Origin of the sequence: Arthrobacter sp. P2b, assembly GCF_900168295.1 — a bacterium.
In the GTDB taxonomy this organism is placed as follows: domain Bacteria; phylum Actinomycetota; class Actinomycetes; order Actinomycetales; family Micrococcaceae; genus Arthrobacter.
This window is the reverse complement of record NZ_FVZL01000001.1, coordinates 577102-633999: the sequence shown is the minus strand read 5'-3', so window position 1 is coordinate 633999 and position 56898 is coordinate 577102. Positions and strand designations below refer to the sequence as shown.

Here is a 56898-nt window from a genome sequence, read left to right as displayed (position 1 = left end):
GATGATCGACGGGCCCATCCTGAAGCACGCCGAGGCCATCATCCGCCGGGCGGGGGAGCACGCCTAAAAGCCTTGCAGGAACCAAGCTGCCCTGGAGTCCGGCGCCGGTTTCCGCGTTGGCCGGCCGCTCACCTTCGCCGGCCTTGCGACCGCCGGAGGGAGATCGGCGGGATGGCCTCGTAGAGCCGGGTGCGCACCCACCGGTTCCCCGTCTCCCGGAACTCCTTGCGGGTGGCGAAACGGTAGTGGTAGCTAAGGACCCGCACCCAGCGGGGCGCCCCGCCGTCGAACGGGTCATGGCGCAGGAGCCGCAGGGTCTTCCGGTCCGCCTCCAGCAGCTTGCCGAGGAAGGCGTAAAACCACTCTTCGTGCACCGTCCGCAGCGGCAGGAACCACATGAGCCAGTCCAGCCGCAGGTGATAGGGGGCATACTGGCGGGGAATCCTGCGCACGTCCCCGGGCTTTCCCTTGAAGCCGTACTCACGCCAGTCGGAGGACTCATCGGGGTCGTCGTCCAGGGTGCCCTCCACCACAATCTCGATGCGCTGCTTGGTGACACTTCCGAACGCCCCGTAGGTGTTCACCAGCTGCCAGCGGTTGAAGCTCGCATTCATCAGCTGCCGGCGGGAGAACAGGTTCCGGAGCGGCCAGTAACTGAGCACCACCAGCAACAGGGTGGCAGCGAGCGTGATGACCAGCCACCAGAGCGGAGTCTCCCGCTCCACGCCCGCACCGTGCCAGTCCAGGGGGATGGCCGGCAGGACGGCGTGGGCCGCCGAATCGCTGACGGCGGCGAACGCGAGCACGATGGCGATCCAGTTCAGCCACGCGAAGTTGCCGGTGGCCACCAGCCACAGCTGTGTGACGATGACGATCGCCGCTGCGACGCTGGCCACCGGCTGGGGAGCGAACAGCAGGAAGGGGACCACCAGCTGGGCGAAATGGTTGCCCAGCACTTCCACCTTGTGGAGGGGCTTGGGCAGCAGATGCGCCTGCCGGCTGAGCGGACCGGGCATTGGCTGCGTCTCATGGTGGTAGTACAGCGCGGTCAGGTCGCGCCACTCCCGGCCGCCGCGGATCTTGATCATCCCGGCGCCGAATTCCAGCCGGAACACCAGCCACACGATCAGGATCAGGATGGTCCGGGGCGGATCCGTCTGGTCAGACCCGAGGAACGCCACGGTGAAGCCCGCTTCAAGGAGGAGCATCTCCCAGCCGAACCCGTAGAACGTCTGGCCCACGTTCACGATGGACATGTACAGCAGCCAGAGGGACAGGAACGCAATCAGCGGCACCCAGGGAGGTCCCATCTGCGGGAGTCCGGCCACCAGCAGCGCCGATATCACAAGCCCCGCCGCGCAGACGGCCCGCAGCAGGCCGTCGGAGTAGCGCCAGCGGAAGAGGGTGGGCCGGCGCAGCCTGCTGAAGCCGCCCAGGTATTCGGGTGCCGGGAGAAGTCCGCGCTCACCCAGCAGCGCGGGGAACTGATTCAGCGAGGACAGGAACGCGACGAAGTAGAGCGCGGCGATGCCCCGCTGCAGCACTTGCCGGGCGAACTCGTATTCCGGCGCATCGAACCAAGACAGCCAGTCCACGGCATCCACGTTACGCCGGGCCGTGCCGAGGTCAAGGCGCAGCCGGTCAAGGAGGTGCGGGATACTTAACCAATGCAGCCACGCAGAGTCGTCCTCCTCGGATCCACCGGTTCCATCGGCACCCAGGCGATTGACGTCGTCGACGGCGCCCCGCACCTTTTCGAGGTCGTGGCACTCAGCGCAGGCGGCGGCAACCTGGAACTCCTCGCCCGGCAGGCGGTGCATACGGGAGCTGCAGCCGTGGGAATCGCCGGCGGTGATCCGGCCCGCCTGGCCACCCTGATCGACCAGGCAGCCGCCGCTGCGGGAAAGTCCGGCTACCGGCCCCGGATCGTGTCCGGCCCCGACGCCTCCACCCGCATTGCGGAAATCGAGGCGGACGTGGTGCTCAACGGCATCACCGGTTCAATAGGCCTTGCCCCCACCCTGGCGGCGCTCAAGTCCGGCGCCACACTGGCCCTGGCCAACAAGGAATCCCTCATTGTGGGCGGGGAGCTGGTCAAGGCAGCGGCCCGGGACGGCCAGATTGTCCCCGTGGACTCAGAGCACTCCGCGATAGCCCAATGCCTGCGGTCCGGAACGGCCGGCGAAGTGGAAAAACTCATCCTCACAGCGTCCGGAGGCCCGTTCCGGGGCAGGAGCCGCGAGGAACTGCACGGTGTCACCCCGGAGGAAGCGCTGGCCCATCCCACCTGGGACATGGGCGTTATGGTCACCACCAACTCAGCCACGCTCGTCAACAAAGGACTCGAAGTGATCGAGGCGCACCTGCTCTTCGATGTTCCGCTGGACCGGATAGACGTTGTGGTCCACCCCCAGTCCGTGGTGCACTCCATGGTCCAGTTCATCGACGGCTCCGTCATCGCCCAGGCCTCGCCCCCGGACATGCGCCTGCCCATTGCGCTGGGGCTGGGCTGGCCGGACAGGGTGCCCAAGGCCGCGGCAGCCTGCGACTGGACCAAGGCGGCCACCTGGACCTTCGAGCCGCTGGACGTGACCGCTTTCCCCGCCGTGGATCTCGCGAAGGATGCCGCAAGGCAGGGCAGCACCTTCCCGGCAGTCTTCAACGCAGCCAACGAGGAAGCCGTGACGGCCTTCCATGCCGGCCGCATCCGGTTCACCGACATCGTGGACACGGTGGACGCCGTGCTCAGCGAACATTCAGGTTCTTCCCGGCTCACGGTGGAATCCGTGCTTGATGCTGAGAGCTGGGCACGCGCCCGCGCCCACGAACGTTTAGCAGTCAGCAGTCTCTAGGAAGCAGCAAGCACCTCCATGACCCCCGTTCTCCTTTTTATCCTCGGCGTCGTCTTTGTGGCCATCGGCATCGCCGCCTCCATCGCGCTCCACGAAGTGGGCCACCTGGTGCCCGCCAAGCTCTTCAAGGTGCGCGTGACCAAGTACATGATCGGTTTCGGCCCCACCCTGTGGTCGAAACGGAGGGGCGAAACCGAGTACGGCGTGAAGGCCATTCCGCTGGGCGGCTATGTGTCCATGATCGGCATGTACCCGCCCAACAAGGACGACGGATCGGTCCGCCCTTCCAGCACGGGGATGTTCCAGACCCTGGCCACCGAAGCCCGGTCCATGGCGCATGAGGAAGTTGGCCCGGGCGACGAAAACCGCGTCTTCTACCGGCTTCCGGTCTGGAAAAAGATTATCGTGATGCTCGGCGGACCGGCCATGAACATGGTCCTCGGCCTCATCCTGACGGCCGTCCTGCTGATGGGCTTCGGAATGGCAACAGCCACCACCACCATTTCCGACGTTTCCAAGTGCCAGGTGGCGGCGGGCGAAACGGTGGACCCCGACTCTGCGGACTGCCGGCTGACGCCTGCCGCCGCCGCGGGACTGCAGCCCAATGACACCGTGACGTCCTTCGACGGCAAGGACGTCACCAGCTGGGACCAGCTGACCGAGTGGATCCGCGCCTCCGCCGGCCGCGAGGTAGCCATCACCGTGGAGCGCGACGGCGCCCCCCTCTCCACAACGGTGACCCCCGTTTTGTCCGCCCGGCCCATCATCGGCGTGGACGGCCGGCAGGAGACGGACGACGCCGGCAACCTCCGGTACCAGGACGTCGGCTTCCTGGGAATCGGCGCGCACACTGAACTGGTGCCGCAGCCGGCGTCGACCGTCCTGCCCATGGCGGGGGAAAACATCCGCCAGGTTGCCGGCGTCATCTTCAACCTGCCCGCACGCGTGGTGGGCGTGGCGAAGGCCGCCTTCAGTGAAGAGCCCCGCGATCCCAGCGGTCCCATCAGCGTGGTGGGCGTCGGCCGGGTGGCCGGCGAAGTCGCCGCCATGGAGGAAATCCCGGTCCAGTCCCGGGTGGCCACCCTGATCGGGCTGCTGGCAGGGCTGAACTTCGCCCTGGCCGTCTTCAACCTGATCCCGCTTTTGCCGCTGGACGGCGGCCACGTTGCCGGTGCGCTGTACGAAGGCGCCCGGCGAAGGGTGGCAAAGCTGTTCGGCAAACCGGACCCAGGCGCCTTTGACATCGCCAAACTGCTCCCCGTGACATATGTGGTGGCGGCCTTGCTGATGGGCATGAGCGCCCTGCTGATCTACGCGGACATCGTCAAGCCGGTGAATCTCTTCGGCTGACTCCTAATACAGCTCCGGTTGATTCCCAGAAATCAGTCAATTTTGATTGAGATCGGATAGTCAGCCGCATATGGTTGATCAATGTTCGTTATGACGATTGACCAGCGGGGCAGCACAGGAGATACGGACCGGGTTCCGGACCTGATCTCCCAGCTTGCCGAATTGACACCTGATGCCTTTGAGCGCTCGGTGGGCGATGAGCTCCAGGGCGTGGTGGCTGACCCCGCCGATGTTGTGGACATTGCCCTGCATGCGCTGCGGGCCGGCCGCTGGTATGTGGGAATCGGCATCGGAGCGGTATCGCTCCCTGGCGGTGCCAGCCCCCGTGAGGGGACAGGGGCAGCGTTCGTTGCCGCACGCCACGCCGTGGACCGGGCCAAGGCAGCAGGCTCGCAGGTTCCGTTGTCGGTGGTGCCGGGCACTATGGGCAAAGACGCGGAAGGCCGCGCCGTGGACGCTGAGGGGGTGCGGGCCTGTGCCAACGCTGAAGCGGTGCTGCGCCTGCTGGGCCGCGTTGTGCAGGAGCGCACAGATGCCCAGTGGCGGGTGGTGGACGCCCTCCGCCGCCAGGAAGCCGCCAGGCACGGGCGCCAAAAGCAGGTGGCTCTGGAGCTTGGAATCAGCGAACAATCGGTGAGCCGTACCGTACTCCGGTCCGGCTGGCAGGAAGAATGGGCAGCCAGGCCGGCGGCAGCAATGCTTCTGGACCATGCTCATTCAACGATTGCCCATTCAACGACTGCCCGGCCCCATGGTGAAGGAGCTCAATGAACGCACTGTGGATCACGGTTGCACTGCTTATGGCTGGTTTTGCGGGCTGGCCTGTGACGGCGCTCGTTTTCAAACTCGCCAGAACCATTGACGACAGGGCGGACGCCGCCAAGGCGGCAGAGCAGGCCCGGCGGGCTGCGGAGGACCCGTCCGCGGACGTCACTGTTGACCCTGTGCGCGGAAGCCACCCGGACGAAGCCGGCCAAAAGGTGGACGGCGAGCTGACGGCTGAACCGGAGCACCCGGCGTCGGGCGCTGCGCCTGCGGAGCCGGCCGCATCGGCACAGCGGATCCTGCGCGGCGGAGCCATCATCGGCATCCTGGAGCGGCTGGGAGTGTGCCTGGCCATTCTGACCGGCCAGCCGGTGGCCATCGCGTACATCGTGGCCATCAAAGGCCTGGGCCGGTTCGCGGAGCTGAAGGAGACGCCGGTGGCGGCTGAGCGTTTCATCATCGGAACGTTGACGTCCATGCTCTGGGCCGCCGGTACCGCAGCCGCCGTCAAGGTCCTCTTCCTCAGCTGAAACCGGTCTTCTGCCCGGCCGGAGATAGTACCCGGATGGGTGGCAGGGCGGGCATGGCGATAGGGTAGCGGTATGACAGTTTTTGCCGTTGAGTACGTTTATGCCGCCGATTCCACCGAAGCCCGCGACGAGGCCCGGCCAGCGCACCGCGAATGGCTTGCGGGCCTTGCGCAGGACGGCGTCCTCCTCGCCAGCGGTCCGTACGGTGACGGCGCCGGAGCGCTCCTGATCTTCAAGACAGCAGACGAGGCCGCCCTCAACTCGATCCTCAAGCAGGATCCCTTCGCCGCCGCCGGAGTCATCGCCGGGACCCGCATCACGGAATGGTCACCCATCATCGGCGTCCTCGCCGGACTCACGGCGTAGCCGCTTCTTCTTTACCCTTTCAACTCTAGGAGTCCACGTGACCTCGGTCAGCCTGGGAATGCCGTCAGCACCGCCACCCGTCCTTGCCCCGCGCCGCAAGACCCGCCAGATCAAAGTCGGTTCCGTTGGGGTGGGCTCGGACTTCCCCATCAGCGTGCAGTCGATGACCACCACGCCCACAACTGACATCAACGCCACGCTGCAGCAGATCGCGGAGCTGACGGCATCCGGCTGCGACATCGTGCGTGTTGCCTGCCCCTCCGCGGACGACGCCGAGGCGCTGCCCATCATTGCCCGGAAGTCCCAGATCCCGGTCATCGCGGACATCCACTTCCAGCCCAAGTACGTCTTCGCCGCCATCGAGGCCGGATGCGCCGCCGTGCGCGTCAACCCTGGAAACATCCGCAAGTTCGACGACCAGGTCAAGGAAATCGCCGCTGCCGCGCGGGACCACGGCACCTCCATCCGCATCGGCGTCAACGCCGGATCGCTGGAGCCCGGCATCCTCAAGAAGTACGGCAAGGCAACCCCTGAGGCGCTCGTGGAGTCTGCAGTGTGGGAAGCCTCGCTCTTCGAAGAGCACGGATTCCACGACTTCAAGATCTCGGTCAAGCACAACGATCCCGTCATCATGGTGGCGGCCTACGAAATGCTGGCCGAAAAGGGTGACTGGCCCCTCCACCTCGGCGTGACCGAAGCCGGCCCCGCGTTCCAGGGCACCATCAAGTCCGCCACTGCCTTCGGCGCCCTCCTGTCCAGGGGTATCGGCGACACCATCCGCGTTTCCCTCTCGGCCCCGCCGGTGGAGGAGATCAAGGTGGGAAACCAGATCCTGCAGTCCCTCAACCTGCGTCCCCGCAAGCTGGAAATTGTCTCCTGCCCGTCCTGTGGCCGCGCCCAGGTGGACGTTTACACGCTGGCGGAGCAGGTGACCGCCGGGCTGGAGGGAATGGAGATTCCCCTGCGCGTGGCCGTCATGGGCTGCGTGGTGAACGGACCGGGTGAGGCACGTGAAGCCGACCTCGGCGTTGCTTCCGGTAACGGCAAGGGCCAGATTTTTGTGAAGGGCGAAGTCATCAAGACTGTTCCCGAAAGCGAAATTGTTGAGACACTGATCGAAGAGGCCATGCGTATCGCGGAAGAGATGGGGGAGGCCGATGGCGAAGATGCTGTCAAGGGTAGCCCCGTGGTTAGCGTCTCGTAAGGACGTTACCGATCTGGCGGGGATTTCGGTCCGCACGCTGGACGGCCAGGACACCGAGGCGCTGAGGCTCCTTGCCCGGCAGGATCCGGTCACCAATGTGTTCATTCTCGCCCACCTGCGCGCTGCCGGCACCGCCGCGCCTACCAGCGGCGGCGCCGGCATTATCGGAGTGTTCGACGACGGCATCCTGGTGGGTGCCTGCTGGGCAGGCGCGAACCTGGTTCCGGTCCAGTTGGATCCCGCCCTTGCCGGAGTGGTGGCCGAGGCCGCCAACAGGTCAGGCCGGCGTTACGCCTCGGCCTTTGGGCCCGCGCAGGCTGTGCTGGCCCTTCATGCTGAACTCGTGGAGCTGGGCCACCGTGCGCATGAAGTGCGCGCCGAACAGCCCCTGATGATTATCGACGGGCCGTCCTGCGTCGAGCCCAACCCCGGCCTCGAACTGGGAAACCTGGCGGATTTTGATCGCATCCTCCCTGCCTGCGCCGCGATGTTCGAGGAGGAAGTCGGATACTCGCCGTTCTCGGGCGGGCGGGAGTTCTACAGCCGCCGGGTGGAAGGCCTCATCCGGCAGGGGCACTCCCTCGTCCACCTCAACGATGCCCGGGAAGTGGTGTTCAAAGCGGAGCTGGGCGCTGTCACCTCCGAGGTCACCCAGATCCAGGGCGTATGGATGAACCCGCTCTTCCGCGGCCAGGGGTTGAGCCCCGGGTACATGTCCGCCGTCGTGGAGCAGGCGCAGAAGGTCGCGCCGGTCACCAGCCTTTACGTCAACGGCTTCAACGTGAGGGCGCGTTCCACGTACGAACGCGTCGGTTTCCGGCAGGTGGGAACGTTCGCTACAGTTCTGTTCTAGCCGGCGGCTGCCTGCGAAAATCTTAAATATTGGGGGAAAATTGAAGACGTCTGTGCTTGGATACTTCGCGGCCACGACCATGCTTGCCCTGTCCGCGACGGCCTGCGGCGGCCCGGCCAACACTCCGGCGGTCAACTCCCCGGCACCGGAGAGCTCCGTAGCGGCAAGTACGGTTCCGGCCGCAACCCCCACACCCACCGCCACGCCCAAGGCGTACACGAGCGAGGAGCTGGCCGTCATCGTACGCCAGCTGCGTGATTCGGCTGATCGGCGGCTGACGGCCGTGCCGGGCGCCGAACTGGAGGCCAGCCTCGAGCAAGCCAAAGCGATGATGAATTCCGTCCAGGTTGAGCCGGCGGAGTGCAAGGAGCTGGCTGCCTCAAGCACCCTGCCCACCGTGGACGGGGCGGCCATGGCCACGGGGCTCAGCACCGACGCCGGCACCGGGTCGGTCACCGCCGTTTCCCTGCTGGCGGGACTGGACAAGGCGGCCCTGGAAAAGGTTGCAGATCCGTCCGCCCAGCTGGAGAAGTGCTCACAGATGACCATGACGGCTGAGGGGGTGGTCGTAGTGGTCACGCTCACCCCTCTGGACGGCGCGGCAGGAACCACCGCCTACCGCACGGACAGCCAACTGCCCGACGGCCAGGTACGATCCATCGTCACTGCACAGGCTGTTCACCACGGCGTGGTCATCACCGCCGTCACCTCCGGCGAAGACGCCGAGGCCGGCGCTTCCCGCGCAGCTGCGCTCCTGGAATCAGCCGGCGCCCTCATCAAGTAGGTTCCCGGTCAGGTACCGCTGCACGTTGGGGGAGATGAGCCGGACAATATCCTCCGGTTCTGCCGATGCCAGCGGGTCCAGGCGGACCACGTAGCGGACCATCATCAGGCCCACCATCTGCGTTGCCACGAGGTCGCCGCGCAGGGCCACCTCATCCGGTGTCCCCGGAACGCCTGCCATGATGCGGCTGATAATGGTCCGGTTCACCATTTCCCGGAGCAGGGCAGTTTTCGCCTTTGACCCCAGTGTTCCCCGGAGGAACGCCACCAGGCTTGGCTGCGCGGGGCTTTCCCACAGGCGCAGCACGGCGCGGACAACCAGCTCCGCACGCTGGCCGGGGTCGGAGCCGGCTACCCCGGAAAGCACCTGCTCGGGGTCCGCCGGAAGCTCCACGCTGAGGGCGAAGAGCTCGTCCTTGCCCTTGAAAAAGTGGTGGATCATGGCCGGGTCAACGCCCGCCACCCGGGCCACCTGACGCAGGCTCGTACCCTCAAAGCCATGTTCGGCAAACTGCCGCCTCGCGGTCTCAAGGATATGGTCCCGGGACGCGGCACTGCCGCCCCGGCGTCCCCGCCTGACACCTGCAGCGCCGTGCCCGCCTGAGGTCATGCGCTGCGCCTGCGGAGGGTGAGCGATGCCAGCACCAGCACGCCCAGGACGATGGCTGCCATGATGCCTGCGTCCTGCCAGAGCTGTTCGGTGGCCTCGGAGTTGGCCGCGATTTCCTGCAGCGCATCCACGGAAAACGTCAGCGGAAGGACGTTGGACACGGATTCCAGGACATCGTTCATCCGGTCGCGTGCCACGAACAGGCCGCACAACAGAATCTGCGGAACCACCACCACGGGCATGAACTGGACTGCCTGGAACTCCGTCCTGGCAAAGGCCGAACACAGCAGGCCCAACGCCACACCCAGGACGGCGTTGATGACCGCAATCATCACCACAAGGCCCGGGGAACCTTCAATATCAAGGCCAAAAACCCAGTAGGCCACCGCCGTTGCCACCAGCGACTGGAGTGCGGCCATGATGGAAAAGGCCAGGCCGTAGCCAAAGAGCAGGTCCGCCTTATGCACAGGGGTGGTGAGCAGCCGTTCCAGTGTTCCGGACGTACGTTCGCGGAGCATGGTGATGGAAGTGACCAGGAACATGACCACGAACGGGAAGATGGCCAGCATCATCAGCCCCACCCGGTCGAAGGTACGTGGAGCTCCCGGCGGAAGAACCTCATTTTCGTACAGGAAATACACCGCGGTGAGGAGGAGCGCCGGAACCACCAGGATCAGGGCGATGCTGCGGTGGTCATGGCGAAGCTGGTCAAGGACCCGGTGCGTGGTGGCAAGAAGCATCCTGATGTCCATTACCGTCCGCTCCTGTCCGTGGCGGCACCGGCGGCCGCGTCGCGGCCTCCCGGGCTCACGCCGTCGTTGTTTTCCGACTCCCGGATGATGGTGAGGAAAGCTTTCTCGAGGTCGTTGCTGTGCCCCCGCCTGCTGAGCTCTTCAGGGGTCAGCTGGGCCAGCAGCCTGCCTTCCCTCAGGAGCAGCAGCGATTGGCAGTGGCTGGCTTCCTCCATCACGTGGCTCGATATGAGCAGGGTTATGCCGTCCTCGGCCATGGACCGGAAACGGCTCCAAAGGTCCGCCCGCAGCACCGGATCCAGGCCAACGGTGGGCTCGTCCAGCACCAGCAGCCTGGGGCGGGCCACCAGGGCGCAGGCCAGCGAAACCCGGCTGAGCTGGCCGCCGGACAGGTCCGCGGTTTTCCGGCGTGCCTGCTGTTGAAGCCCGACGGCGGCAATCGCCTCATCCACATCCGTTTTCCTTTTGCGGTGCATGGCGCCGAAGTACCGTACGTTCGCCTCCACCGTCAGGTCCGGGTAGACGCTGGGCGACTGGGTCACGTAACCCACCTGGTGGCGCAGCGCCGGGCTCCCCGCGGCTAGGCTCAGGACATCCACCGTTCCGGACGACACGAGCTGGACCCCGACGATGGCCCGCATGAGGGTGGTTTTACCGCTTCCGGACGGCCCAAGGAGGCCGGTGATTTGGCCGGCCGGGATGGCGAAGTCCAGGCTGCTCAGGACGGGAACCTTCCCGCGCACCACATTCAGGCCGCGCGCCACCACCGCGCCGCCGGTCCCGGTGGCCTGGATTCCTGCTGTTGCCGAATGGGACATGGCCGCCTCCGCCCTGGACAGGAGGGTTTCCGGCACGTGGTGCGCCGATAATTCATCACCTGATGAATTAAAGGTAGGCCGCGCACAGCGGGGGGGTCAACGGTCCAAAAACGAAGGCTACTTGCCAAACGTGTGCGCGATCACATAGGTTCGGTCTAGCTGCGCTGGAGTGGCGTGGGCGGTCTCACCAGTCCTCACCAGTACTTGGGCGATAACGGCGTCGAGCCACGCCCGGATGCGATGACCAGCCTCACTGGGGGGCCAGGGGCTTTGTAATTCCGGGCGTGGCTCTACTGTGTCCGGCACTTTTGGCCAGGGACCAGTCCAGCCTGCAGTCCAAGCCTGGCGCCGGGTGCCGGTAGATTAGTACCCAGACGAATTTGTCCGGCCCTGCTGATCCAGCACTTCCCCAGAAACGGATACCACCCGTGGTTCTAAGACTGTCCCAGCTTTTCCTGCGCACCCTGCGCGAAGATCCCGTCGACGCCGAGGTCGCCAGCCACAAGCTCCTGGTCCGCGCCGGATACATCCGCCGCGCAGCCCCCGGCATCTACACGTGGCTTCCGCTGGGGCTGAGCGTGCTCCGCAAAGTCGAGGAGGTCATCCGCGAGGAAATGGCCGCCATCGGCGCCCAGGAAGTACACTTCCCGGCACTGCTGCCGCGCGAACCGTACGAGGCCACAAACCGCTGGACCGAGTACGGTGAGGGCCTGTTCCGGCTCCAGGACCGCAAGGGCGCGGATTACCTCCTGGCCCCGACGCACGAGGAAATGTTCACGCTGCTGGTGAAGGACCTGTACTCGTCGTACAAGGACCTGCCCCTGAGCCTCTACCAGATCCAGAACAAGTACCGCGATGAAGCCCGTCCCCGGGCAGGCCTGCTCCGCGGCCGCGAATTCATCATGAAGGACTCCTACTCCTTCGACGTGGACGACGCCGGCCTGGACGCCAGCTACGCAGCGCACCGTTCCGCCTACCTCAAGATCTTTGCCCGGCTGGGCCTGGAGGTCGTCCCGGTTGCCGCCACCGCCGGCGCCATGGGCGGGTCCAAGAGCGAGGAATTCCTGTTCCCCACGGAGATCGGCGAGGACACCTTTGTCCGGTCGGCCGCAGGCTATGCCGCCAACGTGGAAGCCGTCACCACCGTGGTCCCCGCGGAGATCGACTTCAGCAACGCGCCTGCCGCCCAGGTACTGGACACCCCGAACACCCCCACCATCGAAACGCTGGTGGCGGCATCCAACGAACTGGCCCCCCGCAGCGAGGCCGACGGCGGCGCCTGGACTGCCGCGGACACCCTCAAGAACGTTGTCCTCGCCGTCACCCTGCCCACCGGTGAACGCCAGCTTGTGGTCATCGGCCTGCCGGGCGACCGCGGCGTTGACCTCAAGCGCGTGGAAGCCAACATCGGTTCCTTCCTGCCCATTGCAGGGGAAATCGGACTGGAAGCAGCCAACGACGACGACCTCAAGAAGCAGCCCCTCATCGTTAAGGGCTACCTCGGCCCCGGCCTGACCCTGGACGAACCCCTGCTGGGCAGCGAAAGCTCCACCAAGCTCCTCTACCTCGTGGATCCCCGCGTGGTCCGCGGCACCGCCTGGATCACCGGCGCCAACGAGGCCGGCAAGCACGTCTATGGCCTGGTGGCCGGACGCGACTTCACCTGGGACGGCGTCATCGAGTGCACCGACGTCCGCGAAGGCGACCCGTCCCCGGACGGCTCCGGTCCGTTGGAAATTGCCCGCGGCATCGAGATGGGCCACATCTTCCAGCTCGGCAGGAAGTACGCCGAAGCCCTGGACCTGAAGGTGCTGGACCAGAACGGCAAGCAGGTAGTGGTCACCATGGGCTCCTACGGTGTGGGCGTCACCCGCGCCGTCGCTGCCCTTGCCGAGGCCAACCACGATGACCGCGGCCTCGTCTGGCCACGCGCCGTGGCGCCGGCTGACGTCCACGTGGTTGCCGTGGGCAAGGGCGAGGACATTTTCGCCGCCGCGGAGCAGTTGTCCCTGGACCTGGAGGCAGCCGGCCTGCAGGTCATCTACGACGACCGCCCCAAGGTGTCGCCCGGCGTGAAGTTCGGCGACGCAGAACTGGTGGGCGTCCCCACCATCCTGGCCGTCGGACGCGGCCTGGTGGACGGCGTCGTGGAAATCAAGGACCGCCGCACGGGGGAAGCTGAGAACGTAGCGGTTGATAAGGCGGTTGACTACGTGGTCAACGCCGTCCGCAACAGCTGACCCCCAGCGGTGGATTTAGGACTTGAGTCCCTCCAGCTGACAACAATCCTCCTGCTGGTGCTGGCAGGCTTCGCTGCCGGCTGGGTGGACGCGGTGGTGGGCGGGGGCGGGCTGATCCAGCTCCCCGCCCTGCTGCTGGTCCCCGGCATCACTCCGGTGCAGGCCCTGGCCACCAACAAGCTGGGCTCCATCTTCGGAACTGCCACCAGCGCCACCACCTATTACCGGCGCGTGGGACCGGACCTGAAAACGGCGCTGCCCATGGCCGTGATCGCGTTGGCGGGCAGTTTTGGCGGTGCCGTGCTGGCGGCCACCCTGCCGGCCAACGTCTTCAAACCCATCATCGTCGCGGCGCTGGTCGCCGTCGCGCTTTTCACGGCGCTCAAGCCCGACGTCGGGGACATCACGGCGCTGCGGCACGACGGCCACAAGCACTACGTGGTGGCGTGCCTCATTGGCGCCGTTATCGGTTTCTACGACGGGCTGATCGGCCCGGGCACGGGCTCGTTCCTGGTCATTGCCCTGGTCTCGGCCATGGGGTACGCCTTCCTGGAGGCCAGCGCCAAGGCAAAGATCGTGAACATGGCCACCAACGCGGGCGCACTGATGTTCTTCCTGCCGCACGGCTCCATTCTGTGGGGACTGGGCCTGCTGCTGGGCGCCGCCAACATGGCCGGCGGCTACCTCGGAGCAAGGACGGCAGTGAATCAGGGAAGCAGCTTCGTCCGCGTGGTATTCCTGGTGGTGGTCGCGGCCCTCATCATCAAACTCGGCTATGACATCTGGCAGGAAAACTTCGCCTGACGCCGGAACCATCGCGGCCTCGTGGCCGTCCATGGCGAGGCGTAGCATGCAGGTATGTCACAGGGCGATGATGACTATTCCCCGGCTCTGTCAGCTGCACTGCGCCATGCGACGGACTGGCTGCACAGCCTTCCTGACAGGCCAGTGGGGCCCAGGCTCGCTGCCCATGACCTGACTGATGCCTTCGGCGGACCACTTCCTGCGCAGGGCATCCCGGCCGAGGACGTGGTCGATTTCCTCGCCCGGACCGCTGATCCCGGTCTGATGGCGATGCCCTCCGGCCGTTTTTTCGGCTGGGTCATCGGCGGAACCCTTCCGGCAGCACTTGCCTCCGACTGGCTGGTGAGCGCCTGGGACCAGAATGCCGGTCTGCGCTATGCCACCCCCGCAATGGCAGCCATCGAGGAAGCTGCCGGAACCTGGCTCCTGGAACTGCTCGCGCTTCCGGCCGGTTCCGACGTGGGATTCGTCACCGGAGCCACCATGGCCAATTTCACCGGGATGGCCGCCGGGCGGTGGCGGCTCCTCACGGACGCAGGGTGGGACCTGGACCGCGACGGGCTGTCCGGTGCACCGCGGATCCAGTGTTTTGTCGGCCGGGAGCGGCACGACACCATCGATCTCGGCCTGCGGTATCTCGGGCTCGGAAGGCCCCGGGTGGTGGAAGCGGATGGCCAGGGCCGCTTGATTCCGGCGGCACTGGATGCCGCGCTGCAGGAAGGTTCTGGGCCGGCCCTGGTGTGCCTGCAGGCCGGCAACCTGCACTCCGGCGCCTTCGATCCGTTCTCCGAAGCCATTGCCGTCGCCAGGAACCATGGTGCGTGGGTCCACATCGACGGCGCCTTCGGCCTGTGGGCCGCCGCGGCGCCGGAGCTGCGCCACCTGACAAGGGGCTGCGGGGACGCGGACTCATGGGCCACCGACGCCCACAAAACGTTGAACGTGCCCTACGACTGCGGCATCGCCATTGTCCGTGACGCCTCCGCGCTCCGCTCGGCGATGGGCTTGCACACGAGCTATTTGGTGCATGATGCGGAAGGGCCGGGGGACCCGTTCGAAAAAGTACCGGAACTGTCACGGCGCGCACGCGGCGTGCCGGCGTGGGCCGCGCTCAAGAACCTTGGCCGTGATGGGGTGGCAGCGCAAGTCAGGGGACTCGCCGCGGCTGCCTCGGACATCGCCGCGGGACTCGCCGGGCTGGACGGCGTGGAGGTGCTGAACGACGTCGACTACACCCAGGTGTGCGTGGCTTTCGGTGACGATGCCACCACCCGTGCTGTAACAGCCCGCATCATCGAGGACGGCAGGGTCTGGATGTCCGGATCGCGCTGGCGGGACCGGGACATCCTGCGCGTGTCGGTGAGCAACTGGCATACGGCCGAAAAGGATGTGGGCACGGCCGTGGACGCCGTCCGGTCCGCCCTGGCTGCCGTGCGCGGCAGCTGAACTTAACCGTTGCCGGTGCCGGTGCCGGTACGCTAGCCGGGCGCCTGGCCCGGCTCGGGCAGGGCGTGAGCCGGCGGCAGCCCTTCAAGCGTCCGTCCGGCCAAGGTGCTGGCCACCCAGAGTGAGCGTGCCATATCGCCCTGGTGGTCCGGCTTTCCGGCGTACCACAGCGCATTGGCAACTTCCCGGGCGACACCCCACTGCCGGGCGGCTTCAGGATCAAGGCCGGCCGCTGCACTGAACTCGGCGCACCGCTCCCGCAGGCCTTCCCCAGGCTGGTTGGCCGGCAGGTCCCGGATCCGGTTCCACAGCAGCGGCGCCACCGCGAACTCCGGTTCGCCGATCATCGGCTGGGGGTCGATCGCGGCGTATCCTGCCGCCGTCGGCCGTCCATCCGGCACGGCCGCGCCGGGCCGGGCCAGGACATTGAGGAAATGCAGGTCTGTGTGGACCAGCACATCGCGGCCGGAGCGCCGGCCCACCGCCCCGCGGGTTTGGCAAACCTCGAGTGCCGCTTCGAGCAACCAGCGGGGGAAGGGCCGCCCCAGCTGTTCCCAATCGGCGGGAAGGTCATCGCTCCACTGTTCGGCGCGCCCCGCAATGTGCTCGAACTCCTGCCACTGGGGCCGCTGGTCCGGGCTTAGGCTCAGCTGCCGGACCAGCCCGCCCCACACGTCCACCGCGTCCCGCAACGGCACCCCGTTGAGCGACTGTGTTGCCTCCAGCCGCTCCAGGAGCATGGCGCAGGTGCCCGCGTCCGATTCGAGCAGGGCTACCGCACCGCGGCCGCGCCACAGTGCCAGGGCATGCCGTTCAACCCTTGCTTCATCGTGCGGAAAGGCGACCTTGAGGACTGCAGGGGAGCCGTCAGCCTGCAGCACCGGAATCACCACAGCGCCATGGCCGTTCCACGGCATGCTGCCATCGGCCAGGTCTGGCTTCAGGCGCCAGTGCTCAAGACGCCCCTGGATCAGGCCGGGAAGCGACGCGAGCCACGCCCGTCCTGCACTGCTTCGGCCGTACCGTGCAGTGAGGTCGGGAGGAATGGGGACTGCTGCTTGCTGGCTCATCAGCACCAGCCTAGGCGCAGGTGCGGACAGGGGTGGCAGGGTCTGCGGAATCCGGAAGGGTTTGACGCCCGTGCGTTCACCCCGGGAGGAGGGGGAGTTGGGCCTCGTCCAGCGCCAGTCCCGGAACCGGACCCGGATCGCCGCCCCAGTGCAGGGTGCGGGCGGCGGCCGATTGGAGCGCCTGCAACGCCCAAGTGCGGGCAGGCCCCTCTGCCAGGGCCACCACGTCCCCGTATGCCGGCAGGGTTGCGGCCTCCAGCTGCGCCAGCCCGGCTGCCGGCGCAGCCAGGAAGCCGGCGTCCAGGACGTAGCCTGGCTGCTGGGGAGGGACAATGCCGCAGTGGAGGCGGTCCCAGGCTTCAGCGTCCGCCGCGAGGTCCTGGTGCCGTGCAAGGAATTCCGACGCCGGTCCGGCCTCCGCCGGAGACAGCCGCGTCAGTGCGGCCTGGTATCCGTAGACCGCCTCCTGTTCGGCGGTGGAAGCGGCGGCCAGGGCAGTACCGGCGTTCGGCCCGGCAGGCGGGGCGGTGGGGCAGGAGGACGGCGCAGTCTCCGGATCAGGCGCGGTGGCGGAGGGTGAAGATGCCGGTCCGGCTGCAGCAGCGGGTGCCACAGGGTCCGGAACGCCGGCGGCGGCTGCAAGATCCCGGGCTGCCAGAAGCTGCGCCGTCCCGGCACCGGCCAGCAGGCGTGCCATGCCGCCGTCGGCACTCTTCGCGTCCTCAAGCCGTGCGGAACCGCTGGCGGCCAACGCCGCAGCAAGTTCCGGCGCCGTCATCTCCGGGGCAGCTGTGGCCGAGGGTGACACCGGCGCGGCCTCCGGCAGGAGCAGTGCGCGGGCTTGGATGGTCAGCAAAGTCACAATGCGGCCGGTGGCGGCGGCAGCACCGCCGTCGGCGGCTCCGGCTGCTAGTTCCAGCCCCGCGGCGCGGAGCCCGAGGGCGTCCTCAAAGGCTGCCGCGCGCGCCTGCTCGGAGAATGGCGGAGCGGGCGGGTCCGGCGGTTCGGCGGGCGTGAGGGCGAATCCCAGGCTAAGGACAAGGAGGGCTGCGAGCGACACAGCCGCGTACCGGAAGTAGCGCATCCGGGGCCGGTTTTCCTGCTGGTCGTCGTTCACAACAGACCATGGTGTCACGCCGGAAGGGGACCGCCGTGCACCACTGAGCCGGTAAAATAGCTACGCTAGTACACACCACATCATCTATAGGGAGGCGGCCGGCATCGTGAGCAATGCAGAAGCCACGGCTTCATCAGACCACACCGGAACGGGTCGGCCTGACTCCGCAGCGGCACACAATCCGGAAGCAGCCCGGCTCCGGGCCCTCCTTGAACCCTCGGTCCTCGCCAACCGCCTGTACCTTGAGGACGTCGCCATCAACGTAGCGGGTTCGCACCGGGTAGTCCACGTTGTGGTGGACCTTCCCCAGGAGGAAACCGGCGGCGTCAACCTGGACGTCATCGCGGACATCTCCAAGGTCCTGTCCGACGTTCTGGACAACGATCCGGGCGACGACGGCCGCCCGTACGATCTCGAAGTCTCCTCACCCGGCGTGGGACGTCCCCTGACGGAACCCCGCCACTGGCACCGGGCCAAGGGCCGGATGGTCAAGGTGAACGTTGTCCAGGGCGACAACATCACGGGCCGCATCCAGTCCGTGGATGACGGGGGAGTGACGCTCGTCCCGGAGATCGCGGTCAAGAAGGGTATGAAGCCCAAGCAGGGCGAGCCCGTAAAACTTCCTTTCGACAGGATCCGCAGCGGAAAAGTCGAGATCGAATTCAGCCACCTCAATGAGGGCGGTCTGGAACCTGAACACAATGGACCTTCTGAGGAGGCCTGATGGATATTGACATGAGCGCACTGAGACTTCTGGAGCGTGAGCGTGAAATCCCGCTGGACCTCCTGATCCCCACCATCGAGCAGGCGCTCCTGGTGGCCTACCACAAGTCCCCCGGTGCCTTTGAAAAGGCCCGGGCCGAGCTGGACCGCAAGAGCGGCCACGTGACCATCTGGGCTGTGGAGATTGACGACGACGGCGCCCCCATCGGCGAGTTCGAGCACACCCCGGAAGGGTTTGGCCGCATCGCCGCCAGCACCGCGCGCCAGATCATCCTGCAGCGGCTCCGCGATGTTGAAGACGACAACGTCCTGGGCGAGTTCAAGGGCCGCGAAGGCGAGCTGGTGTCCGGCACCATCCAGCAGGGCAACAACCCCCACATGATCCAGGTCAACCTGGGCTCCGTGGAGGCACTGCTTCCGCCGCCCGAGCAGGTTCCCGGCGAGAAGTACATCCACGGCAACCGGCTCCGTGCCCTGGTCATCGACGTCCACCGCGGCTCCAAGGGCCCGTCCGTCACCCTGTCACGGTCCCACCCGGGGCTCGTCCGGAAGCTTTTCGAACTGGAAGTGCCCGAGATCGCCGACCGGTCCGTGGAAATCGTTGCCCTCGCCCGTGAAGCAGGCCACCGCACCAAGATCGCCGTCAAGGCCAACACCCCCGGCATCAACGCCAAGGGTGCCTGCATCGGTGAGATGGGGTCCCGCGTCCGCGCCGTGATGACGGAACTCAATGACGAGAAGATCGACATCGTCGACTTCAGCGAGAACCCGGCAACCTTTATCGCCAGCGCCCTCTCGCCGTCGCGCGTGAATTCGGTCACCATTACCGATGAGGCCACCCGGTCGGCGCGTGTTGTGGTTCCCGACTACCAGCTGTCACTGGCCATCGGCAAGGAGGGCCAGAACGCCCGCCTGGCCGCAAAGCTCACCGGCTGGCGGATCGACATCGTTTCCGACGCCGCCACGGCCAAGGAAAACTGACAGCCTTTCCGCCGGACCCTGCCACGCCGGAACCGCAACTGGTTTCGGGCAGAATGGCCCAAAGGGGCTAGAATAGATAAGACCGCGCCTAACGGCCGGCAGTCGTGCGCCATGGGTGTGCCCTTTCCGTGCCAACGGGAGGGTTGCCTGCGGCCAGCAGAGATGAACGTCAGGACGATGACCGTGGCAGAAGTACTTACCAGCGGGAGTCAACCCGAACGGACCTGCATCGGATGCCGGAAGAAGGGGCCGCGGTCTGAGTTACTCCGGCTCGTCGCCGAAGGCAGTGGATCATCCGCTGTCCTGGTTGATGAACGACGCCGGATGGCTGGCCGGGGTGCATGGCTGCACCCCAGCGAATCGTGCCTGGCTCTGGCGATAAAACGGCGAGCGTTCGGACGTGCCCTTCGGGGCGCAACCGGAACAGCCGCCGTCGAACACCGGATCAAGTCAGGCCCGAGCGTCGCAGGCGCCCCGGTGGCTGCGACACCAACCGTCCAACCTGAAAGCGGGTCAGAAATCTGATGGAAACCCGATGAGTTCCCAGCGATGAGTGCGTAACGATGACAACTTTGTTGCGCTCTGCAATGGGCCCTTCTGCATGTGCGGCTGGGGCCCGCAGTAAGAAGTAGACGGTTCGTGCCTGGCTCGGTGCGGACCGAGACAGGAGAAATGTGGCCAAGGTCCGCGTACACGAGCTTGCGAAAGAGCTCGGTATTACTTCCAAAGATGCAGTGACAAAACTGCAGGAACTGGGCGAATTCGTTCGCTCCGCCTCTTCCACCATTGAGGCCCCCGTTGTGCGCAAGCTGCGCAACGCCTTCCCCGACGCTGCTGCCAAGGCAACAGCACCGGCAGCCGCGCCCAAGGCGCCCGCCCCGGCGGCGGAATCACGCCCTTCAACCCCGGCTCCCGGCCCGGCTGCACCCAAGGCTCCGGCCCCCAAGGTGCAGGCACCCGCGCCCGTCGCTCCGGCAGCCCCGGCACCGGCCGCTGCTCCGGCAGCACCTGCCGCCAGCACGCCTGCCGCCAGCGCACCTGCCGCTCCGGCTGCACCCGCTGCGCCGTCCACCGGCGCCAAGCCCGGCGCCCGTCCGGCTCCCAAGGCTGACACCCCGGCTGCACCCGCTGCCCGCCAGGGTGGTTCCGCATCCGGTGCATCCGCACCCCGTCCCGGCGGCCCCCGTCCGGGCAACAACCCCTTCGCCACTTCACAGGGCATGCCCCGTGGCCGTGGCGGCGACGGAGACCGTCCGCCGCGTCCGGGCAACAACCCGTTTGCCACCTCCCAGGGCATGCCCCGTCCGGGCGGCAGCCGTACCGACGGCGACCGTCCCGGTGGTCCGCGTCCCGCAGCCGGTGCCGGTGGCCCCCGTCCGGGCGGTCCGCGTCCCGCTGCCGGTGCAGGCGGTCCCCGTCCCGCAGCCGGTGCCGGTGGACCCCGCCCGGGTGCACCGCGTCCCGGTGGTGCAGGCGGAAACCGTCCTACGCCCGGCATGATGCCCAACCGCACTGAGCGTCCCGCACCCGCTGGTGCAGGCCGTCCCGGTGGCGGCGGCCGTGGCCCCGGACGCCCCGGTGGCGCCCCGGGCACCGGTGGTCCCGGTGCCGGCGGCGGTGCTCCCGCAGGCGGTGGCTTCGGCAAGGGTGGCCGCGGTCGCGGTGGCACCCAGGGTGCGTTCGGCAAGGGCGGCGCCGGTCGTGGCAAGCAGCGCAAGTCGAAGCGCGCAAAGCGCCAGGAACTTGAGCAGATGAGCGCACCGTCGCTGGGTGGCGTGAGCGTACCCCGCGGCGACGGCAACACCGTCATTCGCCTGCGCCGTGGATCATCCATCACGGACTTCGCCGACAAGATCGAGGCGAACCCCGCCGCACTGGTGACCGTGCTGTTCCACCTCGGTGAAATGGCAACTGCCACCCAGTCGCTGGACGAGGAAACCTTCGCGCTGCTCGGCGAGGAGCTTGGCTACAAGCTCCAGGTCGTCTCGCCGGAGGATGAAGAGCGCGAGCTGCTCTCCACCTTCGACATCGACTTCGACGCAGAGCTCGAAGCCGAAGGCGACGAAGACCTTGAGGCACGTCCTCCGGTAGTCACCGTCATGGGCCACGTGGACCACGGTAAGACCCGCCTGCTCGATGCCATCCGCAAGTCCGACGTTATGGCGGGCGAGCACGGCGGCATTACGCAGCACATCGGTGCCTACCAGGTCACGCACAACCACGAAGGCGACGACCGGAAGATCACCTTCATCGATACCCCGGGCCACGAGGCGTTCACCGCCATGCGTGCCCGTGGTGCGAAGGTCACCGACATCGCCATCCTGGTGGTCGCAGCGGACGACGGCGTTATGCCCCAGACCGTTGAAGCCCTCAACCACGCACAGGCGGCCAACGTGCCCATCGTCGTGGCCGTGAACAAGATCGACAAGGAAGGCGCCAACCCGGACAAGGTCCGCGGCCAGCTGACCGAGTACGGCCTGGTTCCGGAAGAATACGGTGGCGACACCATGTTCGTGGAGGTCTCTGCCCGCCAGAACCTCAACATCGACGAGCTGCTCGAGGCCGTCCTGCTGACCGCAGACGCCGCCCTGGACATGCGCGCCAACCCGAACAAGGACGCCCGCGGTATCGCGATCGAAGCCAACCTGGACAAGGGCCGCGGTTCCGTGGCCACCGTCTTGGTGCAGTCCGGTACGCTGCGCGTCGGCGACACCATCGTTGCAGGCACGGCCCACGGCCGCGTCCGTGCGATGTTCGACGACGACGGCAGCGCCCTGACCGAGGCCGGCCCGTCCCGCCCCGTGCAGGTGCTGGGTCTGTCCAACGTCCCGCGTGCAGGCGACACCTTCTTCGTGACCGCTGACGAGCGCACCGCCCGCCAGATCGCCGAGAAGCGTGAAGCAGCGGACCGCAACGCCGCCCTGGCCAAGCGCCGCAAGCGCATCAGCCTCGAAGACTTCGACCAGGCAGTGGCCGAAGGCAAGATCGACACCCTCAACCTCATCCTCAAGGGTGACGTGTCCGGTGCCGTGGAAGCCCTCGAAGACGCCCTGCTCAAGATCGACGTCGGCGAAGGCGTGCAGCTGCGCGTCATCCACCGCGGTGTTGGTGCCATCACGCAGAACGACGTCAACCTGGCAACAGTGGACAGCGCCGTCATCATCGGCTTCAACGTCAAGCCCGCCGAGCGGGTTGCCGAACTGGCAGACCGCGAAGGCGTGGACATGCGCTTCTACTCCGTCATCTACTCCGCAATCGATGACATCGAGATGGCGCTCAAGGGCATGCTCAAGCCGGAATACGAAGAATTCCAGCTGGGCACCGCCGAGGTCCGCGAAGTCTTCCGCTCCTCCAAGTTCGGAAACATCGCAGGCTCGATCGTCCGCTCCGGCATCATCCGCCGTAACACCAAGGCCCGCATCAGCCGCGACGGCAAGATCATCGGTGACAACCTCACCGTTGAGACGCTCAAGCGCTTCAAGGATGACGCAACCGAGGTCCGCACGGACTTCGAGTGTGGTATCGGCCTTGGCTCGTACAACGACATCTCCGAAGGCGACATCATCGAGACCTTCGAGATGCGCGAGAAGCCACGCGTCTAAGCTGTCTGTTTGTTGGGGCCGTCGGAATTTTTCCGGCGGCCCCGCCCCAGCACTTCGCGATTGAGGGGGCCCCGCCCCTACGACGGACGGCCAGCGATCTACGATCGTTGGCCGTCCGTCTCCGGCAGGCCCGATGCCACTCCCGGGCCCCCTCAATCGCTACGCGCGTCAGGTGCCAACGTCACCTTTGCGCGCCCTGAAATTTTCTGTCTCTATCTAGGAGTTGTTCATGGCTGATCCGGCACGTGCTGCCAAGTTGGCGCAGCGGATTAAGGTTGTTGTTGCTGAGGCCCTGAGCCGGAAGGTTAAGGATCCCCGGCTTGAGGGGATTACTGTTACCGATGCGCGGGTGACCAATGATCTTCAGCATGCCACCGTTTACTACACCGTCTTCGGGGACCAGGCTGTTCAGGCTGATGCTGCCAAGGGACTTGAGAAGGCCAAGGGGGTGCTTCGGCAGGAGGTTGGCCGGAACGTCACCGTTCGCCTGACTCCCACCCTTGAGTTCGTTGCGGACCAGATTCCCGTCAACGCCTCGAACCTGGAGGAACTGCTTCGGGAAGCCAAGAAGCGCGACGCCGAGGTGGCCGCCCTGGCTGCCAAGGCCAAGCACGCCGGCGAAGCCGATCCCTACAAGAGTGACGCGTCAGCCGACGTGGACATCGACGAGGACGACTTCGACGAAGAGGACCTTGACCTCGCCGACGGGGAAGAATTCGACGAAGACGGCAACAAGTAAGCCCAAGAAGTCAGCAGAAGGCCCGGACCGCAGTACTGGTCCGGGCCTTCTGCTTCCCAGAAAACGTGGTGCGCTGCTACCGGATGTCGGCCTTGATCACCTTCCCAACTGGAGGCTCCGTTGGGGGAGCAGCCCCAGGCCCGGCCGGGGCACCGGACAGGCCGTTGATTGTGGCGTAGAGTGTGCGGCCGTGAATCTCGACGTCGGCCGGCTGGTTCACTGCCAGGAACTGGGTACGGTGCCCCTTCCAGCCGTTGAACTTCAGGATCTTCCCGCCGAACAGCGAAGCGACATACACGTCGCCGTTGTTCGCGACTGCAAGGCCGGTCGGGCTGAGGATGTAATCCACCCAAAGCCTGGTTTCCCCGGTCCACGGGTTGACCTTGAAGATTGCCCCGCGGTCGCCCAACGCAGGACTTTCCGGCCCGCCGGGCAGCGACGTCACGTACAGCCACCCGTCCGGACCAACTTCAACGTCTGTGGGAACCGGCTCAAAGGCGTAGGCAACCCCTGCGCATGCCGGTAGTTTCAGTTCCTCAGCGACTTTCGGCGTAATGGTGAAGGACCGCGGCGGCAGGACCGATAGCGTGCTGACGGCGCCTGAGCGAATGTTGACCTTGAGGATGGCATTCATGCCAGCATCGGCAACGTACGCTGTATTGCCCTGCACTGCCGTCGCATATGGATGGGAGTCCACTATCCCCTTGTACTGAGGTGGCGGTCCCGGTTCGTCCTGGGGTGGCGTTGCCTCACGAAGGCAGGCAGCGCTGGCCTCCCGCCCCAACCCGTACTGTTGTTCGCCGTCGGGGTTGTACTTCCGCTCATAGTCGGCAAGGTTTGCGATTTCCCTGACGTCACCGCGCGGGCCGATGGCTTTCAGCCAGCCATCCAGCTTGGCCGGATCGCCTTGGCCGGCACCGGTGCTTTCGAGGAAGAACGTGGTGGCTCCGCGGGTTTCAACGCCTGCCACGTCCCAGCCTGCGACGCCCTTGGTGTAGACACCCTCGACGGTCCCGCCGCGGTTTATTCGGCTGAGCTTACCGGCAAAGTCCTGGGTCACGTAGACGGACTTGTTCGTCCCGATGGCCAGGTGAAGCGGGGACACCAGGCCGTGAGCTACATCCTCGTAGGGATCGTTGTTGTGGTCCCGGTCGGACGCCACGGAGGCGCTTGCCGGGGCTATGACAGCCGCGGTTGCCAAACACGCGATCAGGGTGAGCTTTCTCTTCATTGGGTACTCCGGGTTGACGCCCTGGCGGGCCGGATAAGGAGCCTCGCGAGAGGCAAAAATTCGGAAACCCCCGGGCGCCAGAATATGCCTGCCGGTCAAGAATGTCGTGGGGACTTTCCCCCTAATGCGCCCCCTAATTTCACCCCCTAACAGCCAGCCCATGGCTAGGATCTAGCTATGACCATGGCAAGAGACTTCGACGACGCCGCCCGCTACCTGAAGCAGGCCGTGGAACTGGCCACCGGAAACGTGGGGGATGGCGGCGGACCTTTCGGCGCAGTGGTGGTCACCCCGGACGGCCGCGTGTATGAGGGCGTCAACAGGGTAACCCGCGACAACGATCCCACGGCCCACGCCGAGGTGGTGGCCATCCGCACCGCCGCTGCGGCACGCGGCACGTTCGATCTCCGTGGCGCCGTTCTTTACACGAGCTGTGAGCCCTGCCCGCTGTGCCTTGCCTCCGCTCTCTGGGCGCGCATCGACCGGGTCTACTTCGCGGCGGACCGCCACGGTGCCGCTGCAGCCGGTTTCGACGACGCTCTCTTCTACGAGTACTTCAGCGGATCCCGCCCGGAACTGATGCCGGTCACGCGGGGTGATGTTCCGGCTTCGGACGCCCCCTTCCAGGCGTGGGGTGTCCACAAACACCGGAAGGAGTACTAGGAATGGAACCAACGCTTATCGCCTGCCCCGCCTGCGGAAAGACCAACAGGATTCCCGCGCAGGCAGCCGGCCAGCCGCGCTGCGGCAACTGCAAGGCAGGGCTGCCGTGGATCGTGAACGCCGGGGACGCGGACTTCGGGGCGGTGGCGGAACGGTCGCCAGTTCCGGTGCTTGTGGACTTCTGGGCTGACTGGTGCGGTCCGTGCCGCATGGTGAGCCCCGTCCTGGACAAGCTGGCGCGCGAACGGCCGGGCCGGATCAAGCTGGTCAAGGTGGACGTGGACAAGGCGCCTGGCCTGTCCCGCCGCTTCGATGTGCAGGCCATCCCCACGCTGATGGTGCTGGTGGACGGCAGGGTGGCTGCGAGGCAGGCTGGAGCCGCGCCCGCCGACGTCCTGCGGTCCTGGCTGGACGGGGCGCTCTCCGGCGCCGCCCGCTGACCCGGTTTTAGTTGGGCTTCCGCACCGGCAACCGGGAGAGGCCCTCCAGCAGGTCCTCTTTCCGCCCGCACAGCGCAACCCGGACCCAACCTTCACCGATGGATCCGAATGCGGTACCGGGCGCCAGCGCAACACCCGAGTCCGCCAGGAAGCGGCGCACCCAGCTCCGCACATCGCCGCCGCTGGCGTGGGAGACGTCAGCCCACAGGTAGAACGCACCCTGGGCCTGCAGGTACGGAATCCCCAGGGAATCGAGGACGGCAGAGGCAGCGTCCCGGTTCTCCCTGTAGTGCCCGGAGGCGTGCTGCACGTAGTCCTGGGGGCCGGTGAGGGCCGCGAGCGCGGCATACTGCGACGGCGCCGCCACGCAGGAAACGATCGACTCCATCACGTTGTCCATCTTCTGCTTCAGCCCGGGCGGGCAGACCAGCGCGCCGATCCGAAGGCCGGTGAGGCCGTAGGTCTTGGACAGCGTCAGGGAGGTGAAGACGCGCGCTTCACCCGGCGTCCCGCCGTCGAACCTTGCCGGGCTGATGTGCGGCACATCGTAGGTAAAGGCTTCGTAGCATTCATCTGAAATCACCCACAGATCGTGCCGGCGGGCCAGGTCCATCAGCTCCCGGGTCAGGTCCCCGCCCAGGACCGCGCCCAGCGGGTTGGACGGCGAGTTCAGGACCAGGGCCCTGGTCCGGTCCGTGATGAGGGCCTCAAGGTCTTCCGGCCTGGGCTGGAAGCCGTTCTCCGGGTACAGCGGGTAGCCCACGGGGACGGCGTTCAGGAGCCTGCCGGTCATGGCGAACGTGGGATAGCCCGGGTTGGGGATCAGGATCTCGTCGCCGGGGGAGAGCAGCAGGCTCATGGCCAGGTGCAGGCCCTGCTGCGCGCCGGCCACCACGTACACCCGGTCCGCGCCGACGTCGCATCCCTGCTCCTCGCGGAACCTCGCCGCAAAGGCTTCGCGCAGGGCAGGGATGCCGGCGTTGGGGGTGTAGTTGGTCTCGTCCCTGTCCAGGCAGGCCATGCCGGCCTCCAGGACGTGGCGGGGGAGCGGGAACCCCGGTTCCCCGATGCTGAGGACCAGTGCACCGGGGGTCCGCCATGCAGCCTCGGTGATCTCGCGGATCTGGTTGACGGGCACGTCGCGGACATGGGCGGCAAGCTCAGGCATGCCTGCCATCCTAACCGGCGGGTGCGCGGGCGGCCCCACCAGCGCCGATATACTGGGAGGCGTGCTTTCTGGACTGGTGATAGTGGACAAGCCGCAGGGATGGACCAGCCATGATGTGGTTGGCCGGATGCGGCGCCTCGCAGGTACCCGGAAAGTGGGGCACGCAGGGACCCTGGATCCGATGGCCACCGGAGTGCTGGTGGTCGGCATCAACAAAGCCACCCGCCTGCTCACCTACATCGTGGGCACCTCCAAGACCTACACAGCCACCATCCGCCTGGGCCAGTCCACGGTGACGGACGACGCCGAGGGTGAAGTGATTGCCACGGCCCCCACCGCCGCCGTGGGAGAGCAGGCAATCCACGACGGCGTCGCCGCCCTTACAGGCGAAATCCAGCAGGTGCCCAGCAGCGTCAGCGCCATCAAGGTCAACGGCGAGCGCGCCTATGCGCGGGTCCGGTCCGGAGAGGATGTTAAGCTCGCCGCCCGCCCCGTCACCATCCACCGGTTTGAGGTGCACGGCATCCGCCGGGATGAAGCAGCCGGGTTCGTCGACGTTGATGTCACGGTGGAATGCTCCTCCGGAACCTACATCCGTGCCCTGGCCCGGGACCTGGGCAACGCCCTGGGCGTAGGCGGCCACCTCACCGCGCTCCGCCGTACGCATGTCGGCCCGTACTCGCTGGAGCAGGCCCGCACCCTCGAACAGCTTGCCGAGGAACTCAACGTCCTGGACATGTCCCAGGCGGCCCGGGCGCTGATGCCCAACCGCGAGCTCACCCCCGAGGAAACAACGGAGATTTCCTTTGGCCGGCGCATTGCCGCCGGCGCAGCCCCGGGAAGTCCAGCGGCAGCCACCGCCGACCATCCGGCCGCCGCCTTTGCGCCCGACGGAAGCCTGGTGGCCCTCCTGGCGGACGCCGGAAGCTACGCCAAACCCGTCCTGGTCTTCGCACCCGGCAACGGCAGCCCAGCGGTCACCAACGCCGGGGAAGCTTAGATGGACGCCTATTTCTACATCATCCTGGTGGTGGGTCTGGTGTCCACCGGGATCTGCCTGGCGGCGGGCATCCTTAAGAAGGCGCCCAACGACATCACCATCCTGTCGGTGGCGGCCGTCGAAGTCGCCCTGGTGGTCTACCTTGTGGGTTCCATCATCCGCGTCATCGCCGGTGAACCCATCGCCGGTGAAGCCTGGGAATTCTGGGGCTACCTTGCCACCGCCATGCTCCTGCCCCCGGCCGCCGTCTACTGGTCCATCCTGGAACGGACGCGGTGGAGCAATTTCGTCCTGGCCGCCGTCGGCGTTACCGCCCTGGTGATGGCCGCCCGCATGAACCAGATCTGGTACTGAAGTGGAAGAAGCACACAACGTGAAAGAGCAGCACCCGCGCACCGCCCTCGGTGACGCCCCCGCCCGGAACACCCGCAACACCGGTCCCGGGCGCCTGCTGATCGCGGTGTACGCCGTCTTCGCCATCTCGGCCTCGGCACGCGCCGGCTACCAGATCCTCACCAAGTTCTCCGAGGCGCCGCTGGCATACCTGCTCTCCGCCTTCGCCGCCCTGGTCTACGTCGTGGCCACGGTCTCCCTTGCCAAGGCAGGCAGCACCTGGTTCAAGGTGTCCCTCGCCGCCGTGCTGGTGGAACTCGTGGGCGTACTGGTGGTGGGTGCCCTGAGCGTGTTCGACTCCGTGGCGTTCCCGCACGAAACCGTGTGGTCCCTCTTTGGCCGCGGCTACGGCTTCGTCCCCCTGCTGCTCCCGATTCTCGGATTGGTGTGGCTGTACCGGCGCAGGCCATCGCAGGGGAAAACCGCGCTGTGAATGCAGGTAACCTTGAAGAGTTCCGCGGCCGGCATGGCTGCGGATTGTTGATGCTTGCAGGCAGTTAAAGGCGAGGGTGATGGTCTACATCTGGAACGATCCGTCCGAAGTCCCGGCGGACTTCGGCCCATCTGTTGTCACCTTTGGGAACTTCGACGGCGTTCACCGCGGGCACCAGCAGGTGCTGTCCCAGCTGATCCGCTCAGCCCGGCTCACCCATGCCAGGGCGGTTGCCGTCACCTTTGACCCGCATCCCGCGCTGGTCCACCGCCCGGAAGCCGCGCCGCAGCTCATCATGGGCCTGGACGACAAACTCGAGGCCCTGGGCGAACTCGGCCTGGACGCCGTCCTGGTGGTGAAGTATTCGCTGGACCTGGCCAGCCTGACGGCCGAGGAATTCGTGGAGCAGTACCTGGTGGACTGCCTGCACGCCAGCCATGTGGTGATCGGCCACGACGCCCGCTTCGGCCGGGGCAACTCCGGCGACTTGGACACCATGAAGATGCTCGGCCAGAAGTTCGGCTTCGAGGTGCAGGTCATCAGCGAGTTTGGCTCCGAGGGCTATCCACTGCATGACGACGACGGCAAGGACCGCCGCTGCTCATCCACCTGGGTCAGGGAAGCCCTGCAGGAAGGCGACGTCACCACGGCCGCGGCCGTGCTGGGCCGCCCGCACCGGATGCGCGGCGAGGTTGTCCACGGCGCCGCGCGGGGACGCGCCCTGGGGTTTCCCACGGCGAACCTCGCGTCCGATTCGAGCGGGCTGATCCCAGCCGACGGTATTTACGCCGGCTGGCTTGTTGACCAGGCCGGCAAACGCTGGCCCGCCGCCATCTCCGTGGGCTCAAACCCCACGTTCGACGGCGTCAGCAGGCAGGTGGAGGCGCACGTCATCGACCGGCCCAGGGAAGCCGTTGAGGACTTCGATCTGTACGGCCAGACAGTAATTGTTGAATTTGTGGAGCGTCTCCGCGGCATGGTGGCCTACCGTGGGCCTGAAGCCCTGGTTGACCAGATGAAGCTGGACGTTGTCCAGGCGCATGATCTGCTGACCAGGCGCTGATGAGCCGCTGACCTGCCACCTGGACGGCGCCGGTTCAGACCCACGCCACCTTGGCAGGCCTGCCGGGGTGTCAGCAAGGAAAGGCAGTACGTGTCCGTTGAGAAGAACACCCGCAAGCTGGACAAGGGCATCGTCCGTGACTTCAGCTCGAGGATGAGTTACGCCTCCTACCTTCAGCTGCCCACCCTGTTAAGCGCGCAGCAGCCCGTCAGCAAGCCCGAACACCATGACGAGCTCCTGTTCATCATCCAGCACCAGACCACGGAACTGTGGCTGAAGCTCGTGCTGCATGAGCTGCGGAGCGCTGCCGCCTGGCTTCGCGCGGACGATCTCGGCTCGGCGCTGAAGGGCATCGCGCGGGTCAAGCACATCCAGAAGACACTGACGGAGCAGTGGTCCGTGCTGGCCACCCTGACGCCCACGGAGTATTCACAGTTCCGCGGCTTCCTGGGCAACTCGTCCGGTTTCCAGTCCAGCCAGTACCGCGCGGTGGAATTTGTGCTGGGCAACAAGAACCGCAAAATGCTTCCGGTCTTCGAATCAGATCCCGAGGCGCACGCCATGCTGGAGGAGTTGCTCGCCGCGCCCAGCATCTACGACGAATTCCTCGCCTACCTTGCCCGCCAGGGATTCGATGTCCCCGCCGCCATCCTGGAACGCGACGTCACCAAGGCACACGAGTTCACCCCGGAACTGGTGCCGCTCTTCAAACACATCTACGAGCACGCCGCGGACAACTGGGGCGCCTACGAAGCCTGCGAAGAGCTCGTTGACCTTGAGGACAACTTCCAGCTGTGGCGCTTCCGCCACCTGCGGACGGTCCAGCGGACCATCGGCATGAAATCCGGAACCGGCGGCTCCAGCGGCGCAGCCTTCCTGCAAAAGGCCCTCGAACTGACTTTTTTCCCGGAATTATTCGCTGTCAGGACGGAGATCGGACAATGAGCATTGAGCAGGCACATCCCTCCCCGGCAACAGGCAATGCATTGCGGCAGCGTGCCGCAGAGCTGGACCGGCAGGATCCGCTGGCCCGGTTCCGTGCCCACTTCATCGGCACCGACACCCCGCTGTCCTACCTGGACGGCAACTCCCTGGGACGTCCGCTGAAACGGACTCCCGAGGACATCGGGGCGTTTATCCGCGACGGCTGGGGCGGGCGCCTGATCCGCGGCTGGGACGAGGAGTGGCTGGAGCTGCCGCAGGCCATCGGCGACCAGCTGGGCCGGGCGGTCCTGGGTGCCGCCCCGGGGCAGACCATCATTGCCGACTCCACCACCGTGGTCCTGTACAAGATGATCCGCGCGGCACTGGCGGCGGTGGCAGACCCGGACCGCAACGAACTGGTCCTGGACACCGAGAACTTTCCCACGGACCGCTACCTTGTCGAAGGCATAGCCCTGGAGGAGGGCCTGACGCTCCGCTGGATCGAAACAGATCCCGCCGCAGGGGTGACCGTTGACCAGGTGCGCGACGCAACGGGGCCGCGCACCGCCGTCGTACTCCTGAGCCAGATCGCCTACCGCTCCGGCCACCTGGCGGACCTTCCGGGCATCACTGCCGCCGTGCACGACGCCGGCGCGCTGGTGGTGTGGGACCTTTGCCATTCCGCGGGCTCCGTGAAGATCGACCTGGACGACGCGGGCGTGGACTTTGCTGCCGGCTGCACGTACAAGTACCTCAACGGCGGTCCGGGCTCGCCCGCGTTTGCCTACGTCAACCAGCGGCACCTGACCTCGCTCAACCAGCCCATCTGGGGCTGGATGGGCCGGAAGGATGCCTTCGAGATGGCGGCCGGGTATGAGCCTGCGGCGGGCATCAGGGGATTCCTGAGCGGCACTCCCGCAATCTTCGGGATGCTGGCCATGCGCGGCACCCTGGACCTCATCGAGGAAGCGTCCATGGCGGCCATCCGGAAGAAGTCGGTACAACTGACGGGGTTCGCCGTCGAGGTGTTCGATGAATGGCTGGCACCCCTGGGGGCTGAACTGGCCACGCCCCGCGATCCGGGGGAGCGGGGCAGCCACATCACCGTGGACCACCCCGGATTTACGAAGGCAACGGTTGCAGCGCTGTGGGACGACGACGTCATCCCCGATTTCCGGTCTCCGCGCGGCATCCGAATTGGCCTGTCGCCCCTCAGCACCAGTTTCCAGGAAGTGCTGCACGGGATGGCCGCCATCCGGGACCGGCTCCAGGGCTGACCGGGGCACCGTCTTCCCGCAGCGGCTCTCCGGCGGCGCCCTGTTTCGACAACATTAGGCCGCGGCCGGTAAACTGGACGATGGATCCGGCTGCAGTCCGTGGCGGCTGGTTCCTGTTGCGTACGGCATCCCGGTTCTTCCGGGGTTATGCCGCGGCGGCAGACCCGGCAGTGATTTTCTGACCTGGGCCCTCACGGCACATTTACTAGGAGTTATTGTGGCACTTGACGCCGCTGTAAAGCAGTCCATCATCAAGGAATACGCAACCGGCGAAGGCGACACGGGTTCACCCGAGGTCCAGGTTGCTGTCCTGACCCAGCGGATCAAGGATCTGACTGAGCACATGAAGGAGCACAAGCACGACTACCACACCCAGCGCGGTCTGCTGGCCATGGTTGGTCGCCGCAAGCGCATGCTGAGCTACCTCAAGAAGACCGACATCGCCCGCTACCGTTCGCTCATCGAGCGCCTCGGCCTGCGCCGCTAGTCGCACTTCGGGGGCGGCCCTTTCCGGCACGGAACGGGCCGCCTTCTTCAAATAAAAACTAAACAGGAGGATCAACCGCATCACGCATTCGCGGTCCTCGGTAGTGATCCCCGGGAAGGCTTCGTTGACTGAAGCCCCGGCCCGTGGGTCTCGATCGATGACCGGGTGCAGGGCCAGTAGACAGATGCTGGCTGGGTTGATGCGGCTGGACTCCGTAAGAAAGAAACGGAGGTGACTCTCTTGGAGGGTCCCGAAATCCAGTTCTCAGAAGCAGTCATTGACAATGGCCGCTTTGGCAAGCGTGTAATCCGCTTCGAAACCGGCCGCCTCGCCAAGCAGGCAGCCGGCGCAGCGATGGTGTACATCGACGAAGACACCGCACTGCTGTCCGCCACCACCGCCGGCAAGCACCCGCGTGAAGGCTTCGACTTCTTCCCGCTGACGGTCGACGTCGAAGAGCGCATGTACGCTGCCGGCCGCATCCCGGGCTCGTTCTTCCGCCGTGAAGGACGTCCGTCCACCGAAGCCATCCTGGCCTGCCGCCTCATGGACCGCCCGCTGCGCCCCGCCTTCATCAAGGGCCTGCGCAACGAGGTCCAGATCGTGGTCACCGTCCTGGCGATCAACCCGGACGAGCTGTACGACGTTGTGGCCATCAACGCCTCCTCGATGTCCACCCAGCTGTCCGGCCTGCCGTTCTCCGGCCCCATCGGCGGCGTCCGCGTTGCCCTGGTCGCTGACGAAAACGGCTCCCAGTGGGTTGCTTTCCCCAAGCACTCCCAGCTGGAAAACTCCGTCTTCAACATGGTTGTGGCCGGCCGCATCGCCGGTGACGACGTCGCCATCATGATGGTCGAAGCTGAAGCGACGGACAACTCCTGGAACCTGATCAAGGAACAGGGCGCCACCGCCCCCACCGAAGAGGTTGTCTCCGAGGGCCTCGAGGCTGCCAAGCCGTTCATCAAGGCTCTGTGCGAGGCGCAGGCCGACCTGGCCGCCCGTGCAGCCAAGCCCACCGTTGAGTTCCCCGTCTTCCTCGACTACGAGGACGACGTCTACGCCGCTGTTGAGTCAGCTGCCGCTGAAAAGCTGGCTGCTGTCTTCCAGATCGCGGACAAGCAGGAGCGCAATGACGCTTCAGACGCGCTGAAGGACGAGGTTTCCGCCGCCCTGGCCGAGCAGTTCGAAGGCCGTGACAAGGAAGTGTCCGCAGCATTCCGCTCGGTCACCAAGCACGTAGTGCGCCAGCGCATCCTCAAGGACCAGGTCCGCATCGACGGCCGCGGCCTGACGGACATCCGCCAGCTCACCGCCGAGGTTGAGGTCCTGCCCCGCGTCCACGGCTCCGCCATCTTCGAGCGCGGCGAAACCCAGATCATGGGTGTCACCACGCTGAACATGCTGAAGATGGAACAGCAGATCGATTCGCTGTCGCCGGTCAAGACCAAGCGCTACATGCACAACTACAACTTCCCGCCCTACTCCACCGGTGAGACCGGCCGCGTGGGCTCGCCCAAGCGCCGCGAAATCGGCCACGGTGCCCTGGCAGAGCGGGCCCTCGTGCCGGTCCTGCCGTCCCGCGAGGAGTTCCCGTACGCCATCCGCCAGGTATCCGAGGCGCTCAGCTCCAACGGTTCGACGTCGATGGGTTCTGTCTGCGCCTCCACCCTGTCCATGCTGAACGCCGGTGTGCCCCTGAAGGCCGCCGTCGCCGGTATTGCCATGGGCCTGGTCTCCGACCAGGTGGACGGCCAGACCCGCTACGCGGCACTGACTGACATCCTTGGCGCCGAAGACGCCTTCGGCGACATGGACTTCAAGGTTGCCGGTACCTCCGAGTTCGTCACGGCCATCCAGCTGGACACCAAGCTCGACGGCATCCCCGCTTCGGTGCTGGCAGCAGCCCTGAAGCAGGCCCGCGAAGCACGCCTGCACATCCTCGAGGTCATGGACTCGGCCATCGACACCCCGGACGAGCTCTCCGAGTTCGCACCGCGCGTCATCGCCGTGAAGATCCCCGTGGACAAGATCGGCGAGGTCATTGGCCCCAAGGGCAAGATGATCAACCAGATCCAGGAAGACACCGGCGCCGACATCTCCATCGAGGACGACGGCACGGTCTACATTGGCGCCACCGACGGCCCGTCTGCAGACGCAGCACGCTCCGCCATCAATGCCATCGCGAACCCGCAGGTCCCGGAAATCGGCGAGCGTTACCTGGGTACGGTCGTCAAGACCACCACCTTCGGTGCCTTCGTGTCGCTGACCCCGGGCAAGGACGGCCTCCTGCACATCTCCGAACTGCGCAAGCTGGCCAACGGCAAGCGCGTGGACAACGTGGATGACGTGGTCTCCGTCGGCCAGAAGGTCCAGGTGGAAATCACCAAGATTGACGACCGCGGAAAGCTCTCGCTCGCCCCGGTGGTAGCCGAGGAAGAAGGCGCGGCTGAGACCGAGCGCGCCCACACCACGGAACCTGCTGAAGGCGCTGACGTCTAACAGCCCGGTTTTCCGGCACAAGCATGAATCGGCGGGGCCGGTGGATGATCCACCGGCCCCGCCGCTGTTACGATGGCAGCCAGATCCCGGCTGCCCCTTTTGAAAGGCCTCAATGACTGTTGTACCCCTGCCTCTCGAGCAGAACCATCGCGGCGACACCCTGGTCCACGGTTCCGACGGCGGCTCCGAAGTCCGGCGTTCGGTGCTGCCCGGCGGAGTGCGGGTGCTCACAGAGGCGATGCCCGGGCAGAGGTCGGCCACCATCGGTTTCTGGGTGGGCGTTGGTTCCCGCGACGAGGCCCCGGGCCAGCACGGCTCCACCCACTTCCTTGAACACCTGCTGTTCAAGGGCACCAAGCGCCGCACCGCCCTGGAAATCGCGTCAGCCTTCGACGAGGTGGGCGGCGAGTCCAACGCCGCCACTGCGAAGGAAAGCACCTGCTACTTCGCCCGGGTCCTCGACACGGACCTGCCGATGGCCATCGACGTCATTGCGGACATGATTACCGGCGCGGTTCTGGACCCTGCCGAGATGGAGCAGGAACGGGACGTCATCCTCGAGGAAATCGCCATGGACAGTGACGACCCCACCGACGTCGCCCATGAGCACTTCGTCTCGGCCGTCCTTGGCAGCCACCCCCTGGGCCGGCCCATCGGCGGAACCCCCGCCGCGATCAAGGCCGTTGCCCGCGACTCCGTCTGGGAGCACTACCGACGCTACTACCGGCCGGATGAACTCGTGATCACCGCGGCCGGCGGGCTGGACCACGACGTCGTCTGCGACCTTGTGGTTGACGCCCTTGAATCGGCCGGCTGGTCCCTGGAGACGAACGCCTCACCCGTGAAGCGCCGCTCAACCGAACGCGCCCTCATCACCGGTACCGCCGGTCTGCAGGTGGTCAAGCGCGCTGTGGAGCAGGCCAACATCATCATGGGCTGCCCCACCATCGTCGCGACCGACGACCGCCGCTACGTGATGAGCGTCCTGAACGCTGTCCTGGGCGGAGGCATGTCCTCCAGGCTGTTCCAGGAGATCCGTGAAAAGCGTGGCCTGGTCTACTCCACCTATTCGTTTGCATCTTCCTACGCTGATGCCGGCTACTTCGGCATGTACGCCGGGTGCACGCCGTCCAAGGTGCGGCAGGTGCTGGACCTGCTGGGCGTTGAGCTGGACAAGCTTGCGGAGCACGGCATCTCCGACGACGAGCTCCGCAAAGCGGTCGGCCAGCTGTGCGGCGGCATCGTGCTTGCCTTGGAGGACACCGGTTCACGGATGTCCCGCCTGGGCCGTGCAGAACTCGTTTCCGGTGAGTACCAGGACATTGACGAAACGCTCCGTCTCATCAAGGCGGTGACTGCCGAGCAGGTCCAGGACCTGGCAGCCGAGCTCGCGGCGGCCCCGCGGACAGTTACTGTGGTTGGCCCATTCGAGGAAACGGAAACCTTCGGTCTCTGACCTTCACAACGAAGTCACACGCGTTGAGCCTGCGCGGGCTTACGATGGGGCCATCCGTCGTTGCTGCGCGGTGTGGGAACTGGTGTGAGGGGTGGAACGCATGAGTGAAACCCCTTCGCCCCATGATCACCCGGCACTGTCCAGCCTCCTCGGCCACTGGCGCGGGAGCACGCGCCTGGCTGCTGGCCCGTGGGGACCGGAACGTACCGTGGAAGCGGACGTTACCTACCTGCGGGTGGCCAGTGGGTTCGGCGTTGTGCAAACATATAGCCACCGTGAGCCGGACGGGACGCACTTCGAAGGCCACGGCATGTTCACGGTGGACCCTGACCATCCTGATGTTCTCTGGTACCACGCGGACACCACAGGTCCGGTGCCGGCGGTTCCGGACCGCTGCACCTGGCGAGGGGGTGTCCTTCGGGTGGAGCGCCACGGCAGTGCCGGCTGGACCCGCCACTCAGTGCGCCTTGACGGTGACGTCCTGATACATGTGACGGAGCTCCGTTCGCGCGAGCCTTCCAGGACGCAACCCGGCGGCGGGAGCGCTGAAAATGCCGGCGCTGATGGCACAGGCTCGACTTACACGCTGTTCATGACCTCAACGTTCACGCGGGCCTGACGGCCGAAGTTCCCGAGGACACTTTCTGATGAGCCAGGTGCCTGGTTCACGCCAGTACGGATTCACGTCAGGACCGGAATACAGTTCCCCGAGTCCCAGTTTTCCAGGGCCATGTCCTTTTGCGGGTCCGGTGGGAGGACGATGGGCATGGCGTAGAAGTCGTCCCACGCGGGGTCGTAGGGTGCGATGTCGTCGGCGTCGATGAGGTTGTTGTCTTCTGGTTCTTCACAGGGTGGTTCCAGCAGGTGCGGCACGTTATTCATTTCCTGAACCAGTATGTTGTCCGGCCAGATGGTTTGTTCCCGGTCGGGTTGTTCGCTGGTGTAGTGGCGGCCGGTGGGTGAGGTCCAGCCTGGTGGTTTGGTTCTTGTTGCTTCTGTGGGTGTCCAGCCGCTGTTGTGTTTGAGGCGGTGGTGCTTTGGGCAGAGTTGTGCCAGGTTGCTGATGCCGGTTGTTCCGCCGTCTTGCCACGCGGTGAGGTGGTCGGCGTCGTTGTCCAGGGCGTTGTTGTTGCAGCCGGGGAAGGTGCATTTGCCGTCCCGGAGGGCCAGGGCTTGTCGCATCGCTTTGGTGATCCGGTAGCTGGTGCGGCCTATTTCTAGGGGTGCTCCGTCGCGTGGATCGACGAGGACGCGGGTGAAGGAATCCGCGCCTTCCGTGAGGAGTTTGCGGGCCATGGACGCGGGGATGGGGCCGTAACCGTCGAGGCCGGCGGGTTCGTCGGTATGGCCGAACAGGGCGAACACGGGGACGGTGACGATGACGTCCGCCCGCGGGGTCGGAATCTTCCCGACTTCCGGGTCGCCGAGAAACGCGCGGGTTGCGGGATCGCTAAGGCTCATGGTTCCGTGGTCGCCGGCGCTGCCCGCCTCCATGGATACTGCTGCCAGGGCGTCGGGGATGCCGAGGTCTGCTGCTGGTTCGTCGGACCCATCGAGCGTGGCAAGCCCGATGAACCCTTCGGGGAGTTGTTGGACAGCTGCACGGTTGTCATGGGAAGCCCGCCCGGGGGTGCGGATGCCGGTGTGGCAGGCGCCCGCGCTGTTGGTGTCCGGGATCCTGTCGTCCGCCCAGCTGGCCCCCGCCCAGCTGGCCCCCGCCCCGCTGACCCCCGCCCCGCTGGTCCCCGCGGTGCGGCCAGCCGCCGTGGCGGCGGTGCCGGTGCTGAGGAGGCGGCGGGTGAACTCGTCAGCTTTGATCTGAGTAAGGGTTCGGGTTTCGTTGGGGCCTTGCAGGCCGCGGGCGATGGCCGTGGTTCTGTTCCAGGCCGCCAACGCGGAGTCGGCCGGGAGGTAGGCCGAGATCCAGGCCATGCCGTCCCGGTCAGGGGTGAATTCGACCCGCCGGTCCGCAACACCCTTGGCATGCCGTTTCTCGATTGACTCCGGATGATGCCGTTGCCGCCAAGCCCGTACCTTTGACCTCAACCGTGAAGGCACCAGCTGCCCAGCCGGACAGCCCCGCGCAGGATTCGGCGCATCCGGGTCCAGGAAATGATCCGCCAAGGCCATAGCGCCGGCGTGGTCCAGGTTCTCGGTTTCGTCGGCGATGACCCGGGCGTGCTGCCATGAGAGGGATCCGGTGGACAGCGCCTCAAAGGCGGTAGGCAGCGAGCACACCCGACGGGACTGGGCCAGGAACGCGGCCGCTGCCCCGGAGCTGACGGTCAGGATCCCGGCGATTTCTTCCACTGCCGATATTTCCGCGTAGGTCCGGTCGTGGGTGGAGGCGCCGGGCGGCGTCATGGCCTGGTGCAGGTCGAGGCACTGGACGGCATCGCGGGCCTTGAGCGCGGCGACCTGCGCCTCGAGTCGCTTTTCCAGGCCCAGCCGCTCCAACCGGTTCCGGTAGAACCGGTCCAGCAGATCAATGCCGTCGCCGCCATCAGCCCCCAGTGAAGCAGCCGCAAGGGCTTCCTCTTCAAGGAACAGCGCGTTGATGGCAGCCGTGGTGGCAAAAATACCCTCCATTGGTGCTGCCATGGCCGCGCCGTTACCCATACAAGAATCATCGCGGGAGGCACTGACAATTTGTGGTGGAGCAGCTGCGACGGCAGGAAACAGCGCTGTCCCGTCAGCTCCGGAGCCCCTGCCGTTTCCCATACAGGAATCATCGCGGGAGGCACTGACATTCTGGCCGCCAGCACTCCGTCCGGCGGATCCGCGGCATGACCAAGGCGCGGATATGCCACGGGCCGCTGGGAAATCGAGCCGCTACGGAAACCGCCCACTATAGAAATACGGCGCGGTGAGGGCTTTATCCGCCGGCGAACGGAGGCAGCACGTCAACCACATCATCGGGTCCCACAACGGTTGACTGGTCGCGCACCGCCACCTCGTTGAGCAGGAAGCTGCTGCGCGACAGGATGCGGGCCAGCGGGGGAGTTCCGGCAGGCGGTTCGGGGCGCTCCACGGACAGGACGGCTTCGAGCAGCGCCGCCACGGTAGCGCCTTCCGGCAGGTCGAACTTTTCTTCCTCAACACCCGCAGCAGCGCGCGCCGCAGCGAAGTAACGTACATTCATCACAATTCAGCCCCCGATGGCGCTCATGCTGCGGTCCGGCTGGACGAAGTCCGGAGCGTCAAGTCCCACGTGGTCCATGCCGTGGGCCTTTGGTTTGATCCACATGGCATCCTGCCACCGCCGTGCCAGGTCATCGTCGCCGGCACCTGACCGCAGGAGGCCCAGGAGGTCGAACTCCTCCCGTGAGAACAGGCAGCTCATGATCTTGCCCTCGGCGGTAATCCGGGTGCGGCGGCAGTCCGAGCAGAACGGCTCCGTCACTGAGGCGATAATTCCTACGGTTCCCAGCACGGGACCGGTGGCATCAGGGGTCCCGGCCACCCGGCGTCGTACTTCAAAGCGTTCGGCAGGGGCGCCGTCACGGGCCCGGGGATCCGGGGTGAGGACGAAGTCGGCGGACAGCAGGCTGCGGATCTCCGCCGCCGTGATCATATTCCGCCGCGTCCAGCCGTGGTCGGCATCCAGCGGCATCTGTTCGATGAAGCGCAGCTCGTACCCGCGCCCCAGCGCCCAGGCGAGCAGCGACGGCGCTTCGGCATCATTGATGCCCCGCATCAGCACTGCATTGAGCTTGACCGGGCCCAGCCCGGCCGCCCACGCGGCATCCACGCCGGCCAGGACCTGGTCCAGGAACGGCCGGCGGGTCAGTTTGGTGAAAGTTTCCTCGTGCAGGGAGTCCAGCGACACGTTGATGCGCGTCAACCCGGCAGCCTTCAGGGAGGCCGCCTTCTTGGCCAGGCCCACAGCGTTGGTTGTCATGGAAATGGGCAGGGCGGGATGGTTGCGACGCAGTTCCGTGATGATGCCCACCAGGTCGTGCCGGACCAGCGGTTCGCCGCCGGTGAGCCGCAGTTCGCGGACGCCGAGGTGGTCCACACCGATCCGGACAATCCGGACAATCTCGTCGGCTGTCATGACGGCCTGCTTCGCGAGCCATTCCAGCCCCTCGGCGGGCATGCAGTACGTGCAGCGGAGGTTGCATTTGTCCGTGAGGGACAGCCGCATGTCGGTGGCCCGGCGCCCGTAGCGGTCCACAAGCCCGGCCCCGGCATCCGCCGGGCGGGCAGCCGGGACCGACCGGTCATCCTCCCGGGGCTGCGGCATTCCTAGCTGGACAGTCATGAATTCAGGCTACGCCACGATAGGCCGTAGATCACACCGATGACCACGGAGTGGGCTGCAGGCAAAATCCCCTGCGGGCCGGCGCTCCCCGCCGGCCGCGAACCTATGCTGGAGGTGTGAACAGCTCCCAGCCACAGCAGGAAACGCACGACGGCGGCATGGGCCTTGGGGAGCGCACCGGCAGTCTCCGGCACCAAGAGTTGACGCAACGCTCCCGGCGCCGCTTTGCGGCGGCCGCCGGTGCTGTCGCGGTGGGTGCCGCTGTGGTGGCAGGGGAGCTCCTGGCGGGAGCGTTCAGCCCCTCACTCTCACCGATGACGGCGGTGGGCGGCGCCGTCATCGACGCTGTTCCGCCCGGCGTCAAGGATTGGGCCGTGGCGCTGTTCGGGACGGCGGACAAGGTTGCCCTCCTGGTGGGCATGGGGCTGGTCATCGCAGCCCTGGCCGCACTGGCCGGAGCTGCGGAAGACCGGCGTCGCTACGCCGGCGTGGTGATTGTTGGCGTGTTCGGGCTGGTGGGAGTGGCGGCGGTCCTGACGCGTGCCCACTTGACGCCCGTAGCCCTGGCCCTGCCGCTCGTTACCGCGATCGTTGGTGCACTTCTGCTGGGATACCTGATCCGCGGACTGCAGGAATGGGCCGGCCAGGCGCGTGACAGCGCCGTTGCGCCCGGAACCGCACGTCGGCGCTTCCTGCAAAACCTGGCCGGAGGTGCGGCAGCCACGGTGATCGGCGGGATCCTGGCAGGTATGTGGCGCGGCGCCACTGCCGGTGTCAGCGAAGCGAGGGAACGTGTGAAGCTTCCGAGGGCCGCATCGCCGGCGCCGCCCATCCCTGCCGGAGCTGAAGCCGGGCTGGACGGGATGCAGCCACTGGTCACTCCCAACCGTGACTTCTACCGGATCGATACCGCCTTGTCCGTGCCGGCGGTCAATCCCGACACCTGGGTCCTGAAAGTCACCGGCATGGTGGACCGCGAGATCGAATTGGACCTCGCCGGGCTCCTGGCCAAACCCCTGATCGAACGGCATGTGACCATCGCCTGCGTGTCCAACACGGTGGGAGGGGACCTGATCGGCAACGCCCGCTGGCTGGGCTGGCCCGTGCGCGAACTGCTGGCCCTGGCAGGCCCGCAGCCGGGCGCCGACATGGTGCTTTCGCGCAGCACCGACGGCTGGACTGCCGGTACCCCGCTGGACGTGCTCACGGACAGCAGGGACGCCCTGCTGGCCGTGGGCATGAACGGCGAGCCCCTGCCGCTCGAACACGGATTCCCCGTCCGCTTGGTGGTGCCGGGGCTGTACGGGTACGTCTCCGCGACAAAGTGGGTCACCGAACTCAAAGTCACCAGGTTCGCCGACGATGCCGCCTACTGGACACCCCGGGGCTGGTCCGAACGGGGGCCCATCAAGATGTCGTCCAGGATCGATGTGCCCCCGGGCGGGCGGCGGTCCGTGGCGCCGGGGACGGTGATGTTCGGTGGCGTCGCCTGGGCGCAGCATACGGGCATCAAAAAAGTGGAGCTTCGCATCAACCGCGGGCCGTGGCGGGAAGCCGGCCTTGCCCCCGGTATTTCCGTGGATACCTGGTACCAATGGAAGCTCGGGGTGGACCTTACCCCGGGGCAGTACGAAGTCCAGGTCCGCGCCACCGACCTTCGCGGCACCGCGCAGGACGAGCAGGCAAGGCCGGTCGCGCCGGACGGAGCCACGGGGTTCCACACCGTTAGAGTGGACGTGAAATCCTGACGGCCGCAACCGAAGGCGTACCTATGACCAGCCCGCACCCGCACGGCCACCTCCATGAAGCAGTGCACCGGGACGCCGCCCACCGGGCCCGGTCCATCGCCGACCACCTCGCAGCCGTCACAGAACTCCTCCGCCCCCTGGGAGCACAGGCACGCACCGAGGTCCTGCCCCTGTCCCAAGCCCTGGGCAGGGGCCTCGTGCACGGTGTCCTGGCGCCGGTGAGCCTCCCTCCCTTCGCCAATTCCCAGATGGACGGCTACGCCATCCGGTGCAGCGACGTGCCCGGCGGCGGCGCAGAGTTGCGTGTCGCAGCCCCCGTTCCGGCCGGGACCGGGGCAGTCGCGCTGGCACCGGGAATGGCAGCCCCCATCATGACAGGTGCCATGATCCCGGCGGGGGCTGACGCCGTCGTACCTATTGAACGGGCTGTTCCGGACCGCTTCCTTGCCCCAGGGGAGGAAGCGGCAGTGCAGCTGCCGGCCACGGAACCGGGAACATTTGTCCGTGCGGCCGGAAGCGATATCGCTGCGGGGGAGCGGGCCCTGGCTGCCGGCACGTTCCTGGGGCCGGCACAGCTGGGGCTGCTCGCCGCCCTCGGCATCCCGGAGGTGACGGTGTACCAAACCGTCAGGGTGCTGCTGGTGACGACCGGGGACGAGGTGGTGGAACCGGGCCTGGAACTGTCCGCCGGCAAGATCTATGACGCGAACGGGACGCTCCTGGAAACGGCCATGAAGCAGGCTGGTCTGCGGGTCCTGCGCGCCGGGATTTCCACCGACAACCCCGAGGAACTGCAGAACCTGCTGCGGAGCCAGGGCGTGGACGCAGACCTGATTGTCACCACCGGCGGGGTGAGCAAGGGCGCCTACGAAGTGGTGCGGCAGGCGATGGCGGACCAGCCGGTCGACTTCCTGCACGTGGCCATGCAGCCCGGCGGCCCGCAGGGGATCGGGACCTTCGACGGCATCCCGTTCCTTGGCTTCCCGGGAAACCCCGTCAGCTGCCTGGTCTCCTTCGAAATGTTCCTCCGCCCCGCACTCTCAGCGCTGCTCGGCGCACCGGCACCACGGCTGCCTCTCCGCGCCCGGCTCCGCCACGCGCTCACGTCGCCGGAACACAAGCATCAGGTGCGGCGCGGCAGCCTCCAGGCGGACGGCACAGTGCAGCTCGAAGGCGGCGAAAGCTCGCACCTCATGCACGCCCTGGCCGGATCCAACGCACTCGTCCATGTGCCCGAAGGAGTATCCGCGCTCGCCGCCGGTGATGAGGTGGAAGTATGGATGCTGTGAATTCAGAACAGACCCCCGCCGCGCTGACGCACCTGCGCCAGGACGGCAGTGCCCAGATGGTGGACGTCTCCGCCAAGGCAGAAACCACCCGCGAGGCCACGGCCACCGCCACTGTCCGGACCACGCCGGAGGTGATGGCCCTCCTCGGTTCCGGCGGCCTTCCCAAGGGAGACGCCTTGGCCGTCGCACGGGTGGCCGGCATCATGGCGGCCAAAAAGACCCCGGAGCTGATCCCGCTGTGCCATCCGCTGCCGCTCTCCAAAGTGACGGTGGACTTCGAGTTGGCAGCGGACTTCGTCGCCATCCTGGCAACCGTGAAAACCCGTGGCGTCACCGGCGTGGAAATGGAAGCACTCACCGCGGCGTCCGTGGCCGCCCTGAGTGTGTACGACATGATCAAGGCCGTGGACAAGCATGCGGTCCTTACCGAAATCAAGGTGCTGGCCAAGAGCGGCGGCAAGAGCGGAGACTGGGCACTGTGACCACCCCGAGCATCCCCACGACGTACGGTGCCCCCGAGCCGCACCGGCACGGTGACGTGCAGGGCCGGAAAGCCGGCGTGGTCATCGCGTCCACCCGGGCGGCCGCAGGGATTTACGACGACGAAACCGGCCCCGTGATCACCGACTGGCTGACCGAACACGGCTTTGACGTGTTCCCGGCCATGGTGGTCCCCGACGGCGAGCCCGTGGGGGCCGCCATCCGGGCGCTGCTGACCCAGCGTCCCGCCGTCGTGGTCACCAGCGGCGGCACGGGCCTGAGCCCGGATGACCGCACCCCCGATGTCACCCTGCCCCTGCTTGACCGGGAGATTCCCGGGATCATGGAGGCCATCAGGCGCGCCGGTGCGGCCAAAACGCCGCTTGCCGCCTTGAGCCGCGGTTACGCGGGCGCCGCGGGAAGCACGTTCATCATCAATCTGCCCGGATCACCGAAAGGGGTCATGGACGGACTAAGCGTCCTGGACCCGGTGATCGGGCACCTCTGCGACCAGCTGGAAGGCGGACATGGGCACTGAATCAGCATTCGAGGTAGTTTCTGCAGTCCTGAGCGCGGAACCCATCTCCGTGGACCAGGCCATCGCCGCCGTGGAAAGCGACACCGCCGGCGCCGTGGTCAGCTTCAGCGGCGTGGTGCGCAACCACGACGGCGGAAAGCCGGTTGACCGCCTCAGCTACAGCGCGCACCCCACGGCACACCAGGTGATGGCCGACGTCGTCGCGCGGCTCGTAGCGGAGCAGCAGGCATCCGGAACCGAAACTGACACCCCGCCGGTCCGCATCTGGGCCGCGCACCGCATTGGCATGCTGGAGATCGGCGATCCCGCCCTGGTGTGTGCCGTTTCCGCTGCCCACCGCGGCCAGGCCTTTGCCGTGTGCTCGGAACTGGTGGACCGGATCAAGGAACAGGTGCCCATCTGGAAAGAACAGTTCTTTTCAGACGGAACCGTGGAATGGGTGGGCGCGGGAAGCTAACGCTTCCTGCGAGGTAACGCACGCCTCCCGGTTCCTTGGCGTGCGCGGCACGCCGGTAGGCTTAACGCCATGACCGAACAACTTCCCGATCCCAAACTGGTGGCCGTCCTGGGCGCCAACGGACGCATGGGCGCCGAAGCCGTAAAAGCCGTTGAAGCCGCCCCCGACATGAAGCTGGTCGCAGCCTTGGGGAGGGGCGATTCGCTGGAGCAGGTGACCGCTTCCGGTGCCCAATTCCTGGTTGACCTGACCGTCCCGGAAAGCACCGAGGCGAACGTCCGCTTCGCCGTCGAACACGGCATCCACGCCGTCGTGGGCACCACGGGCTGGGACGCCGGCCGCCTGTCCGCGCTGGAAGCACTGCTGGCGGAACACCCGGAAACCGGCGTGCTGATCGCGCCCAACTTTGCCCTGGGCTCGGTGCTGGCATCCGCGTTCGCCGCGAAAGCCTCAAAGTACTTCGAATCCGTGGAAATTATTGAGCTGCACCACCCGGACAAAGTGGACGCGCCGTCCGGCACGGCTGTCCGGACCGCGCAATTGATCGCTGCCGAGCGCAGCGCAGCCCAGGTCCCGCCAAGCCCGGACGCCACCACCAGCGAAGCGCCCGGCGCCAGGGGCTGCGAGGTGGACGGCGTTCGGGTCCACAGCGTGCGGCTCCGCGGGCTCGTGGCACACCAGGAAGTACTCCTGGGCGGTCCCGGCGAGCAGCTGACCCTCCGCCACGATTCCTTCGACCGTGCTTCCTTTATGCCCGGCGTCCTCCTCGGCGTACGCAACGTGGCACGCCACCCGGGCCTCACGGTGGGCCTGGACGGCTACCTGGACCTGGGGCTTTAGACCGTGGGCAGGTTCCTCGCGGCCTTCCGGCAGAACCGCACCAAGATCTGGGTGGGGGCGGTGACGCTGCTGCTGGTCTTCTACCTGGTGGTGTCCTTCCAGCGCTCGGTCCTTCTCCTGACGGACAGCAACCTGGCCGCACAGGCCATCGGGGCCGCCTACCTGGTGCTACCCGTCATTGGTGCCTGGGCCCTGATCCGCGAGCTGATGTTCGGTGCCCGCACCGAACAGATGGCAAAGGTCCTGGAGGCTGAAGGCGGGCTGCCCGTGGACGAACTGCCGCGCACCCCCGCCGGACGGATTGTCCGTGCAGCTGCGGATGCCGAGTTTGAAAAGTACCGCGCGGAGGCGGAGGCTGCCCCCGACGACTGGCGTTCCTGGTTCCGGCTGAGCTGCGCCTACGACGCTGCAGGCGACCGCAAACGGGCCAGGGCGTCCATGCGCGACGCCGTCCGGCTGTTCCAGGGCAAGGTTCCCGCCTAGTCGGGGCCGGGGGTCCTGCCCTACCGGAGGGCTTTGGCCTGTCCCTTGCCCACCTGGCTGGCTGCATGCCCCAGCCATTCCAGCGGGCCGCGCCACTTCAGCAGGACGAACACCATGCCCACTATGATGGCGGTGGCCGCATGGGCGAAGTACATCCCGTCCTCGGTCCATACGGCAGGCAGCGGCTTCAGGTAGAAACCTGAAACCACCCAGACGTGGACGGTGTACAGGGTGAGGGTCATGGCCCCGGCTCCGCGCAGCGGCAGCAGCAGGTCCAGGTCCACCCACTCGGCAAGCCGGCCCAGAAGCAGGCACGCACCGATCACTGCCGCCGCCACCGCCGAGGTGTGCAGCAGGTCCAGCGTGGTTCCCGAATGCGGGGCCGCAGATGCCAGCCACCACCATGATCCTTCCTGCGGGATCCCGGTCAGGTTGACCTGCAGGACGCTGTCCAGGGGGTAACCCGGCGAATTCAGGATCGCTTCCAAGGCAGCCCTGCCGCCCCAGTTCTCCATGGCCATCACGCCCAGGGCCTTTGCCGCGACAGCCACTGCCGTTCCCGCCACCAGCAGCACCACCGGAACCAGCGCCTTGGTGAGCATCAGCCTGCCGATGACAAGCCCCACCAGCAGGTACGACAGCCACTGGAACACCGGGTAGTAACCGGTAAAGAACAGGTCGGCGAGCAGGCGGGAGGGAGTGGCCAGATCCTCCCAGGACGGGTTGTGCCCCAGCTTCAGGGGAGGCTCCGCGGCGAGCAGCCATGGCCGCAGGAGGTAGGCCAGCACCGGGGACGCCAGGATCCAGCCGGCGGCCCAGGCGCAGAGGCGTTTGATCTCCAGGCCCAGGAAGGGCAGGACGCAGAGGAACAGTACGGCGTAATGGACCAGGATGATGGCCAGGTTCACTTCCACGCCGCCCAGGGTGAGCCCGACGGCGGCAATCACCAGGGCGCGCAAGGCCACGCCGCGCCGGGCTGCTGACAGTTCCGGACCGGCCAGGGGCTTGTGCTTCCCGGTGGACAGCGCCAATCCCACCCCCGCCAGCACCGCGAACAGGGCGGCCGCCCGACCGGAGAATGTCAGGCCGATCCATGTAGGCGTGAGATCGGCGTTCGACTCGAAGGTGGGCAGCAGGTGCGTGGCCATCATGCCCAACAGGGCAAGCCCGCGGGCAGCGTCAATACCTTGCAGCCGTGCCTGAACGGACGGTCCTGCCGTCTTCCGGGATGCTCTGGCGGGAGTGCGGGACGTCATGACCAGATAGTCTCACACCTGCCTATGAACCCTTCTGTCAAGAGCTGAAGAGCCCCGGCCGGAGGCCTCCTACGGCCGACGCGGAACTCTTGTGTTCGAATATATGTTCGAATAGGATGGGCGGCATGCACACCCCATCACACGGAACCCCCGGCGCCGGACGGGACAGTTCCGAGCCCGGCAGCACCGGACTCCTGAAGGCCATGAGCCCGGGCGTCGTGGACTTCCTCTTCCGGCAGCTGGTCGCCGGACGGCCTGCAGAAGACATCCAGTGGGAACAGGAAGGCATCAGCCTGTCCTCCCAGCCCGAGGGCGCCGAGCTTGCGCGCCGCCTCGCCGAAACGGACATCGACGCACTCACTCCGCTGGAGTTGTTCCACTACGTCAGGGCAGCCCAGCGGCTGGCCGACTGGGCTGAGGGCCTGAGGCAGGCCGCGGTGGGCCGGTACTGCCATGCGCCGGGGGAAGTGCCGAGGGAGGGAGGGGGCCCGCCGCCTGATGAACTCCTAGGATGAAGTGGTGACCGAGACACTCCCTGTTGCCGTCGTCCAATATGAACCCGTCCGTTCTGAAGGCGTCGCCGGGCACGAGCACGAACACGTCCGGCACACATCTTTCCGGCGCGGGTCGGTGGCCGGGGAAATCCAGGAAAATGTCGCGGAGCATGTGCGCCTCATCGAGGATGCCGATGCCCACGGTTCCCGGCTGGTCCTCTTCCCTGAACTGTCCCTGACCGGTTACCGCCTGGACCAGCTCGCGGCCCCGGACTCATGGCTGACAACCGATGACTCCCGCCTCAGCCCCGTCCGTGAAATCTGCCGCCGGACGGGAATCACCGCTGTGGTGGGCGCTCCCTTCCGGGAAGCCGACGGTACCAAGCGGCTGGCCTCGCTGGTACTGCACCCGGACGGCAGTACCGAAACAGCATTCAAGACCCACCTGCACGGCCAGGAGCGGGACCTGTTCGTACCGGGAAACGGAGCAGGCCTCATCGAGGTGGACGGCTGGCGGATCGCCCTGGCACTGTGCTTTGATGCCGCCGTTCCGGCCCATGCCGCCATGGCCGCCGACGCCGGGGCGGACGTGTACTGCGTCTCCGCGCTGTACACCAGAAGCGAGGAGCACCGGCTTGCCCTGCATCTCGGCGCCCGTGCCATGGACTGCCGCATGTTTACGCTCCTCGCCAACCTGGGCGGCAGTACGACAGTGGGGGAGTCCTGCGGACTGAGCGGCGTGTGGAGTCCCCACGGCCTGCCCCTGGCGAGTGCGTCAGGAACGCGGACCGAAGTGGTGACCTGCCTCCTGCAAAGGAGCGTCGTGACGAGATACCGGACCATCCGTGGCGTTTCGACGCCCGGCAACCCCTAATTTGACGTTCATCACGCCCGTGGCATTGTCCTAACCAGCCGGGGACAGGGTAACGTTTTTTCCATGGCTGACTCTTCCGCGCACATCCCTGCCCTCGGTACCCTCCTGACCGCCATGGTCACGCCGTTCACCAAGGACGGCGCCGTGGACTACGAGCAGGCAGCGGCACTGGCCACCAAACTGGTGGACGACGGCTGCGACGGCCTGGTGGTCACCGGAACCACCGGCGAGACCTCCACCCTCACGGACGAAGAGAACCTGGGCATGTTCCGGGCCGTCAAGGAAGCCGTGGGCGGACGGGCGGCCATCATCGCCGGCACCGGAACCAACGACACCGCACACTCCGTGCACCTGTCCCAGCAGGCCGCAGCCCTCGGCGTCGACGGCCTCCTGCTGGTCACCCCGTACTACAACAAGCCCAGCCAGGCAGGCGTCCGCGCCCACTTCGAAACGGTCGCCTCCGCCGTCGACGTGCCCGTCATGCTGTACGACATCCCGGGCCGCTCCTCCATCGCGATCGAACCCGACACGATGATCCGCCTGGCGCAGCACCCCAACATCGTGGCCGTCAAGGACGCCAAGGCCGACTTCGTCGCCGCCACCCGCGTCATGGCCGAAACGGACCTCCTCTTCTACTCCGGCGATGACGGACTGACCCTTCCCTGGATGGCGCTGGGTGCCGTGGGACTGGTGGGCGTCACAACGCACGTGGCCACGCGGCGCTTCCGCGAACTCATCGATGCCGTCAACGCCAACGACCTCGGAACCGCCCGGAAGATCAACTTCGAACTCCAGCCGGTAGTCCGCGCCACCATGACCCGCGTCCAGGGTGCCGTGGCGGCCAAGCAGATTCTTAAATGGCAGGGAGTCCTGCCCAACTCGATTGTCCGTTTGCCCCTCGTGGAGCCGGACGAAGCCGAGATCGAAATCATCCGCGGGGATTTGGCGGAAGCGGGGCTGGTCTACTCCTGACGGCGAAGACCGGCACCCTTCCGCCTGGAAAGTAGTGCAATATGACCCAAATCGCCCTAACCGGCCTTGTCACCCCTCCGCGCCTGCCCCAGGGCACGCTGCGGATCGTTCCGCTCGGCGGACTGGGGGAAATCGGCCGGAACATGGCTGTGTTCGAAATCGACGGCAAACTGCTGATCGTGGACTGCGGCGTCCTCTTCCCGGAGGAAACCCAGCCCGGCGTCGACCTGATCCTGCCTGATTTCTCCTACATCGAAGACCGGCTGGACGACATCGTCGCCGTCGTCCTCACGCACGGCCACGAGGACCACATCGGCGCTGTCCCGTACCTGCTGCGGCTCCGCAACGACATCCCCCTGGTGGGCTCTCAGCTGACCCTCGCCCTGATCGAGGCGAAACTGCAGGAACACCGCATCCGGCCTTACACCCTCACGGTGGAGGAAGGCCAGGTTGAAAAGTTCGGGCCGTTCGAGTGCGAGTTCGTTGCTGTCAACCACTCCATCCCGGACGCGCTGGCCGTGTTCATCCGCACCGCAGGCGGCACCGTCCTGCACACGGGCGACTTCAAGATGGACCAGCTGCCGCTTGACGGCCGCATCACCGACCTTCGGCACTTCGCCAAGCTCGGCGAAGAGGGCGTGGACCTTTTTATGTCCGACTCCACCAACGCCGACATCCCCGGCTTCACCACCGCGGAAAAGGAAATCGGCCCCACCCTGGAACGGCTCTTCGGCCAGGCCACCAAGCGCATCATCGTGGCGTCCTTCTCCTCCCACGTGCACCGGGTCCAGCAGGTCCTTGACGCGGCGGCGAAGCACAACCGCAAGGTGGCGTTCGTGGGGCGGTCCATGGTCCGCAACATGGCCATTGCCGAGAAGCTCGGCTACCTGGACGTGCCGCCGGGGCTGATCGTGGACATCAAAAACATCGACAACCTGCCGGACAACCGCGTGGTGCTGATGTCCACCGGTTCCCAGGGCGAGCCGATGGCCGCGCTGTCCAGGATGGCCAACGGGGACCACCGGGTGGTGGTGGGGGACGGTGACACTGTCATCCTGGCCTCCAGCCTGATCCCCGGTAACGAAAACGCCGTGTTCCGGATCATCAACGGGCTCCTGAAGCTCGGCGCCGACGTGATCCACAAGGGCAACGCCAAGGTCCACGTCTCCGGCCACGCCGCGGCCGGGGAACTCCTCTACTGCTACAACATCCTCGAGCCGCTCAACGCCATGCCCGTGCACGGCGAAACCCGGCACCTGATCGCCAACGGCAAGATCGCCATCGAGTCCGGCGTTCCGGAGGCAAGCGTCATCCTTGCGGACAACGGCACGGTCATCGACCTCAAGGACCACCGCGCAGACGTGGTGGGCCAGGTTGAGGTGGGCTTCGTCTACGTGGACGGCTCCAGTGTGGGCGAAATCACCGACGCCGACCTTAAGGACCGCCGGATCCTCGGCGACGAGGGCTTCATCTCCATCATCACCGTCATCAACCGGACCACCGGCAAGGTGGTGTCCGGACCTGAAATCCACGCACGCGGCGTGGCAGAGGATGACTCGGTGTTCGACGACATCATCCCGAAGATCAACGCAGCCCTTGAGGAAGCCGTCCTCAACCACGCGGACCACACCAGTCACCAGCTCCAGCAGGTAGTCCGCCGGGTAGTTGGCACGTGGGTCAACCGGAAACTGCGCCGCCGCCCCATGATCATCCCCGTGGTGCTCGAGGCCTGACAAAAAGCGCTGCCCCCACGGCAGCGCCCTGGTGAGGTACCCGAAAGGGCCCGGTTCCTGCGGAACCGGGCCCTTCGCGTCCAAAAGGTCCACCGCGTAGCGGCCAGGCAGGACCAGCCGCCCGGAAATCCGCGGAATTCCGGCCCGGTTCCGGTAGCGTGGCTATCATGGCCACACGTACTACTTCCGCGCGCAGTGGAACAGCCAGGGGCAGCTCCGGCACTAAATCCGCCGGGTCCACAGGCCGGGGTTCCGGGTCGGCAGCAGCCAAATCCAGCAGGTCCGGGGGCTCCTCCAGTACGGCCCGCACCCGCCAGCTTCCCGCCGTCGAACACCACCAGCCGTGGCTGCTGCGGGTGGTGGGCGGCGCCTGGCTGGCCATCGGACACCTGGTGGGCGGGGGAATCCGCCGCATCGGCCATGACGTCAGCGACCTTCCCGCCGAGGAACGGCGCGACGGTGCCGCACTGTTCAACCTTGCCCTCGGCGTCTTCATCGCCACCTTCGCCTGGTGGGGCCTGACAGGCTGGTTCCCGGATGCTGTCTACGCCGTGGTCAACGGCACCTTCGGCTGGATGTCCCTGCTGCTCCCGCTGATGCTGTTCGTCTGCGCCTTCAAGCTGTTCCGGCAGCCCTCCGACGGGCGCGGCAACAACAGGGTGGGCATCGGCTTCCTTGTCATGACATTCGCCGGCTGCGGCCTTGCGCACGTCCTGGGCGGCCAGCCCACCGTGGCCCAAGGCTTTGACGGCCTGCGCCAGGCCGGCGGAATGCTGGGCTTCCTGGCAGCCACCCCGCTCGCGGCCATCCACGCCGCCGTCCCACTGGTTCTCTACGGACTCCTTGCCTTCGTGTCCCTGCTGATCATCACCGCCACGCCGTTCACGGCCATCCCGCGGCGGCTGCGCGGAGCCTACGAGCACCTGATGGGCATCGACCTGATGGACCACGAGCAGTCCAAGGACACACACGACCGCAGCTACCTGGAGCGCACTCCTCCCGCCGCACCCAAAAAGAAGAAGCGCCGCCTGTTCGGCAAGGACGAAGAGCCCGACGCCGGCCTGGAAGGCTACGTGGGCGACGAAGCCTTCGAGCACGCCGTCATCGATGATGACGACGACGAGCCGCAGGCGCCGCGGCCCGCGCCGGGCGTCCGGCGGCCCACCCAGGCGGAGATCGCCGTCGAAAAGATCAAGGCGGCCCAGGGCCTCGGCGCCTCCGCGGCCGCAGCGGAGAACGCCACCGAAGCGATTCCGCTGATCACGCCCGGCATGCCCGCTCCCGGTACTCCCGCTCCGGGCCGCCCGCCGGCTTCGGCCGTACCGTCCGTGCCCTCGACGCCGGTGGCTCCCGCGCCGCCGCCCGTTCCCATCCCGCAGCGCACCGAGCAACTGTCCCTTGCCGGCGACGTCACCTACACCTTGCCTGCTTCGGACTACCTGACGCCGGGCTCCATCCCGAAGGAACGCACCGAAGCCAATGACGCCGTCGTCGCTGCCCTGACCGACACGCTCCAGCAGTTCAACGTCGAGGCCCAGGTGACCGGCTTCAGCCGCGGCCCCACCGTCACCCGGTACGAAATCGAACTGTCGCCCGGCACCAAGGTGGAGCGGGTTACGGCACTGTCCAAGAACATCTCCTATGCCGTGGCCTCCAGCGACGTCCGGATCCTGAGCCCCATCCCGGGGAAGTCCGCCATCGGCATTGAAATCCCCAACACTGACCGCGAGACCGTCTCCCTCGGCGACGTCCTCCGCAGCCAGAACGCCCGCCGGACCGACCACCCCATGGTCATGGGCGTGGGCAAGGACGTGGAAGGCGGCTACGTCGTGGCCAACCTGGCCAAGATGCCCCACCTCCTGGTGGCCGGCGCCACCGGTGCGGGTAAGTCATCCTTCGTGAACTCCATGATCACCTCCATCCTCATGCGCGCCACCCCGGACGAGGTGCGCATGGTGATGGTGGACCCCAAGCGCGTGGAACTGACCGCCTACGAAGGCGTGCCGCACCTCATCACACCCATCATCACCAACCCCAAGAAAGCGGCGGAGGCCCTGCAGTGGGTGGTCCGCGAGATGGACGCCAGGTACGACGACCTCGCGAATTACGGCTTCAAGCATATTGACGACTTCAACAAAGCGGTGCGCGCCGGCAAGGTCCAGCCGCCCGTGGACTCCAAGCGGGTCATCCGTCCCTACCCATACCTGCTGGTGATCGTGGACGAACTCGCCGACCTCATGATGGTGGCGCCGCGCGACGTTGAAGACTCGATCGTCCGCATCACCCAGCTGGCCCGCGCCGCCGGCATCCACCTGGTCCTGGCCACCCAGCGGCCCTCAGTAGACGTGGTGACCGGCCTGATCAAGGCCAACGTACCCTCCCGCATGGCGTTTGCGACGTCCTCCGTGACCGACTCCCGCGTGGTCCTCGACCAGCCCGGTGCCGAAAAACTGATTGGCCAGGGCGACGCCCTCTTCCTGCCCATGGGTGCTTCCAAGGCGATGCGCGTCCAGGGCGCCTGGGTGACGGAATCCGAAATCCACAAGGTGGTGGAGCACGTCAAGGGACAGCTGCAGGCCGTCTACCGTGACGACGTCGCCCCCGAGGCGGAAAAGAAGCAGATCGACGACGACATCGGGGACGACCTCGAGGTGCTGCTGCAGGCCACCGAACTCGTGGTCACCACCCAGTTCGGGTCCACGTCCATGCTTCAGCGCAAGCTGCGCGTCGGATTCGCGAAGGCCGGCCGGCTCATGGACCTGCTGGAGTCCAGGGGAGTGGTGGGACCCTCCGAAGGATCGAAGGCCCGCGACGTGCTGGTGAAGCCGGATGACCTCGCTGCCGTCCTCGCAGCCATGAAGGGCCAGGAGGCTCCGGCCTCGGCGGACGCACAGACCGCCGCCCTGAGTGACAACGCCAATGCGAACATCGCCCAGGGCGGCTATGCCGAGGACCTGGTGGCGGCGGACCTGGACCAGCGGAAGCAGAACGTCGAATATTACGACGGGTCGGATACGGCACCCGGGGGCTACGGCGACGACGACGGGTCCGAAGACGCCTGGTCCCTCACCGGACGCTAGCCCCAAAGACGGTAGCCTAAGAACGTGACTAGCACCGATGCAACCGCCGCCGGCCCAGGCCGTGCCGGGGTCTGGAACCTCCCCAACGTCCTGACCATGCTCCGCATCGCGCTGGTGCCGTTTTTCGTCTGGTTCCTCCTGGCCGATGCGCCCGGCCTGCGCAGCGAGTCCGGGCTGTGGCGCTGGGCGGCGGTGCTGGCGTTCGCCGTCGCAATCTACACAGACAAGCTCGACGGCGACATCGCCAGGAGCCGGAACCTCGTCACGGACTTTGGCAAGATTGCCGATCCCATCGCGGACAAGCTCCTTACCGGGTCTGCCCTGGTCATGCTGTCGGTTCTGGGCGAACTGCCGTGGTGGATCACCCTGGTGATCCTGGTCCGTGAATGGGGCATCACCGGCCTGCGCTTCTTCGTCATCCGTTACGGCGTCATCCCCGCGTCCCGCGGCGGCAAGCTCAAGACCGTGGTGCAGACCGCGGCGATCTTCCTCTACCTCCTGCCGCTGGGTGCCTTCGCCCCCTGGCTGGCCTGGGTTGCGTTCGCCGTCATGATGGCTGCTGTCATCATCACCGTCTGGACCGGCGTCGAATATGTTGTTGAAGCGCTGCGCCTCCGGGCGAAGGGGAAGCTGCAGGCAAGGCCCGACCAGGGACAGGAACAGCCATGACGAACCTTCACCACCTCGCCCAACAGGCAGTGCGGCAGGCCCTTGAATCCGGGCGTACCGTAGGCACTGCCGAGTCGCTGACCGCGGGCATGGTGTCGGCCGTCCTGGCCGATACCCCCGGGGCTTCCGGCATGCTCCAGGGCGGCGTCGTCGCCTACCAGAATTCCGTCAAGCAATCAGTCCTGAACGTCCCGTCGGCCCTGCTGGCCAGTGTTGGGTCCGTGGACGGGGACGTTGCAGGCGCCATGGCGGCCGGAGCCCGCACGGTGCTGGGCGCCGATGTTGGTCTTTCCACAACCGGGGTAGCCGGTCCGGAAGGTCACGATGGGAAGCCGGTGGGCACTGTGTACATCGGTATCGCCACGGTCGCCGGCACGTCAGCCTTCGAGTATGTTTTTGACGGCAACCGGGCTGAGATCCGTGGACAGGCATGCGGCGCTGCCCTTGAACGGCTGCTCGAAGCGCTGTCGTCCTGACCCGGGTTCCGGCTGCCCTTGTCCAGGCGAAGTTACCGGGCGTAAAGTTACCGGGAACAAAAGCCGGTACCGATTAGTTATTACATTGTGTCGCTTCCGAAGAGCGGAGGCGCCTAGGATGAAAACACCACGACGGTTCACCCCACGGCGGACCTGACCAATGAGGGAGCAAGGCGATACAGATGGTAAAGCAGCCCGTATCCGTAAACGGCGTTGTCCGCTGGAAGGATGTGGGCCTCGCCGATCAGGCCAAGAGCGAACAGAAGGAGCGCAAGATGGTTGTACTTCGTCACGAAATTGGTGATGTCCTGCGCGATGTCCGCCAGCGTCAGGGGCGCACGCTCCGTGAAGTTTCGCACAGCGCCCGTGTCTCCCTGGGATACCTCAGTGAAGTGGAGCGCGGCCAGAAGGAAGCGTCATCCGAGCTTTTGTCCTCGATCTGCTCGGCCCTGGATGTTCCGTTGTCCAGCATGCTCCGCGAGGTCAGCGACCGTGTGGCAGTAGCCGAAGGCGTTGCCGTTCCGGACACCGTTCCCCAGGAATTCTCCCAGCGTTACGGCCGTGACCTTGAAAGCGACCTTAACAACGAGCTCAACGACGAACTTT

General features: G+C 66.5%; 56 protein-coding genes (2 of these 56 cut by a window edge). 44 read left to right on the top strand and 12 right to left on the bottom strand.

Features of this window, described 5'->3' with window-relative positions:
• Positions 1-67 carry the 3' end of an HpcH/HpaI aldolase/citrate lyase family protein gene (locus tag B5520_RS02860; RefSeq protein ID WP_079595525.1) on the top strand. 773 nt of this gene lie to the left of the window's left edge, so the window shows 67 of its 840 coding nt (coding positions 774-840); the start codon falls outside the window, past its left edge; the stop codon is at positions 65-67.
• A 61-nt stretch (positions 68-128) separates the two neighbouring features.
• Here the strand turns inward: B5520_RS02860 and B5520_RS02855 are convergent, their stop codons facing one another.
• On the bottom strand, positions 129-1595 hold the full coding sequence (locus B5520_RS02855; protein ID WP_079595524.1) for a lipase maturation factor family protein: 1467 nt from the start codon (positions 1593-1595) through the stop codon (positions 129-131).
• Positions 1596-1667: 72 nt separating this feature from the next.
• Between B5520_RS02855 and dxr the strand changes: the two genes are divergently transcribed.
• The 8 genes from dxr (at position 1668) to B5520_RS02815 (ending at position 8704) form a co-directional block, all read left to right on the top strand.
• Positions 1668-2852, top strand: a complete 1185-nt coding sequence (gene dxr, locus B5520_RS02850; protein ID WP_079595523.1) for a 1-deoxy-D-xylulose-5-phosphate reductoisomerase — start codon at positions 1668-1670, stop codon at positions 2850-2852.
• Between the two features lie 18 nt (positions 2853-2870).
• Entirely contained in the window at positions 2871-4202 is a 1332-nt protein-coding gene (locus B5520_RS02845) for a M50 family metallopeptidase (RefSeq protein ID WP_079595522.1), read from the top strand.
• An 81-nt stretch (positions 4203-4283) separates the two neighbouring features.
• Entirely contained in the window at positions 4284-4973 is a 690-nt protein-coding gene (locus B5520_RS02840) for a MarR family transcriptional regulator (protein ID WP_079595521.1), read from the top strand.
• Entirely contained in the window at positions 4970-5497 is a 528-nt protein-coding gene (locus B5520_RS02835) for a hypothetical protein (RefSeq protein WP_079595520.1), read from the top strand. Before B5520_RS02840 ends, B5520_RS02835 begins: the two co-directional genes overlap by 4 nt.
• Before the next feature lie 72 nt (positions 5498-5569).
• On the top strand, positions 5570-5863 hold the full coding sequence (locus B5520_RS02830) for a YciI family protein (RefSeq protein WP_079595519.1): 294 nt from the start codon (positions 5570-5572) through the stop codon (positions 5861-5863).
• A 37-nt stretch (positions 5864-5900) separates the two neighbouring features.
• A complete protein-coding gene (gene ispG / locus B5520_RS02825; RefSeq protein WP_079595518.1) occupies positions 5901-7067 on the top strand; it encodes a flavodoxin-dependent (E)-4-hydroxy-3-methylbut-2-enyl-diphosphate synthase in 1167 nt (388 codons plus the stop codon).
• Positions 7030-7920, top strand: coding sequence for a GNAT family N-acetyltransferase (locus B5520_RS02820; RefSeq protein ID WP_079595517.1), 891 nt, complete (start codon positions 7030-7032; stop codon positions 7918-7920). The genes ispG and B5520_RS02820 overlap by 38 nt, the downstream gene beginning before the upstream one ends.
• Before the next feature lie 40 nt (positions 7921-7960).
• Positions 7961-8704 (top strand): hypothetical protein, encoded by a 744-nt coding sequence (locus B5520_RS02815; RefSeq protein WP_079595516.1) that lies wholly within the window; start codon positions 7961-7963, stop codon positions 8702-8704.
• Here B5520_RS02815 and B5520_RS02810 read toward each other — a convergent pair.
• Genes B5520_RS02810 through B5520_RS02800 form a run of 3 tightly spaced genes read right to left on the bottom strand, consistent with a single transcriptional unit; the run spans position 8681 to position 10883 of the window.
• The gene (locus tag B5520_RS02810; protein WP_079595515.1) at positions 8681-9313 is read right to left on the bottom strand and encodes a TetR/AcrR family transcriptional regulator; all 633 of its coding nucleotides are present in this window, start codon (positions 9311-9313) and stop codon (positions 8681-8683) included. The two genes, B5520_RS02815 and B5520_RS02810, sit on opposite strands and share 24 nt — an antisense overlap.
• Positions 9310-10053 carry an ABC transporter permease gene (locus B5520_RS02805; protein ID WP_079595883.1) on the bottom strand — a complete coding sequence of 248 codons (744 nt, stop codon included), beginning with the start codon at positions 10051-10053 and terminating at the stop codon, positions 9310-9312. The genes B5520_RS02810 and B5520_RS02805 overlap by 4 nt, the downstream gene beginning before the upstream one ends.
• Before the next feature lie 11 nt (positions 10054-10064).
• Positions 10065-10883, bottom strand: coding sequence for an ABC transporter ATP-binding protein (locus tag B5520_RS02800; RefSeq protein ID WP_079595882.1), 819 nt, complete (start codon positions 10881-10883; stop codon positions 10065-10067).
• A 428-nt stretch (positions 10884-11311) separates the two neighbouring features.
• Between B5520_RS02800 and B5520_RS02795 the strand changes: the two genes are divergently transcribed.
• The 3 genes from B5520_RS02795 to B5520_RS02785 are packed head-to-tail and all read left to right on the top strand — an operon-like array spanning position 11312 to position 15373.
• Entirely contained in the window at positions 11312-13123 is a 1812-nt protein-coding gene (locus B5520_RS02795; RefSeq protein ID WP_079595514.1) for a proline--tRNA ligase, read from the top strand.
• A 9-nt stretch (positions 13124-13132) separates the two neighbouring features.
• The gene (locus tag B5520_RS02790) at positions 13133-13927 is read left to right on the top strand and encodes a sulfite exporter TauE/SafE family protein (RefSeq protein ID WP_079595513.1); all 795 of its coding nucleotides are present in this window, start codon (positions 13133-13135) and stop codon (positions 13925-13927) included.
• Positions 13928-13981: 54 nt separating this feature from the next.
• Entirely contained in the window at positions 13982-15373 is a 1392-nt protein-coding gene (locus tag B5520_RS02785) for a pyridoxal phosphate-dependent decarboxylase family protein (RefSeq protein WP_079595512.1), read from the top strand.
• A 32-nt stretch (positions 15374-15405) separates the two neighbouring features.
• Here B5520_RS02785 and B5520_RS02780 read toward each other — a convergent pair whose 3' ends face one another.
• Both B5520_RS02780 and B5520_RS02775 read right to left on the bottom strand, forming a co-directional pair.
• Positions 15406-16443 carry an aminoglycoside phosphotransferase family protein gene (locus tag B5520_RS02780; RefSeq protein WP_079595511.1) on the bottom strand — a complete coding sequence of 346 codons (1038 nt, stop codon included), beginning with the start codon at positions 16441-16443 and terminating at the stop codon, positions 15406-15408.
• Between the two features lie 76 nt (positions 16444-16519).
• Positions 16520-17560 carry a DUF4439 domain-containing protein gene (locus B5520_RS02775; RefSeq protein ID WP_254865445.1) on the bottom strand — a complete coding sequence of 347 codons (1041 nt, stop codon included), beginning with the start codon at positions 17558-17560 and terminating at the stop codon, positions 16520-16522.
• A 106-nt stretch (positions 17561-17666) separates the two neighbouring features.
• Here B5520_RS02775 and rimP point away from each other — a divergent pair, with 106 nt between their 5' ends.
• The 5 genes from rimP to rbfA all read left to right on the top strand — a co-directional run bounded on the left by rimP (position 17667) and on the right by rbfA (position 23605).
• The gene (gene rimP, locus B5520_RS02770) at positions 17667-18284 is read left to right on the top strand and encodes a ribosome maturation factor RimP (RefSeq protein WP_079595509.1); all 618 of its coding nucleotides are present in this window, start codon (positions 17667-17669) and stop codon (positions 18282-18284) included.
• Positions 18284-19264, top strand: coding sequence for a transcription termination factor NusA (nusA, locus tag B5520_RS02765; protein WP_079595508.1), 981 nt, complete (start codon positions 18284-18286; stop codon positions 19262-19264). Before rimP ends, nusA begins: the two co-directional genes overlap by 1 nt.
• Positions 19265-19441: 177 nt before the next feature.
• Entirely contained in the window at positions 19442-19789 is a 348-nt protein-coding gene (locus B5520_RS02760) for a YlxR family protein (RefSeq protein ID WP_176156741.1), read from the top strand.
• Positions 19790-19938: 149 nt separating this feature from the next.
• Entirely contained in the window at positions 19939-22866 is a 2928-nt protein-coding gene (gene infB, locus B5520_RS02755; RefSeq protein ID WP_079595506.1) for a translation initiation factor IF-2, read from the top strand.
• A gap of 229 nt (positions 22867-23095) precedes the next feature.
• The gene (gene rbfA / locus B5520_RS02750; protein ID WP_079595505.1) at positions 23096-23605 is read left to right on the top strand and encodes a 30S ribosome-binding factor RbfA; all 510 of its coding nucleotides are present in this window, start codon (positions 23096-23098) and stop codon (positions 23603-23605) included.
• A 76-nt stretch (positions 23606-23681) separates the two neighbouring features.
• Here rbfA and B5520_RS02745 read toward each other — a convergent pair whose 3' ends face one another.
• The gene (locus B5520_RS02745) at positions 23682-24836 is read right to left on the bottom strand and encodes a ScyD/ScyE family protein (protein ID WP_079595504.1); all 1155 of its coding nucleotides are present in this window, start codon (positions 24834-24836) and stop codon (positions 23682-23684) included.
• Between the two features lie 177 nt (positions 24837-25013).
• Here B5520_RS02745 and B5520_RS02740 point away from each other — a divergent pair, with 177 nt between their 5' ends.
• Together B5520_RS02740 and trxA are read left to right on the top strand one after the other, a co-directional pair.
• Complete coding sequence (locus tag B5520_RS02740; RefSeq protein ID WP_079595503.1) at positions 25014-25499, top strand: nucleoside deaminase; 486 nt, start codon at positions 25014-25016, stop codon at positions 25497-25499.
• 2 nt (positions 25500-25501) lie between these two features.
• The gene (gene trxA, locus B5520_RS02735) at positions 25502-25939 is read left to right on the top strand and encodes a thioredoxin (protein WP_079595502.1); all 438 of its coding nucleotides are present in this window, start codon (positions 25502-25504) and stop codon (positions 25937-25939) included.
• A 7-nt stretch (positions 25940-25946) separates the two neighbouring features.
• Here trxA and B5520_RS02730 read toward each other — a convergent pair whose 3' ends face one another.
• Entirely contained in the window at positions 25947-27107 is a 1161-nt protein-coding gene (locus B5520_RS02730) for a pyridoxal phosphate-dependent aminotransferase (RefSeq protein WP_176156740.1), read from the bottom strand.
• Positions 27108-27168: 61 nt separating this feature from the next.
• Between B5520_RS02730 and truB the strand changes: the two genes are divergently transcribed.
• The 10 genes from truB to B5520_RS02680 all read left to right on the top strand — a co-directional run bounded on the left by truB (position 27169) and on the right by B5520_RS02680 (position 37258).
• Positions 27169-28107 carry a tRNA pseudouridine(55) synthase TruB gene (gene truB / locus B5520_RS02725; protein WP_079595881.1) on the top strand — a complete coding sequence of 313 codons (939 nt, stop codon included), beginning with the start codon at positions 27169-27171 and terminating at the stop codon, positions 28105-28107.
• Entirely contained in the window at positions 28108-28461 is a 354-nt protein-coding gene (locus B5520_RS02720; RefSeq protein ID WP_079595500.1) for a hypothetical protein, read from the top strand.
• Positions 28462-28480: 19 nt separating this feature from the next.
• Positions 28481-28933, top strand: coding sequence for a hypothetical protein (locus B5520_RS02715; RefSeq protein ID WP_079595880.1), 453 nt, complete (start codon positions 28481-28483; stop codon positions 28931-28933).
• 79 nt (positions 28934-29012) lie between these two features.
• A complete protein-coding gene (locus B5520_RS02710) occupies positions 29013-29996 on the top strand; it encodes a bifunctional riboflavin kinase/FAD synthetase (RefSeq protein ID WP_079595499.1) in 984 nt (327 codons plus the stop codon).
• Positions 29997-30086: 90 nt separating this feature from the next.
• Positions 30087-30941, top strand: a complete 855-nt coding sequence (gene kynA / locus B5520_RS02705) for a tryptophan 2,3-dioxygenase (RefSeq protein ID WP_079595498.1) — start codon at positions 30087-30089, stop codon at positions 30939-30941.
• Positions 30938-32197, top strand: coding sequence for a kynureninase (locus B5520_RS02700; protein ID WP_079595497.1), 1260 nt, complete (start codon positions 30938-30940; stop codon positions 32195-32197). The genes kynA and B5520_RS02700 overlap by 4 nt, the downstream gene beginning before the upstream one ends.
• A gap of 217 nt (positions 32198-32414) precedes the next feature.
• The gene (gene rpsO / locus B5520_RS02695) at positions 32415-32684 is read left to right on the top strand and encodes a 30S ribosomal protein S15 (protein WP_013600532.1); all 270 of its coding nucleotides are present in this window, start codon (positions 32415-32417) and stop codon (positions 32682-32684) included.
• A gap of 240 nt (positions 32685-32924) precedes the next feature.
• A complete protein-coding gene (locus B5520_RS02690) occupies positions 32925-35183 on the top strand; it encodes a polyribonucleotide nucleotidyltransferase (RefSeq protein WP_079595496.1) in 2259 nt (752 codons plus the stop codon).
• 112 nt (positions 35184-35295) lie between these two features.
• Positions 35296-36639, top strand: a complete 1344-nt coding sequence (locus B5520_RS02685) for a M16 family metallopeptidase (RefSeq protein WP_079595495.1) — start codon at positions 35296-35298, stop codon at positions 36637-36639.
• 100 nt (positions 36640-36739) lie between these two features.
• Positions 36740-37258, top strand: a complete 519-nt coding sequence (locus B5520_RS02680) for a DUF1579 family protein (RefSeq protein ID WP_139386199.1) — start codon at positions 36740-36742, stop codon at positions 37256-37258.
• Positions 37259-37320: 62 nt separating this feature from the next.
• Here the strand turns inward: B5520_RS02680 and B5520_RS22955 are convergent, their stop codons facing one another.
• The 3 genes from B5520_RS22955 to moaA form a co-directional block, all read right to left on the bottom strand.
• Positions 37321-39240 (bottom strand): HNH endonuclease signature motif containing protein, encoded by a 1920-nt coding sequence (locus B5520_RS22955; RefSeq protein WP_254865444.1) that lies wholly within the window; start codon positions 39238-39240, stop codon positions 37321-37323.
• Positions 39241-39514: 274 nt separating this feature from the next.
• A complete protein-coding gene (locus tag B5520_RS02665; RefSeq protein WP_079595494.1) occupies positions 39515-39781 on the bottom strand; it encodes a MoaD/ThiS family protein in 267 nt (88 codons plus the stop codon).
• A 6-nt stretch (positions 39782-39787) separates the two neighbouring features.
• Complete coding sequence (moaA, locus tag B5520_RS02660; RefSeq protein WP_176156738.1) at positions 39788-40903, bottom strand: GTP 3',8-cyclase MoaA; 1116 nt, start codon at positions 40901-40903, stop codon at positions 39788-39790.
• Positions 40904-41217: 314 nt separating this feature from the next.
• On the opposite strand from moaA, the gene B5520_RS02655 reads away from it, so the two are divergent.
• From B5520_RS02655 to B5520_RS02625, 7 genes are all read left to right on the top strand, one after another.
• Positions 41218-42651 (top strand): molybdopterin-dependent oxidoreductase, encoded by a 1434-nt coding sequence (locus B5520_RS02655; RefSeq protein WP_104443430.1) that lies wholly within the window; start codon positions 41218-41220, stop codon positions 42649-42651.
• 23 nt (positions 42652-42674) lie between these two features.
• Positions 42675-43940 carry a molybdopterin molybdotransferase MoeA gene (gene glp, locus B5520_RS02650; protein WP_079595492.1) on the top strand — a complete coding sequence of 422 codons (1266 nt, stop codon included), beginning with the start codon at positions 42675-42677 and terminating at the stop codon, positions 43938-43940.
• On the top strand, positions 43928-44422 hold the full coding sequence (gene moaC, locus B5520_RS02645; protein WP_079595491.1) for a cyclic pyranopterin monophosphate synthase MoaC: 495 nt from the start codon (positions 43928-43930) through the stop codon (positions 44420-44422). The genes glp and moaC overlap by 13 nt, the downstream gene beginning before the upstream one ends.
• A gap of 11 nt (positions 44423-44433) precedes the next feature.
• Positions 44434-44958 carry a MogA/MoaB family molybdenum cofactor biosynthesis protein gene (locus tag B5520_RS02640; RefSeq protein WP_079595876.1) on the top strand — a complete coding sequence of 175 codons (525 nt, stop codon included), beginning with the start codon at positions 44434-44436 and terminating at the stop codon, positions 44956-44958.
• On the top strand, positions 44948-45415 hold the full coding sequence (locus tag B5520_RS02635) for a molybdenum cofactor biosynthesis protein MoaE (protein WP_079595490.1): 468 nt from the start codon (positions 44948-44950) through the stop codon (positions 45413-45415). The genes B5520_RS02640 and B5520_RS02635 overlap by 11 nt, the downstream gene beginning before the upstream one ends.
• A gap of 69 nt (positions 45416-45484) precedes the next feature.
• Positions 45485-46255, top strand: a complete 771-nt coding sequence (gene dapB, locus B5520_RS02630) for a 4-hydroxy-tetrahydrodipicolinate reductase (RefSeq protein WP_079595489.1) — start codon at positions 45485-45487, stop codon at positions 46253-46255.
• 3 nt (positions 46256-46258) lie between these two features.
• Positions 46259-46738 (top strand): hypothetical protein, encoded by a 480-nt coding sequence (locus B5520_RS02625; RefSeq protein WP_079595488.1) that lies wholly within the window; start codon positions 46259-46261, stop codon positions 46736-46738.
• 20 nt (positions 46739-46758) lie between these two features.
• Here B5520_RS02625 and B5520_RS02620 read toward each other — a convergent pair whose 3' ends face one another.
• Positions 46759-47994: a heparan-alpha-glucosaminide N-acetyltransferase domain-containing protein gene (locus B5520_RS02620; protein ID WP_079595487.1), complete on the bottom strand. Its 1236-nt coding sequence runs from the start codon at positions 47992-47994 to the stop codon at positions 46759-46761.
• A gap of 125 nt (positions 47995-48119) precedes the next feature.
• Between B5520_RS02620 and B5520_RS02615 the strand changes: the two genes are divergently transcribed.
• The 8 genes from B5520_RS02615 to B5520_RS02580 form a co-directional block, all read left to right on the top strand.
• Entirely contained in the window at positions 48120-48509 is a 390-nt protein-coding gene (locus tag B5520_RS02615) for a hypothetical protein (protein ID WP_254865443.1), read from the top strand.
• 4 nt (positions 48510-48513) lie between these two features.
• A complete protein-coding gene (locus B5520_RS02610) occupies positions 48514-49362 on the top strand; it encodes a carbon-nitrogen hydrolase family protein (protein ID WP_079595874.1) in 849 nt (282 codons plus the stop codon).
• Positions 49363-49425: 63 nt separating this feature from the next.
• Positions 49426-50334 carry a 4-hydroxy-tetrahydrodipicolinate synthase gene (dapA, locus tag B5520_RS02605; protein ID WP_079595486.1) on the top strand — a complete coding sequence of 303 codons (909 nt, stop codon included), beginning with the start codon at positions 49426-49428 and terminating at the stop codon, positions 50332-50334.
• Positions 50335-50375: 41 nt separating this feature from the next.
• Positions 50376-52067: a ribonuclease J gene (locus B5520_RS02600; protein ID WP_079595485.1), complete on the top strand. Its 1692-nt coding sequence runs from the start codon at positions 50376-50378 to the stop codon at positions 52065-52067.
• 167 nt (positions 52068-52234) lie between these two features.
• The gene (locus tag B5520_RS02595) at positions 52235-55147 is read left to right on the top strand and encodes an FtsK/SpoIIIE family DNA translocase (RefSeq protein ID WP_079595484.1); all 2913 of its coding nucleotides are present in this window, start codon (positions 52235-52237) and stop codon (positions 55145-55147) included.
• 24 nt (positions 55148-55171) lie between these two features.
• A complete protein-coding gene (gene pgsA / locus B5520_RS02590; protein WP_079595483.1) occupies positions 55172-55816 on the top strand; it encodes a CDP-diacylglycerol--glycerol-3-phosphate 3-phosphatidyltransferase in 645 nt (214 codons plus the stop codon).
• On the top strand, positions 55813-56292 hold the full coding sequence (locus B5520_RS02585) for a CinA family protein (RefSeq protein ID WP_079595482.1): 480 nt from the start codon (positions 55813-55815) through the stop codon (positions 56290-56292). Before pgsA ends, B5520_RS02585 begins: the two co-directional genes overlap by 4 nt.
• 182 nt (positions 56293-56474) lie before the next feature.
• A protein-coding gene (locus B5520_RS02580) for a helix-turn-helix domain-containing protein (protein WP_079595481.1) crosses the window boundary here: on the top strand, positions 56475-56898 show its 5' portion. It continues 29 nt past the right edge of the window; the window shows 424 of its 453 coding nt (coding positions 1-424); it begins with the start codon at positions 56475-56477; the stop codon falls past the right edge of the window.

Coding starts and splice junctions, on each gene's coding strand:
- dxr (WP_079595523.1), top strand. CDS start 1,668: ATGCAGCCACGCAGAGTCGTCCTCCTCGGATCCACCGGTTCCATCGGC.
- B5520_RS02845 (WP_079595522.1), top strand. CDS start 2,871: ATGACCCCCGTTCTCCTTTTTATCCTCGGCGTCGTCTTTGTGGCCATC.
- B5520_RS02840 (WP_079595521.1), top strand. CDS start 4,284: ATGTTCGTTATGACGATTGACCAGCGGGGCAGCACAGGAGATACGGAC.
- B5520_RS02835 (WP_079595520.1), top strand. CDS start 4,970: ATGAACGCACTGTGGATCACGGTTGCACTGCTTATGGCTGGTTTTGCG.
- B5520_RS02830 (WP_079595519.1), top strand. CDS start 5,570: ATGACAGTTTTTGCCGTTGAGTACGTTTATGCCGCCGATTCCACCGAA.
- B5520_RS02820 (WP_079595517.1), top strand. CDS start 7,030: ATGCTGTCAAGGGTAGCCCCGTGGTTAGCGTCTCGTAAGGACGTTACC.
- B5520_RS02810 (WP_079595515.1), bottom strand. CDS start 9,313: ATGACCTCAGGCGGGCACGGCGCTGCAGGTGTCAGGCGGGGACGCCGG.
- B5520_RS02805 (WP_079595883.1), bottom strand. CDS start 10,053: ATGCTTCTTGCCACCACGCACCGGGTCCTTGACCAGCTTCGCCATGAC.
- B5520_RS02800 (WP_079595882.1), bottom strand. CDS start 10,883: ATGTCCCATTCGGCAACAGCAGGAATCCAGGCCACCGGGACCGGCGGC.
- B5520_RS02785 (WP_079595512.1), top strand. CDS start 13,982: ATGTCACAGGGCGATGATGACTATTCCCCGGCTCTGTCAGCTGCACTG.
- B5520_RS02780 (WP_079595511.1), bottom strand. CDS start 16,443: ATGAGCCAGCAAGCAGCAGTCCCCATTCCTCCCGACCTCACTGCACGG.
- nusA (WP_079595508.1), top strand. CDS start 18,284: ATGGATATTGACATGAGCGCACTGAGACTTCTGGAGCGTGAGCGTGAA.
- B5520_RS02760 (WP_176156741.1), top strand. CDS start 19,442: ATGACCGTGGCAGAAGTACTTACCAGCGGGAGTCAACCCGAACGGACC.
- rbfA (WP_079595505.1), top strand. CDS start 23,096: ATGGCTGATCCGGCACGTGCTGCCAAGTTGGCGCAGCGGATTAAGGTT.
- B5520_RS02745 (WP_079595504.1), bottom strand. CDS start 24,836: ATGAAGAGAAAGCTCACCCTGATCGCGTGTTTGGCAACCGCGGCTGTC.
- B5520_RS02740 (WP_079595503.1), top strand. CDS start 25,014: ATGACCATGGCAAGAGACTTCGACGACGCCGCCCGCTACCTGAAGCAG.
- trxA (WP_079595502.1), top strand. CDS start 25,502: ATGGAACCAACGCTTATCGCCTGCCCCGCCTGCGGAAAGACCAACAGG.
- B5520_RS02730 (WP_176156740.1), bottom strand. CDS start 27,107: ATGCCTGAGCTTGCCGCCCATGTCCGCGACGTGCCCGTCAACCAGATC.
- B5520_RS02720 (WP_079595500.1), top strand. CDS start 28,108: ATGGACGCCTATTTCTACATCATCCTGGTGGTGGGTCTGGTGTCCACC.
- B5520_RS02710 (WP_079595499.1), top strand. CDS start 29,013: ATGGTCTACATCTGGAACGATCCGTCCGAAGTCCCGGCGGACTTCGGC.
- B5520_RS02700 (WP_079595497.1), top strand. CDS start 30,938: ATGAGCATTGAGCAGGCACATCCCTCCCCGGCAACAGGCAATGCATTG.
- B5520_RS02685 (WP_079595495.1), top strand. CDS start 35,296: ATGACTGTTGTACCCCTGCCTCTCGAGCAGAACCATCGCGGCGACACC.
- B5520_RS02680 (WP_139386199.1), top strand. CDS start 36,740: ATGAGTGAAACCCCTTCGCCCCATGATCACCCGGCACTGTCCAGCCTC.
- B5520_RS22955 (WP_254865444.1), bottom strand. CDS start 39,240: ATGGCAGCACCAATGGAGGGTATTTTTGCCACCACGGCTGCCATCAAC.
- B5520_RS02665 (WP_079595494.1), bottom strand. CDS start 39,781: ATGAATGTACGTTACTTCGCTGCGGCGCGCGCTGCTGCGGGTGTTGAG.
- moaA (WP_176156738.1), bottom strand. CDS start 40,903: ATGACTGTCCAGCTAGGAATGCCGCAGCCCCGGGAGGATGACCGGTCG.
- B5520_RS02655 (WP_104443430.1), top strand. CDS start 41,218: ATGACGGCGGTGGGCGGCGCCGTCATCGACGCTGTTCCGCCCGGCGTC.
- glp (WP_079595492.1), top strand. CDS start 42,675: ATGACCAGCCCGCACCCGCACGGCCACCTCCATGAAGCAGTGCACCGG.
- moaC (WP_079595491.1), top strand. CDS start 43,928: ATGGATGCTGTGAATTCAGAACAGACCCCCGCCGCGCTGACGCACCTG.
- B5520_RS02635 (WP_079595490.1), top strand. CDS start 44,948: ATGGGCACTGAATCAGCATTCGAGGTAGTTTCTGCAGTCCTGAGCGCG.
- dapB (WP_079595489.1), top strand. CDS start 45,485: ATGACCGAACAACTTCCCGATCCCAAACTGGTGGCCGTCCTGGGCGCC.
- B5520_RS02620 (WP_079595487.1), bottom strand. CDS start 47,994: ATGACGTCCCGCACTCCCGCCAGAGCATCCCGGAAGACGGCAGGACCG.
- B5520_RS02615 (WP_254865443.1), top strand. CDS start 48,120: ATGCACACCCCATCACACGGAACCCCCGGCGCCGGACGGGACAGTTCC.
- dapA (WP_079595486.1), top strand. CDS start 49,426: ATGGCTGACTCTTCCGCGCACATCCCTGCCCTCGGTACCCTCCTGACC.
- B5520_RS02600 (WP_079595485.1), top strand. CDS start 50,376: ATGACCCAAATCGCCCTAACCGGCCTTGTCACCCCTCCGCGCCTGCCC.
- B5520_RS02595 (WP_079595484.1), top strand. CDS start 52,235: ATGGCCACACGTACTACTTCCGCGCGCAGTGGAACAGCCAGGGGCAGC.
- B5520_RS02585 (WP_079595482.1), top strand. CDS start 55,813: ATGACGAACCTTCACCACCTCGCCCAACAGGCAGTGCGGCAGGCCCTT.